Here is a 41,770-nt window from a genome sequence, read left to right as displayed (position 1 = left end):
GAACTGGACAGATGCGGCGACCAGTACGCCGAGCAGTTTCTTGAAATGAGGTTTGGTCATTTCTGCCTCCGTTGATGACGGATTTAACTCTACCAAATTTATAGAAAAAAGGTGCATTCATCCGAAAGGACAGACATGCCGCATCAGCTAATCCAAAAGGCGGGCCTTGGTACGAAGACCACGGCAAAAGGCCGTCGCGCCGGTGCGGGCTTTTGTCGGGAAGAACTTCGCCACCACAATCGTTTTGCAAGGGATGGGCAACGGGGCTAGAAAAAATGTCTCACAATGATGCGAACCTGTGTGCTCGGGCGCAAGCACGAGGCATCACGATCTATCAGCGCTCAAAGACGGTATGGATCGCGGCGGGAAGCCATCGGGGGCAAGATTTTGAAGTGAAGGGACGTTCTCCAGCAATTGCGCTCGCATTCTGGGTGGAAGCCGCCCGATACAGAGGCTCGGGCATATAGGCCGGTCCGTGTGTGGAAGCGCATTGCGTTGGAAAAGAGTGCCCGGTCGACACGCTTCAAGCCTTTTTGCGCAGGTCGCTATCCCAAACAGCCGCGCATTCTTGCCGGCATGCCTCGGTTGGACCGGGTTTTGCACCGGAGTTCAAGAACCGATCCGTACCCACTTCCCGTTGGCCGATTGCGACTGTCTGGCAAAATAACGGTACGAAGTGTTTGACCAATCGCGGATGACACTGCCACGGTTATCCAGGATCAAGTCGCCCTTGTCGGTTCGAACCGTGAGAACCGTGTGACCCTCGCCGCCAAGCGAAGCGACCGTCAGAAGCAAGGCGGAAGCCGGCCATCCACGCTTCAAAAGCTCGCTCTTTTTCAGGATCGCAATATCCTCGCAATCACCCTGTTTGGTCGGTAGACGCCAGTCGTCGGCACTGCCTGCCGTGGCGAGGTCACTGCGCTCCTCGATCCGGCGATTGACGGAGGTGTTCACCGCTTCGAGTTCGGCTCTGCGTGCCGGTGTCAGCGTCACCAGCTTGACCTGCCCGCTGGTGCTGCAGAGTCGTGGCTGGTTGGCGCAGAACACACGAGCGGCCGGCGGAGGGAACGCATACCCCTTTGTGATCATCATCGCATGGGAGCCGGCTGTCGCGCTGCAACCAGTTGCCACCATGGCTACGGCAACAAGCGTAGCGAAACGCATCACGTACCATCTCCTTTTGGCTGTCAAGCTGCCAACAAGCCTCGCAGAAAATGGTAAATCAATCCTTAAAAAGGTATTCTCGGCAAACATACATAACAATATGTTACCGGATTGTAGAAATTAATTGATAGCGTCTTGGTTTGGGACCATGCGCACCTTTGCGTTGGAGGAAGAAATGCTGCGATCCATGACTTTGATCAGAAAGGTTTATTCGACCTTGCTCGTCTCATCTGCTGTTCTGGCTGCAAGTATGACGAGTTCTACGGCAGCACAGGATAGTATACGGCCGCGGATGACGGCAGCCCAATGCCAACCTCTTACCGACGCGAACTATGCGATGTGTTGTATCGCGATCAATCGCGGAAGCATCCTTTCGTCAGATCAACTCGATCAATGCCCACCCATCACCACCTCGCTCATAGCAACCACGCTTTCACGCATTGGCGACAGCAACGGGCCTGGCAGCGGAGGCGGTTCCAGTGGCGGTGATACGGGCGGCAAGNAAGGGCGGAGACAACGGCGGCAAGGGCGGAGACAACGGTGGCAAGAGCGGCGACGACGGTGGCAAAAGCGGCGACGACGGTGGCAAAAGCGGCGACAATGGCGGCAAGAGTGGCGACGACGGTGGCAAAAGCGGCGACGACGGTGGCAAAAGCGGCGACAATGGCGGCAAGAGTGGCGATTCCGGGCGCGGCTCCGGCCATTAGCAGAGGCTCCGCAACTCGGTGTCGGATGTTGCTGGAGCGCATGTGATATCCGGCTTCGCGCCTGACTGATCCGCTCCAAATTCAGGAAGGCGCGTCGCGCTCCAGCGGGTCCAAGCGACGCGCCTTGACACCGAGTGTTGCCGCTTGGCCGGACAACGGGTCAAGGCTAATGCAATACAATCGCAAAGAATTTTCTGTCAGGCGACTGCAGCCTATCAACACCCTGGAGGCAAACTCTCCGAACCTGGACAGGTTGTCTGACCATGCAGCGCCAGCGGCCGAACTTCTGGCGGTTTTGGGCAATGAGAGAAGACTTGTGATTCTGGGCCATCTGACGGAAGGCGAGATTTCGGTTGGCGAATTGGCTGTGCTGGTCGGACTTAGCAAAAGCGCTCTTTCTCAGCATCTGAGTAAGCTGCGCAAACACCAACTGGTTTCCACCGGGCGTCACCGACAGACCGTCTACTATTCCTGTGGTTTTGGGATCAGTCAGAAAATCACCCAGATATTCGATGTAGCCGTGAACCTGGCTGCAGTTTCGCAGGCCGAGAAGCCTCGCAAGTCCCCCGCCGCGTAAATCCTCGCTTTTCGATCCAGACGTCCGGATCCATGAAATCCTGCAGATCCTGGCAGCTCGCGCAGGCAGCAGATAGGGGCAGGTCTGCTTCGCCTCCAATCATCAAACGCCGCGTGGCCTTCCCGGCATGGCGTCTGGAGCGTCATTACCGGCTGTCAAGCGTGGAAACGATGCTTAAGCCCACGATCTATTAGTTGATCGTGGTAGAGCTTTTGCAGCGGCACTGTTAGAGTTCCTGACAGGGACAGGGGCGATATCGGCGCGGGCGCACCTGCCAGGACGATTCTCACAGCAACGCGACGAAGGTTCAGGAGCGGGTGGTCGCCTGTGCTGCAGCAGGACCAGAAGGAATCGGGACTCAAACATGGCTGAACGGAATTACACCCGTCAGCTGGCGACGATCGTCTCCATCGATGCCGTTGGATTTTCACGGTTGATGGGTCTTGACGATGAATCGGCTGTCGCTGCCTTCGAGGAACGACGCGACATCATCGCCGAGAGCTGCAGCACCTTCGGCGGCCGCACCTTCGGCGATGCCGGCGACAGCGTCATGGCCGAATTCGGCAATCCGATCGAGGCGCTGCGCGCGGCGTTCGATTTTCAGGATCGAATTGTCACGCTCAATTCATCGCTGGACGAACCCATGCGCATGCCGTTTCGCGCCGGCATCAACACGGGTGATGTCATCGTCCGTGAAGGCCGGCTTTATGGCGACGACGTCAACATCGCAGCCAGGATCCAGGAATTCGCGCCCCACGATGGTCTCGCCGTGTCGGAAACCACCTGGCACCACGTGAAGGACAAGACAGCGGCTGAATTCACCGACCTCGGCGAACTCATGCTGAAGAATATCGCGCTGCCGGTGCGCGTTTTGATTGCGAGGCGCGGCGGCAACCTCTCACCGCCACCGGCGCTGATGGCGGCAATCCCTTCCGTCAATGGTCGGCAGAACGTGTCGCCCAAAGGTCCACCAGCGATCGCCGTGCTGCCGTTCCAGGCCGATGGAGGCGAGCGCGACGTCGGCTATATGGCCGACGGCATAGCCGAAGACATCATTTACGGGCTTTCCCACAGAAGATGGCTCTCGGTGATTGCCAAGAACTCAAGCTTCCAGTTTCGCGACGACACCCTGGGAACGCGCGTTATCGGCAATGCCCTTGGTGCACGCTACATCGTCAGCGGCACGCTGATGCGCAACGATGAGCGGATTCGTCTGACAACCTCGCTTGCCGACGTGTCAAACGGCCGATTGGTATGGTCGCAACGCTTCGATCGCGCGCTGGCCGACATCTTCAGTCTGCGCGACGAGATCGGCGCGGAGATCGTCTCGATCCTCGACAAGGAGGTCGACCGGGCCGAACAGGCGCGGACCTTCCAGGTGCCGTGGGAAAGTCTGGAAACGTGGCAATTGGTGCGGCGTGGACGCTGGCATATGAATCGGCGCACACGCGGCGACACTGAAATCGCGCTGGAGTTTTTCGAAAAGGCTTACCGGGAAGATCCGAATTCGAGTGCGGTGCTGAACGAACTGGCATGGTGGTATTTCTGGCGAGCCTGGCTGCGGTTCGGCGACAGTGACGATCTGGACAAGGTCAAGCAATATTCACGCAAAGCCTTGCTCATGGACAGCCTTGATGCCCGCCCGCACGCTCATCTCGGCGTCATGGACATCATGAGAGGGCGGCCCGCATCGGCGGTCGATCATCTCGAGGAAGCGCTTCACATCAATCCAAGCTTCGCCTTTGCGCACTCGGCGATGGGCAGCGCGCGCCTGCTGCTGGGCGATGCCGCCGGTGCAATACCGTTCTTCGTCGAGACGGAGCGGTTGAGCCCGTTTGACCTCTATCGGTTCCACAATCTGGGGGAATTGGCCGCAGCTTACAGTTTCCTAGAGGATTGGCCATCGGCGATCTCTACCGCGGACCGATCGCTCGATCTGTCGCCCGGCTATTTCTATTCCCGGTTTCTGAAGATCGGCGCCCTGGCGAGGAGCGGGCGCAAGCAAGAGGCCATGCGGGAGCTGGCTATACTTATGACACGACATCCGGATTTTTCGGAGCAGAGGGTGCGCTGGATACCGTTCGTGGACAAAGCGGCAAACGAATTTCTCATCGCGAATTTCAAATCCGCCGTGAGCGATGATTAATTGAGGTGCCGAATGCCGACAACTGTGAAAGTATTCACATACGCGAGAAGGCTGCAAACCTAGCCATGGGTTAGCCGGCATCGCAATGACGTGGACAGCCGGGGGGCTTGAACGCGCATGATCCGTTTAAAGTATTTCGACGCCGTCCGGGCCGGACAAGAAAACCAGCGCCCATTAACCGAAATGCCGCCATTCGATCTGGAGCGACTCCGCTCCAAGGGCATCATGTCGCGCATCATCGGCGTTCTCTTCAATGATCCGCGCTGGATGCTGGCGCTGCTGCGCAGGTTCTGGCCCAATCTCGCCATCGGCAACTTCCTGCTCGTAACCAGGAATGCGGACGTCCGTGAGATACTGGAGCGCGGCGACGAATTCGAGACGCCTTACGGGCCGGAAATGGCCGAACTGGCACGCGGATCGAACTTCATTCTCGGCATGCAGGACGGCGCCGAATACCGGCGCATGAAATCGTCGGTGCTGGGCGCCTTCCCACCGGGAGAAGTCGAGGCCCTGGTCAGGCCGATCGCCGCGAGGCATTCACAAGAAATAATGATGCGGGCAAGTCCCGGCTTCGATGCGATAGCGGATCTGATAAAGATCGTTCCGGTGCGCATCTGCCGCGATTACTTCGGCCTCGAGATCGACGATGAATCCGAGTTTGCCGATTGGGCCATTGCGTTGAGTGCGCTGTTTTTTTCGGACCCGACGGCAAGCCCCACCACGCGTCAGCTCGCGGTGGTGGCTGGCGATCGGCTGATCAGGGTGATCGACCGCTCCATTGATGCGATCCGCGAGAGGAAGAGGACCAAGGATCGGCTGCCGCTGGCAAGGCTTGTCGATCTCATGGATCAGGATCGCCTCTCGCTTCCCGACATTCATTCGATCATGCTTGGCATGATCGCCGGCTTTGTCCCGACCAATGTGCTCGCCGGCGGCAACTGCCTCGACGTGATCCTGTCCCGCGCCGATGCGCGGCAGGCCATCGATGCAGCCTTGGCCAAGAACGACACAGGCAGCCTGGACAGAGCCATTTTGGAAGCCATGCGCTTCAAGCCCATCTGGATTGGTCCCTGGCGTTACACCGCGCGCGACGCAACCATCGCCATGGGCACGCGCCGCGAGCGCTTGGTGAAGGCCGGAACGGTGGTCATGCCGGCAACGCTGTCGGCGATGTTCGATCCCGAGGCCGTGCAAAGCCCCAATCACTTTGACACGTCGCGCCCGCATCGCGATTACCTGGTCTTCGGTTACGGCATTCATCAATGCATCGGCGCCGAAATCGCCAGGATCCAGATTGGCGAAAGCCTTCGCGCCCTGTTCCAGAAGAACAATGTCCGCCGCGCGCGCGGCACGGCTGGCAGGATGACGCATATCGGCGCCTATCCGGACAGCCTGAAGGTCGATTTCGAGCGGCCCGCTCTTTGTCGCACGGTCATCCATTCGATGGCGACGGTGGTATGCCCGATCACCCGGCCTGCGTCGCTGGACGCCATCCGCGAAGAGGTCACCGGGTTCGGCAACCCTGCCAGCGACGAGATCCGTGCCGCGCTCAATGCCACCGGCATCATCCATTTCGCCAGCCTGGCTGTTGTTCCAACCGGCGAGGTGGGCAATGCCCCCGCCGATGGGAAAGGAGCGCTTGTCCTGGAGGTATCTGGCGACGGCAGCACCGAGGATGTCATCAATGCTGTTGCGCATGCCATCGGGGACAGGCTGCGGCCAATCCTGAAGGACGTCTGCGACCTGCCTGACGGCCTCGTCTTGGACGCATTCCTGCGCAAGCACAATGTCGAGATTTCACCATCTTTCGGCAGCAACGCCGGACTGGTTTTTTCCGGTACACCGGGCCATTCGGTGCAGCGCATCCTGGCGGAAGCCGAACTTGCCGATGCAGTTCGCCTGCTGGTCGAACAGCCGTGCGCCACCAAGGGCGGAGCGGCGGCCGCGCTTGAGGAAGCCCGTCGGCATGTTCGGTCCCTGGGAAAATTCGACTGGGCATTCGAGCCTGCCGAAAGCTTGCTCGAACGGCCCCCCGGGAAATGGTGGCAAGCCATAACAACCACGCTGCTGGCGCCGGCCGTGCTGGCCGCTGTCGCCGTGCTGGTGCTCGCCTTCTGGTGGATGACCTATGTGCTGGTTTTCGGCGATCCGCCCGGTCTCACAGTAGGCACCATTGCCATAGCCGGCACTGCGCTTCTATTGGCCGTGCTCGGAATCCTGGCGCTGGCGGCGGTGATCCTCGGTCTGTGCTTTCTCGCCTTGCGCCGCCTCGAAGACATTGATCTGCCGCACAGCACGCCGGTCGATCTCGGCGATCTCGACAAGATTCTGGCCCGCGAAGACCAGCCTGGGCAAGCCCAGAACCATCTCACGGCGATATCGAGCATGAAGGTCGGCATATTGCGGAGGCTGGCGCTCAGGCTGTCGTTCTACCTGATCTCGATCTCGGCGCAGAAGGTCTTCAGGCCGGGGTTCCTTGCCACCATCAACACCATCCATTTTGCCCGATGGGTGCTGTTGCCCGGCACCAACAGGCTGATGTTCTTCTCCAACTATGGCGGCAGCTGGGAAAGCTATCTCGAGGATTTCATCGCCAAGGCCGCCGCCGGCCTGACGGGCGTATGGAGCAACACCGAGGGTTATCCTCGCACACGCTGGCTTTTCCTCGATGGCGCCCGCGACGGCGACCGTTTCAAGCGCTGGGCGCGCCGCCAGCAGGTGCCTACGCTGTTCTGGTATTCGGCCTATCCTGCTCTCAACACGTTGCGCATTCGCGCCAATTCCAGGATCAGGCACGGCATCGCCACCGCGACCGGCAGTGGGGCGCGTGACTGGCTGAGCCTGTTCGGCTCCCTGCCGCGCCCGCAGGCCAGGAAGGCGGACGTCGGACCAGCAGCGCCCGACCCGTTGCCCGTCGAACAATTGGAGACCGGTGAGATCCAGTCGTTGTTCTTCGGTCCGTTCGGATCGTTGGGGCATGCCCATATGCTGGCGATGGCCATACCGGAAAACCTTTCCAGGGGCAGGCGCAAGGCCTGGCTGGAATTCGTTGTCGAGCAGACCAGCTTCGGCGACGGCGTGCCGGCGGGGCGGGCGATGACCGTTGCGTTCGGTCCCGATGGCCTTCGTCGTCTCGGACTGGACGGCAGCGTCGATGACAATCCGCTCGACACATTTCCCGTCGCCTTTCGCCACGGCATGGGCAATCCCGAGCGCAGCCGCATCCTCGACGATCTCGGGGAAAGCGTGCCTCAGAAGTGGCAATGGGGTTCGCCGCAAAAGCCGGTTGACGCGGTGGTCGTCTGCTATGCGGAAAGCCCGGAGCGATTGAAGGTCGAGGTCGGCACCGCAAAGGCAAAGCTGACGGCGGCGGGGATGGACCTCGTCTCGGAGCTGCCGCTCGCGACCAAGCGCGACGGGAAGCGCGCCGTCGAGCACTTTGGCTTCGTCGACGGCGTCTCACAGCCGATCGTCAGGGGAACCGCCCGCGCCAACGTTGGCGCGGCACCCATGCATCTTGTCGCGCCCGGCGAGTTTCTGTTCGGCTATCGCGACGAGCACGGTTTCTATCCGGCATCGCCCTCTGTCGAGGCGTCGCTCGACCGGACCGGTATCCTCTCGGCGGTGCGCCGCAACCGGCAGATACCAGGCCTGCCGCCGCCGCGCCGCGACTTCGGCCGCAACGGCACCTTCCTCGTCATGCGCCAGTTCGAGCAGCACGTCGATACTTTCAACGCGTACTGCAAGGCGGCGGCGGTACAGGCGGCCAGCGAGACCGACGACCCGGCCATTACCCCGCGTTGGGTTGCCGCCAAGATGCTTGGCCGCTGGCCCGATGGCAGCTCGCTGGTGCGCAATCCCGACGGCCGGCCGGGGCGCGGTGCCGATAATGACTTTGCTTTCGGCACCGAGGATCCCCAAGGGCATCGCTGCCCGCTGGGTGCTCACGTCCGGCGGTCGAATCCTCGCGATTCGCTGGGTGAGGACCGTGAAACGCAGATCAGGATCGGCAAGCGCCATCGGATCATCCGGGTCGGTCGCAGCTACGAAAAACAGGGCAAGAAGGGGGGCAAGGTCGAAAAAGGACTGCTCTTCATGTGCCTCAATGCGGATATCGAGCGGCAGTACGAATTCATCCAGCAGACCTGGGTATCATCGACCTCGTTCCAGGGGCTCGTGGCCGAAAAGGATGCGACGATCGGCTCGCGCGACGGCAACGGCAGGTTCACCATACCATCCTGGGAAAAGGTGACGGTGCTGAAAGGTATCCCGCAATTCGTGACCACCCGGGGGGGCGGCTATTTCTTCATGCCGAGCAGGTCGGCATTGCGGTTTCTGATTTCGCGGCTCTGATCTCCCGGCACTTCGATTGTGGGCGCCGTCAGTAGTCGTCTTGCGACTCGGCGATACGACGAAGCGCGCCAGCGTCGGATATGCGCAGGCCGCCGCGCCTGATGGCGATGACCCGCCGGTTGCGCCAATCGTTGAGTGTCTTGTTGATCGACTCTCTGGTGACGCCAAGGAATTCACCCAGTTCGGATTGCGAGATCGATATCCAGCCCGCGCCGTCGGCCATGACACCCTCCAGAAAGACCAGTCGTTTTGCCAGCCTCGCCTCGATACCGAAAAAAGCCTGGTCACCGAGCTCGCCGCTGACCCAGCGCAACCTTGCACACAACAGTTCGATCATGGCACGCGCCAGGGATGGGTTTTTCTCAATTCGATCAAACAGATGTGTCCGGCTGAGCGAAACCAGCTCGCATGCTGTGAGGCATATCGCCGTGGCCGTGCGCGGGCGCCCATCGAGCGCGCCGATCTCTCCGACCAAGCTGCGCGACAGCTCGATATTGGCGACCAGCTTCTGGCCATCCGGCGAATAGATCGAGATCTCCACTGTGCCGCTCATCACACCGAAGATACGGTCGGCAGCGTCTTCCTGGAGGAACAGATGCTGGCCGGCGGCATAGCGTTCGAGCTTGCAGCCGCTGAAAAGGAGGTCGAACTGGCTCGGATCGATGCGCGCCAGGTGCGGCAGATCCTGTCTGGCGTTCGCACTGGCGGCTGGCATGAAGGCTTCCCGGTGTTGTCGTGACCGGATTGATTGTATGACAACCGGGTGATCGATCAAAGCAAATGTCATTTCGAATCGTGCCCCTTCTGACAGCAGAAAGGGGACCGGAAAGCCCGATCCCCTCTCGCACCAGCGCCCTTCCTGAATCGCGGCCGAACAGCTCAACCAGTGGCTGTACGAGAAACGCAGCCCGCGAATGATCTCTTTCTCGACTCTTTGACTGACACGAAGGATGCGGCAGTCACGATCTCCAAACATCGGCACCTGCAACCGCATGTTTTGCCGCTCGACGGATTGATCTCCCGACCAGCACTATTTGTAGAGGGCCGTCTGCACGCACGGCTGGAGGTACACCGACAAACGTGCAGACGGCAGTGCGCCCGGCATATCCGTGCCGACCGCCTTGTTCAAACCGCCGAGATCGTCGCGTGCGATCCGCACGACGATCTCGGCACGGCCGAGGGCCAGTGCCTTGCATTGGGCAAGGCTCCAATTTGGTGTCGACGGCAGCGTCGAAGATGGTCGTGACAAGGACGTAGGTATCCGTCGTTGCCATCGGTGGAGGTAAAAGCCGCGGCGAGAAACGAGCCGCACGCAAACGAGATCCGCATCTGTTCGCCCCAGGTTGGAAACAAATTCTAAATTGGCGGAATGCCGATCGAAGGTGGCCAGTTCCGCTGGGTCACACTTCTGTCTGGAAATCTCCTGGCGGTCTGTGAAGGTGGTCACAGAAGCTCGAAAAGCACTTGATCGAAACCGTTGCGGTGTTTCGAGATCCATCGAGGATCGGCTGGATCGAAGTCGAAATCGCCGGGCGGCCAACGGCACTGCTGGGCGCGGTGTCAGCTTCGGACGGCACCGGTCTTCGAATTCACCCCCTCAAGCAAAGTGAGCAGGCCTTTCAAAATTTCGATTGGCGGTGGCGGACAACCTGGAATGTGCAGATCGACGGGCAAGGCCTCCGACACGCCGCGCATCACGGCATAGCTGCCCGCAAAACAGCCGCCATTGCCTGCGCAATCTCCAAGTGCGACCACCCATTTTGGGTTGGGTGTTGCGTCGTAGGTCCGCTTCAATGCCTCTCGCATGTTTTTTGTGACCGGTCCGGTAACGAGCAGTACGTCGGCATGGCGCGGCGAGGCGACGAACCGGATTCCAAAACGCTCGATGTCATAGAAGGCGTTGTTCAGCGCGTGCATCTCAAGTTCGCAGCCGTTGCAGGAACCGGCATCGACCGCCCGGATCGACAGGCTTCGCCCCAATCGTTTGTGAGCGGCCCCATCGAGCGCGCGTGCGAGTTCGTCGACCGCCGTGCCGCTTGCCGACGGCGGACGCTCGGTAAGAGGGCGGCGTATCAGGCTTTCAAAAAGAAGCTTGCGCATGACAGCGTGCCTTCAGAGATCATGGCCCGAATAAGAGCAGTTGAACGATTTGTTGCACAGCGGAAAGTCGGCAACGATGTTTCCTTCGATAGCGGCTTCAAGCAGCGGCCATTGAAACCAAGAGGGATCGCGCAGGTGACACCGCTCGATCAGGCCGCTTTTGCCGATGCGCAGCCAGGCCAGAATGTCGCCCCGGAAACCTTCGACCAGCGCCATGCCTTCATGCGGCCCGCCTGTCTGTGAGACGTCGACGCGGATCGGTCCATCCGGCAGTTGTCGCAAGATCTGCTCGACCAGGGACAAGCTCTGTTCGACCTCGCGGATGCGAATCCATACACGGGCGTTGACGTCGCCTTCCTGGAGGAGAGGCACATCGAAGTTGAGCGTGTCATAGGGAGGGTAGGCGAGACTTCGCCGCGCATCGAAATCCCGGCCGGAGGCCCGGCCGACATACCCTCCGGCCCGATATTGTCGAGCAAGTTCCACCTTCAGCCGGCCGGTTGCGACTGTCCGATCCTGCAGCGACGCGGTGTTGTCGTAGAGCTCGACCAGTGCGGGAAACCGCTGCCTGATCTCTGCGATCAGGGACCAAAGCGCTGTTGCCCCGTCATCGCTCAGGTTGGCTGCCACGCCTCCCGGCACGATGCGGTCGCGCATCAGACGATGGCCGAAGGCAGCATCGCTTGCCCGCAATACGCGCTCTCGCAGCACCCCACAGTGGGCATGCATGAGCGCGAAGGCGGCATCATTGCAGATAGCGCCGATGTCGCCCAGATGGTTGGCCAGGCGCTCCAGCTCGGCCATGAGCGCTCGCAGCCAGATCGCGCGTGGGGGAACCTCGACACCCAACGCCGCTTCGACCGCGCGCGCGAAAGCGAGGGAATATGCCACGGTACTGTCGCCGGAGGTTCTGCCCGCCAGTTTGGCTGCACGGTCGATATCGGAGCCCGCCATCAAGCCTTCTATGCCTTTGTGTGCGTATCCGAGGCGCTCCTCCAGCCGGACGACCGTTTCGCCACTCGCTGTAAATCGAAAATGCCCCGGCTCGATGATGCCGGCATGCACAGGCCCGACCGGTATCTGGTGCAGGCTCTCTCCCTCGGCCGACAGGAAAGGGTAGGGGGAGGCTGTCGCAGCCGGCGTCCGGGCGCGGGTACTCAACGGATGGCTGACACCCCAATAGCCATGATCAAGCCACGGTCTCGTATCAGGCGCGCCTTGCGGCAGAAGGCCGAACAGGTCAGCGGCCGCGCGTTCGAGCCGCAGGGCGGGCGGATGCAGCCGGCCGACGGATGGGTAGCGGCCATTCGGGCACTCCAGGCTGACAACGCCGATGTCCCCGGCATTTTCGTCATGAAGTGCCATGTGGACGGCGCCTGGCTCACCCCATAGGCCGAGCAGGCTCCAGTGGCCCTCGGCCAATTGCTCGATGGCAAAGTCCCATTTTTTCGAAGTCACCACAGCGCGCGACCATGGGAAATGATTTTCGACACGTTGGCCAGCAAGGATAAGGTCGATCAGCGCGGGCATGCTCTTTCTCTCCTCCGCTCACCCCAGAATAGCTGCGACATGCTGGAACCAGGTGACCAGCGGTGGCGGCAGGTAGATGCCGGCGGCAAACACCAACGCCAAATGGGAATACATCGGAATGTAGGACGCCTCGGCGGGTGCTGTGCTGCCGCGCGGTTCGCCGAAAGCGACGCCGGTTAGTCGAAGCAGCAGGGCTCCGAAAGCGAGCAGAATCCCGAACACCAACGGCATCGCCAGCAGCGGGTGTCTTGCAAATGTCGAACTCACGACCAGGAATTCGCTCATGAAGATGCCGAGCGGAGGCAGGCCGGCAATGGCAACGACACCGATGACGAGCGCCCAGCCAAGCGCCGGATGTGTCTCCGTCAGCCCCCGGATCTCGGCGATGTTCTGTGTCCCCTTGACTTGGGCAATGTGGCCGACCGTGAAAAAGATCGCCGACTTGGTCAGGCTATGCATGACCATATGCAGCAGTCCGGCAAAATTGGCGAGCGGGCCACCCATGCCGAAGGCGAACACGATGATGCCCATGTGCTCGATCGAGGAGTACGCGAACAGGCGTTTTATGTCGCGGCGGCGATAGAGCATGAAGGCCGCGAAAACAAGCGACGTCAGCCCCATCGTGATCATCAGCGGCCCAGGCGCGATCGCTTCAGGGCTTGCCGCGAGCAACAGCTTGAAGCGTAGCACGGCATAGAGGGCGACGTTTAACAGCAAGCCCGACAGCACCGCGGAAATCGGCGTGGGACCCTCGGCATGCGCGTCTGGCAGCCAGGCATGCAAGGGCGCAAGGCCGACCTTAGTCCCGTAACCGAGCAGCAGGAAGACGAAGGCGACATTGAGCAGAGCCGGATCGAAGCGCGCGGCGTGAGCGATGAGCACCGTCCAGACCATGGCATTCGTGCCCTCGCCAACAACCGGCTGTGCGGCCATGTAGACGAGGATGGTGCCAAACAGCGCGAGCGCGATGCCGACGCTGCCCAGAATGAAATATTTCCAGGCGGCCTCCAGCGCTTCGTGCGTGCGATAGATGCCGACCATGAGCACGGTGGTCAGCGTGGCAAGCTCCACCGCTACCCACATCAAGCCGATGTTGTTCGAGACGAACGCCAGGTTCATGCCGAACATCATGATCTGGTACATCGCGTGGTAGAATCGCAGATTGGCCGCGGTCAGTCGCCCGGTATCCAGCTCATGCGCGATATAGGAGGCGCTGAAGACGCTGGTCGTGAAACCGACGAATGTGTTGAGCACGATGAAAACGACATTGAGATCGTCGACGAGCAGGTATTGACCTGGCTGCAGCCGATCCGTGGCTAACAGCGACATTGCAGCGAGCAAGGTCAGCAAGCTCGCGGCGACATTGAGGCCTGCCGATATCCGGTAGTTCGGCAGCACCGCCAGAAGCGCGGCCGAGATGACCGGTATCAGCAAAATGGCGGCCACCGCATCGAGGGAAAACACGGTCAACGGTGCTCTCCCCGGTAATCGTCGAGGGCACCGACATCCACCGAGTCGAACCTCTCGCGGATGCGGAACAGGAAGACCCCGATGACGATGAAGGCGATAAGGATCGAGAAGGCAACGCTGATCTCGACGACCAGCGGCATGCCCTTTGCCCCCGTGGCAGCAAGGACCAGACCGTTCTCGAGCGACATGAACCCGACAACCTGGCTGACGGCATTCCGGCGGGTGACCATCACCAGCAGCCCCAGCAAAATGATGGACAGCGCGAAGGCCAGATCTTCACGGGCGAGGGGGTCGGCTTCGGGTGTTACCCGCAACATCAGGACCATGGACAGGGCCACCAGACCTATTCCGGCAAGCATGGTCGGACCGATCCCGACGGCTGTCTCGATATCGCGATGGATGCCGAGCCGCTGAATGATGCGATGAAGCCCGACGGGAATGACGATCGCCTTGAAGATAAGCGCGATTGCCGCCGTGACGTAGAGATGATGGGCGTCCTGGATGTAGGCCTGCCAAGCCACGGACATGGCGAGCACGATTGCATGAAGCGCAAAAACATTGATTAGCGCAAAGAGACGGTCCTGGTAGAGCATCATGAAGCTGACCAGGACGAGGCCGCCGGCGAGCAGATGAGCGATATCGAAGGTGAGACCGGTCATCACAGGCTCCGGGAGACAAACCGGAGGAGCGTGGCGAGCAAGGCAAGCATCAACGCCGCGCCCAGGAAATCCGGGACACGGAAGACGCGCATCTTGGCGATGGCTGTCTCGAACACGGCGAGCAGCACCCCGCAGACGGTAAGTTTGCCGATATAGGTGACGACACCCGCGGCAAGGGATTGCAGTCCTGCACCGGTGGTCGCCGCTCCCCAAGGCAGGAAGACGCAGGAAATCAGCGACACATAGAGCAGGAGCTTGAGGAACGCGGCAAACTCGATCATCGCCAGATGGCGACCGGAATATTCCAAGACCATCGCCTCATGGACCATGGTGAGTTCCAGGTGGGTCGCTGGATTGTCCACCGGAATGCGCGCGTTTTCGGCGACCGCCACCATCACGAGAGCAATGAGCGACATGCCGAGCGATACCCGCAGCCCAACCTGCGGCGAGCCCATGAAGGCGGCGACCGTGGACAACTGCGTCGCTCCGGCAACGAGCGCCAGGCTGAACACGATCAGCAGCATGGCGGGCTCGGCCAGCGAAGCGATCATGACCTCGCGGCTCGAACCTATGCCGCCAAAGCTCGTGCCGACGTCCATCCCCGCCAGCGCCAGGAAGAACCGAGCGCTTCCAAGCAGCGCGACGATGGCTATCAGATCGGTGGTCCAACTGAAGGTGAGGCCGGTAGCGAATGTCGGGATAAGCGCGGCGGCGACCCAGGTGGAGGCAAAGATCAAATAGGGTGTCACGCGAAACAGCCAGGACGCGTTGTCCGCCAGAACGACTTCCTTGCGCATCAGCCGCAGCAGATCGCGGTAGGGTTGGACCAGGGAAGGGCCCTGGCGGCGCAAGAGTCGTGCCTTCACCTTGCGCACGAAGCCAGTCAGGAGAGGCGCCAGCAACAGCACCAGCGCCATCTGTGCGCCTTGAACGGCCAACTCAAGGATCATGGCCATAGTGCGAGCACCAGCAGCAGGACAATGAGAAAGAGGAAAACGAGGGTCAGGTAGCGCCGGATCGTCAGGAACTGCAGATGGTTGAGGCGGTCGGTCGCAAAATCGACGGCCCTGGCGATCGGCTGATAGAGCGTCTCCCAGATCACATCATGCATTTCGACATGCAAACGCGCCGGCCCGGTTTCGCCAGGCGCCACCATTTCGACCGTTTCCCTTGCACGGAATACGAACGTGCCGAACACGCGACGGATGGGCTGCGCGAAGCTGACGGCCGTGTATTGCGAGGTGGGGACGACATCCGGGAAGCCACAACCCCAGGCTGGACCCCGACGCAGTGCATGCGACGCGAAACGGTGGATTACATATGCCGCCGCGGATGCGGAAAAGGCGATGAACAGGAACACCAGCAGGCCGTTGTAGGAACTGCGGCTCGCTGCAATCGGCACGATCGACAGCCAAGGTTGCGCCATCTGCACAGGCATCCGGCTGCCAATCAGCGGTAGTGTCACCGAGGATAGGCCGTCTATGACAAGACCCGGCAGAATGCCGGCAAGCAGACAAAGTGCGGCGAGAATGAACATTGCCGCCAGGGAGTAGCGGTCGACCTCGTGCGCCAGTTCCACCGCGGCCGAGCGTGGCCGGCCGAGGAATGTGATCCCGAACGCCTTTACGAAGCAGGCTGAGGCCAGTGCCGCTGACAGCGCCAGCAGACCGCCAACGGCGGGCACCATGACCTTCAAGCCCCATTGCGGCAGATCGGGGCTTTGTAATATCGCCTGAAAGGCCAGCCATTCCGAGACGAACCCGTTGAAGGGTGGAAGGGCCGAGATCGCCACGCAGCCGACCAGAAAGGCGAAACTTGTGAGGGGCATGCGAGAGATGAGGCCGCCCAGCTTCTCCATGTCCCGCTCGCCAGTTGCCGTCAGCACCGCGCCCGCACCGAAAAACAGCAGGCTCTTGAAAAAGGAATGGTTGAGGACGTGGAACAGCGCGGCGGTGAGCGCCAGCGCGGCAGCCGATGGCATGGCGTTCGCTTTGAAGGCCAGAGCGAGGCCAAGGCTCACGAAGATGACGCCGACGTTTTCGATGGTGCTGTAGGCAAGAAGCCGCTTCAGGTCCTTTTCCATCAGCGCGTAGAGGATGCCGAGAACCGCCGTCAGGCCGCCGAAGAAAAGGACGACGACGCCCGACCACCATGGCGGCTCACCGAGAAGATCGAAAATAACGCGAATGAAGCCATAGACGGCGACCTTGGTCATGACGCCGCTCATGAGAGCCGAGACGTGGCTTGGCGCGGCCGGGTGAGCGAGCGGCAGCCAAACGTGGAGCGGAACAAGTCCAGCCTTGGAGCCGGCGCCCAACAGCATGAGAGCCAGGACGAAAGCAGTGACCAGCGGGGTGGATGAGGCGGCACGCATCGCCTCGAACGTGTAGTTTCCGTCCGGGCCAGCCAACAGGCCGAACGCAAGCAGCAGCGCGAGCGTGCCGAAGCTCGCCATCACGAGATAGATGTAGCCCGCCCGCGCATTGTCCTGGTCGCGATGATGCGCCATGACGAGCGCCCAGGAAGCGAGCGACATGAATTCCCAGGAAAGCAGGAAAGTGAAGGCATCGTCCGCGAGCACGACAAGATTCATTCCGGCGAGGAAGGCCGGGAAGAACGGCAGCACCCGATGGGGCGCAGACTCATGCCTGCCGTAGCCGAGGCCGTAAAGACTGGCCATGGCACCGCCGAAGTTGACGATGACGAGGAAGAAAGTCGAGAGCGCATCCAGACGGAAATGCGCGCCGATCCATGGCAATCCAAGCGGCAAAACGGCGGTCGACGGGGTGACGGGATCATCGGCGATGCGGCTCGCGAGAACCAGGAGCACGGCCGCCGATATGCCTAGCGTCAAGCTGTAGATCAGGCGTGTTGCCGGTCCCGCCCTGCGGCTTTCCGAAACCGCAAGCACCGCGGTCCCCAGGAGCGCGGCAACGCTCCACAGAAGGACCGCGGCCCCCGGAATCACGCCACGCTCCTCACAGGGAATTTGGCATCCGCATCTGCCCGGCCAAGAACCTTGGCAGGATCAAAGTCTGCCTTCAGCCGCACGCCGCGCCCGCCGATCTGGCTTGAGGCGCCATCGGCGATCAATTCGACGCCGGCGAGGTCAAGTGCTCCGATCAACTTCATGAGGGAATCGACGTTGCCCCGGATAATCGACTCACTGGCCTCCATGCGTTGAATTGTCGGCACGGAAAGGCCAGACAATTCGGCAAGCCTGCGCTGGTCGATACCAAGGAGTGCCCTTGCGGCACGCAACTGTGGAGCAGTTATCACGGTCGCACCCCCTTTGTCAGCTTTGAGGTATTATCTCTGGGCGTTGGAGCATATATTAAAATGGGGAGCATTCAAATAATGATGCGTGACGCATCTGCGAGGCGAGCTGCAATGGTGGAGGTATCGCTCCCCTCACGAGGGGCGGCACAACGCTTAGCGGCGAGGCATCCCTTGGCCTAGTCTTGTCGGGGTCCTGAGGCAGGACTGCCGAGCTACTGCAGGAGCCGCCTCATGCGAACGGAGACATCCTCCAGGACTGGCATGGTGGCCAGAACGAGGAGGATGGCTGCGAGAAACAGCGTTGCGGCAAAGCCGACGTGCTTGAAACCCACTGCGCCGATGACGCCGCCGATAAAGAACAATGCCACAAGCGACGTGAGCAGTCTCAGCTTCCTTCGATCCGCCTTCACGAACAGTCCGTCGGAATCATTTCCCGAGATGTTCCAATAAAGCAGCTTGCCGATTTCGATGCCCATGTCGGTCACCAGGCCAGTGACATGCGTCGTCCGGATTCTGGCTTCCGACAGCTTGGTGATGATGGCGTTCTGCAACCCCATGATGAAGGTAAGCAGCATCACGGTCATCGGCACGAACAGCGCTTCGTGACGTGCAAGATGGCTGCCGAGCAGACCGAAACAGATCAGCAGGATCGCTTCCAGGACAAGCGGAAACGCGTATTCGCTCTGCAGACCCTGCCGCCTTCCCCAGTTGACCAAGACCGCCGAACAGGCGGCCCCGGCAACAAACGACAAGAAGGCTCCCAATCCGGAAAGCACCAGTTCGACATTGCCGAGTGCCAGATGATCAGCCATCGAGGACACGATGCCTGACATGTGGGACGTATATTGCTGAACTGCCAGAAAGCCACCGGCATTGGCGGCACCTGCAATGAAGGTCAGAAATCGAGCGAGGTGCCGGTCGGTTCTTTCGCTTCGCTCCTTTCCGGTCAACCGGCGCAGATACACGATCATGAGCGAACCTTGCCTCCCGCGCGGAATCGAGGCTTCAGTGTCTGAGTGTGAGAAATGATAATCCGGATCGTATCATTGATGTTCAAAACATCAATACAAACCGAAAAATATTGACCCACCCTTGGCATAGCAAACTGGCGCGATTATCGTGCATGCATGATTCAACGCTACAAACCTTGCCGGGAGCCGGGCGGCACCTGGACAGTCGACGATGTCCTTACCGGACGGCCCGCCGAGATGGGCAGCCGTACCATTGTTGGAATGAACCAGCACGATGCCGAGGAACTCGCCGATCTCCTCAACGGGCTGAATGCACAACGGCAGGAAGCGAAATCATGAAAGTCAAGGACAGCAACGGCACCCCTTTGAGTGACGGAGATTCCGTCACGCTCATCAAGGATCTCAAAGTCAAGGGCACGTCCGTCACTCTGAAACGCGGAACATTGATCAAGAACATCCACCTCACGGGCAACGAAGATGAGGTCGAGTGTCGGGCCGAAAAGGTCAAAAATCTGGTTCTGCGAACGGAATTTCTAAAGAAGGCGTAGGAGAGCGAACGCTCCGATGGGATGTTGCCTGGAGTACAATCCAGAGCACCGAAACCGCAATCAGACACCCTTCTCGGAAAAACATCACTGGTGTTGTGGCGCGGTCCTTGTTTGGTCGCCAACGGCAAACACGGCGCTCGCTTCGCTGACGATGGACACGTGATCCCTGGCAGCCTGGCCTGCCGCATTGCCATCGCCGCGCATGATCGCGGTGACGATGGCGTCGTGCTCCTGCCAGGACTTGGCGAGGCGCCCCGGCAGCATGAACTGGGCACGGCGGAACGGCGCCAGCCGGCTCCGCGTCATCACCGTCATTTCGCAGATATGGGCGTTGTGGGCGCCGCGATAGAGCCGGCTGTGGAACTCGGTGTTGAAATACTCGTAGTCCTCCTCGGCGCCTAGTCGTACCATCCGCGCCGAAGCCTGGTGCTCGACCTCGAGCGCCCGGCGCTCGCTGCTGGTCATGCGCTCGGCCGAGAAGCGCGCGCAGATCGCTTCCAGTTCGGCCATGCTCTCGAACATCGAGGCCAGATGCTCCTGCGTCACCACGGCGACGATGGCGCCGCGGTTGGGGCGCCTTTCGACCAGGCCCATGGCGCTGAGCTGCCCGAGCGCCTCCCGAACCGGAGTGCGTGACACGTCGAAGCGGGCGGCGAGCGAGGTTTCATCGAGCTTTTCGCCCGGGCGCAGGAAGCCGGTGACGATCCGGTCGCCGATCGCCCTCACCATCTGATCCACGGTCGTGCCCGACCTGATCAAGCTGCGCTTCCCCGACAAATCTCCTCCGTCCCGTCTTCTCGTGGCGTCGGTCGAAGCGGCGTCTTCGACTCAATATACCTCTCTATGCCTTTATTTTAATCTGCCTGTCAAATTGTCTGTTTTCAAGGCAAAAAGTGCATGCAATTGCCTGATGCATGAGCAGTAGCTTTTGGAGCTGCAGTTGATTTTGTTCAGTAAATTTTGCCAAACAAACTGGCACAGCGATTGCATGCACTTTCTTGATGGCATTGTTAACCGGCCCGGAAAGGGTCCTACAGGGGAGCATTCAATATGACCGCGAGATTCACATTTAACCGCCGCGAGCTGCTCAAGACCTCCGCCGCCGGAGCCGCGCTCGGCCTGGCTTCGGCATCCTTTCCGATCAGCAGGGCCTTCGCCGCCGCCGCCACCGTCGGCTTCATCTATGTGGGGCCGAAGGACGACTACGGCTACAACCAGGCGCATGCCGAGGGTGCGGCGGCGCTGAAGGGCATCGAGGGCATCACCGTCGTCGAGGAGGAGAACGTCCCCGAGACTGTCGACGTCCAGAAAACCATGGAGTCGATGATCAATCTCGACGGCGCCTCGCTGATTTTCCCGACCTCCTTCGGCTATTTCGACCCCCACATGCTGGCCATGTGCGCGAAATTCCCTGACGTGCAGTTCCGCCACTGCGGCGGCATGTGGAACAAGGACAAGCATCCGATGAATGCCGGGTCCTATTTCGGCTATATCGGCATGGGCCAGTATCTCAACGGCGTCGTCGCCGGCCATACCTCAAAGTCGAAGAAGCTTGGGTTCGTCGCGGCCAAGCCGATCCCGCAGGTGCTTCTCAACATCAACTCCTTCCTGCTCGGCGCACGCTCCGTCGACCCGACGATCACCTGCCAGGTGATCTTCACCGGCGAGTGGTCGCTGGCGGTCAAGGAGGCTGAGGCCACCAACGCACTGGTCGACCAGGGCATTGACGTCATCACCTGCCATGTCGACAGCCCCAAGGTCGTGGTCGAGACGGCCGCCGGCCGCGGCGCCTTCGTCTGCGGCTACCACGCGAACCAGAGCCCGCTGGCACCCGAGAAATACCTCACCGGCGCCGAATGGAACTGGGCCAAGGTCTACAAGATGTTCGTCGACGACCTCATCGCCGGCAAGCCGCTGCCCAATTTCACCCGCGGCGGCCTGGCCGACGGGTTCGTCAAGATGAGCCCGCTCGGTCCCGCCGTCTCCGAGCCGGCGCGCAAGCAGTTCGACGCCACGCTGGCCGAAATGATGAAGGGCGGCTTCTCCGTCATCAAGGGCCCGCTGAAGAGCAACAAGGGCGCCGTCGTGGCCACCGAAGGCCAGGCCTTCGCCGAGACCGCCATCGAGCTCGAAAGCATGGACTATCTCGTCGATGGCGTCGTCGGCTCGACCGCCTGAACCGCACGGAGGCGGCAACATGACAGACACGGTGGCAGGCGCGCCGGCGACGTTCGGGGCCAGGGGTTATCCGGCGGCGCTCGAATGGATCGCCAGGCGGGCAGAAGCCTTCGTCATTCCGCTCACAGCCCTGGTCGTCGGCATGGTGCTGTTCAGCCTGTTCATCCTGGCTGTCGGCAAGTCGCCGGTCCAGCTCTATGAAACGATGTGGCGCGGCGGCTTCGGCTCGTGGTTCTCTGTCCAGAACTCCCTGTCGCGCGCCGCACCGCTATTGCTGGCGGCGCTCTGCGTGGCGCTGCCGGCCCGGCTCGGGCTGGTCGTCATCGGCGGCGAGGGCGCCATCGTGCTCGGCGGCGTCGCCGCCGCGGCAGCCGGCACCGCGCTCAGCGGCGCTCCCTCCCTCATTGTCATCCTCGTCATGGGCGTGGCGGGCATGGCCGCCGGCGGCATCTGGATAGGTGCCGTCGGCGCGCTCCGCCATTACCGCGCCGTCAACGAGACCATTTCCAGCCTGCTGATGGCCTATATCGCGATTGCCCTGATGAACCAGCTGGTTGAAGGGCCGCTGCGCGATCCAGCCTCGCTCAACAAGCCCTCGACCCAGCCGCTGGCGGACATCTACCGCATCGGCAACATGCCCGGCATGGAGGTGCATTGGGGCCTTGCCGTCGGCGTCGTCGCCTGCGTGCTGTCCTGGGTGCTGATCGAAAAGACCCGCTGGGGCTTTGCCGCACGCATCGCCGGCGGCAATGTGCGGGCGGCCCAGGTGCAGGGGCTTGCGGTCGGCTCGCTGATCGTCGGCTTCACCGGGCTGGCCGGCGCGTTCGCAGGTCTCGCCGGCATGCTGGAGGTCGCGGCGGTACAGGGCAGCGCCAACGCCTCGCTCGCCGCCGGCTATGGCTATACCGGCATTCTCGTGGCCTTCCTTGCCCGCCATAATCCGCTGGCCATCATACCGGTCGCTTTCCTGCTCGGCGGCATCGATGCGTCCGGCGGACTGATCCAGCGCCGCATGGACCTTCCCGACGCCACCGTTCTGGTGCTGCAAGGCATGCTGTTCATCGTCATCCTGTTCAGCGAGACCCTCTACGGCCGCTTCAAGGCCTTCAACCCCGATCTCTGGCAAAGGAGCAGCTGATGGACGACGCCGGGATCGGCCTCTGGGGCGTTCCGCTCGCCATACTCGGCGGCGCCATCCGCGTTTCTACCCCCTTCATCTTCGTCTCGCTCGGCGAAGCCATCACCGAACGCTCCGGCCGCATCAACCTTGGCCTCGAAGGCACGCTGGTGTTCGGCGCCATGAGCGCCTACGCGGTAGCGGTGAAGACAGGCTCGCCCTGGCTCGGCCTCGTCGCCGCCGCCTTCGCCGGCCTCTGCTTCGGCCTGTTCCACGGCTGGATCTGCAAATTCCCGAAGGTCAACGACATCGCCATCGGCATCGCCCTGATGCTGTTCGGTTCGGGTCTGGCCTTCTTCTTCGGCAAGCCCTTCATCCAGCCTTCGGCGCCCGACTTGCCGGCCATTCCCTTGGGCGCCTGGTCGGACATTCCGCAGGTGCAGGCGGCGCTTGACGTCAACGTGCTGTTCCTGACCGGCGCCGCACTGGCTGTGTTCCTGTGGTGGGCCTTCCGCAACACCCGCGCCGGCCTGATCCTGCGCGTTGTCGGCGACAGTTCCGACGCCGCGCGTGCCATGGGCCTCAATCCGAATACGGTGCGGCTCGCCGCCACCGGCGTCGGCGGTGCGCTGGCAGGGATCGGCGGCGCCTATCTGTCGCTCTACTATCCCGGCAGCTGGACCGAAGGCATCTCCTCGGGGCAAGGGCTGATGGCGGTGGCGCTGGTCATCTTCGCGCGCTGGAATCCGCTCGGCTGCTTTGCCGCAGCACTTCTGTTCGGCGGCGCCGGCGCGCTCGGGCCGGCGCTGCAGTCGGTCGGCGTCACGCAAGGCTACTATCTCTTCTACGCCGCCCCGTACATCCTCACCCTCGTCATCATGATCGCCACCTCGTCGCCGAGCCGGTCGCTCGCCGGCGCGCCGGGCGAACTGTCGATCACCAAATGAGACCGGAGGTTTTGCCATGAACGCCAGAACCGGGCAGCGCTACATCGAGGCCGATCCCTATCCATGGCCGTACAATGGCGATCTCAGGCCCGACAACACGGCGCTGATCATCATCGACATGCAGACCGATTTCTGCGGGCCGGGCGGCTATGTCGACCACATGGGTTACGACCTGTCGCTGGTCCGCGCCCCGATCGAGCCGATCAAGTCGGTGCTGTCGGCGATGCGCGAGAAGGGCTACACCATCATCCACACTCGCGAGGGCCACCGGCCCGACCTCGCCGACCTGCCGGCCAACAAGCGCTGGCGCTCGCGCCGCATCAATGCCGGCATCGGCGATCCCGGTCCCTGCGGGCGCATCCTGGTGCGCGGCGAGCCGGGCTGGGACATCATCCCCGACCTCTATCCGGCCGAGGGCGAACCAATCATCGACAAGCCGGGCAAGGGCTCGTTCTGCGCCACCGACCTGGAGCTCATCCTCAACCAGCGCGGCATCGACAACATCGTACTCACCGGCATCACCACCGATGTCTGCGTCCACACCACCATGCGCGAGGCCAACGACCGCGGCTTCGAATGCGTCATGCTGGAGGATTGCTGCGGCGCCACCGACTACGGCAATCATCTGGCGGCCATCAAGATGATCAAGATGCAGGGCGGCGTCTTCGGCGCGGTGTCGAACGCAGCCTCGCTCGTCGCCCAGCTACCGTGAGGAAATTGCCATGAGCGGAACCAGGAAAGCGGTCGGCGTCGAGACCATCGGCATGACCATACGCTTCGGCGCCTTCACCGCACTCGACAATGTTTCGGTCAAGGTTCCCGCCGGCTCCTTCCACGCGCTGCTCGGCGAGAACGGCGCCGGCAAGTCGACGCTGGTCAAATGCATGATGGGTTTCTACCACCCGACATCAGGCGACATGCTGGTCGATGGCCGCGAGGCAGCGATCGCCGGTCCCAGGGATGCCTCCGCGCTCGGCCTCGGCATGGTCTATCAACATTTTACGCTGGTGCCGTCGCTGACCGGCGCCGAGAACCTGGTCATTTCGCGCGAAAAAGTGCCTGGGGTCATCGACTGGCGCAAGGAGCGCGCCGGCCTTGCCCGGTTCATGGAGCGGATGCCGTTCAAACTGCCGCTCGATGTGAAGGTGGCCGAGCTTGCCGCCGGCGAGAAGCAGAAGCTGGAGATCGTCAAGCAGCTCTATCTCGGCCGCTCCTTCCTGGTGCTGGACGAGCCGACTTCCGTACTCACGCCCGCCGAGGCGCAGGAAGTGCTGGGTCTGGTGCGCGCCATGACCAAGGCAGGCGACCTCACCGTGCTGATGATCTCGCACAAGTTCCATGAGGTGACGGCCTTCGCCGACGACGTCAGCGTGCTGCGCAAGGGCAGGCTGACTGGCACCGGCCGCGTCGCCGACCTCGACCATAGGCAGATGGCGGCGATGATGATCGGCGACCAGCCGATCGCCGCTCTCGACAGCCGTGCTGAGACGAAGCCGAACGCCGAGATCGTGCTGAAAGTCAGGGCATTGAAGGCGCCGGACCGCACCGGGCTGAAGTCGATCCGCATCGAGGATCTCGGCGTGCGCTCGGGCGAGATCGTCGGCATCGCCGGCATTTCCGGCAACGGCCAGAAGGAATTCCTCGAAGTGCTGGCCGGGCAGCGCCCGCGCGATACCGGCGAAGTCCTGGTGCGCGGCACCGCCTATGCGGCGACGCGCGCCGAGGCGCGCGCGCTCAATGTCCGCCTCATCCCGGAGGAGCCGCTGAAGAACGCCTGCGCGCCGAAGATGACCGTGGCCGAGAACATCTCCTTCCGCACCTTCGATATCGACGGCAATGGCAAGCCGGTGAGCTGGATCAGTGCCGGCGCCATCAGGACATTCAGCGCCCGCCTGGTCGAGCAGTTCAAGGTCAAGACCGCATCGCTGTCCTCGCCGATCGCCTCGCTGTCGGGCGGCAATGTGCAGCGCGCCGTGCTCGCTCGTGAGCTCACCGGCGAGGTCGATCTGCTAATCGTCTCCAACCCGTGCTTCGGTCTCGACTTCTCGGCCGTGGCCGAGATCCGCGCCCGCATCATGAAGGCGCGCAATGCCGGTGCCGCCGTGCTTTTGATGTCGGAGGATCTCGACGAACTGCTCGAACTCTCCGATCGCATCCTTGTCATGTCCGACGGCGCGCTGGTTTACGAGACATCGATCGCCAAGGCGAGCGTGCAGACGATCGGCGAGCACATGGCGGGACATCATTGATGGCTGAAATCGCAGCGCAGCCGTTCCCATTTGCCTTCAAGCCGCGCACCATGGCGCTGGTCGTCATCGACATGCAGCGCGATTTTGCCGAGCCCGGTGGCTTCGGCGCCAGCCTCGGCAACGACGTCAGCCGGGTCGTAGCGATCGTTCCGACGGTGAAGCGGCTGATCGAGGGCTTTCGCGCCGCCGGCCTGCCGGTGATCCACACCATGGAGTGCCACAGGCCCGATCTTTCAGACCTGCCGCCGGCCAAGCGAAACCGCGGCAATCCATCGATCCGCATCGGCGATGCCGGCCCGATGGGCCGCGTGCTGATCGCCGGCGAGCCGGGTACGGCGATCCTCGACGCGCTTGCGCCGCTGCCCGGCGAGATCGTGATCGAAAAGCCCGGCAAGGGCGCGTTCTATGCGACCAGCTTCGGTGACGACCTCAAGCGGCTCGGCGCCCAGCACCTCGTCTTTGCCGGGGTGACGACCGAAGTCTGCGTGCAGACGACGATGCGCGAAGCCAACGACCGCGGCTATGAGTGCCTGCTCGCCGAGGACGCGACGGAAAGCTACTTTCCCGAATTCAAGGCGGCGGCACTGGCCATGATCCGGGCGCAGGGCGCCATCGTCGGCTGGACGGCAACGACCGACCAGGTGCTCGAGGGAATTGCCAATGCCTAATCTTGCCTTTGCCGGCCTGCTCGACGGCGGCTGGCGCAATCTCGCGTTCGAACATTTCCGCGACGGCATCAGCGTGCACTGGCTGCTGAAGGGCGGGCCGGTCGAGCCGTCGGTCGCGATCCTGAAATACCGGTCCGGCGCCAGCGTGCCGCGACACCGGCATGTCGGGCTGGAAACCATCGTCGTGCTGGAAGGCACCCAGAGCGACGAGAACGGCGACTATCCCGCCGGCAGCGTCATCCTGAACCCGGTCGGCACCGAGCATTCGGTGTGGACGAAGGACGGTTGCGTCGTGCTGATCCAGTGGGACCTGCCGGTGATCATTCTGGGGGAGACGAAATGAGCGATATCCACTTCGACATAGCGAGCCTGCACGCAGCCTATCGGGGAGGCCTCGCCGTCGGCGATGTGATCGCGACGATCTACACCCGCATCGAAGCGGCCGACGACCCCGGCATTTTCATCCATCTCGCCGCCAAGGCGGATCTCCTTGTCGAGGCCACGGCACTCGGTCCGTTCGACCCGGCGACAAAGCCGCTCTGGGGCATTCCCTTCGCCGTCAAGGACAACATCGACGTCGCCGGCATGCCCACGACGGCCGCCTGCGCCGAATACACCTATTGGCCCGATAAAGAGGCCACGGTCGTGGCGCGGCTGAAAGCGGCCGGTGCGCTGGTCGTCGGCAAGACCAATCTCGACCAGTTCGCCACCGGCCTCGTCGGCGTGCGCACGCCATGGCCGATCCCGCGCAACGCCATCGACGAGACGCTTGTGCCAGGCGGCTCCTCCTCGGGGTCGGCGGTGGCGACGGCGCGCGGCATCGTCTCCTTCGCGCTTGGCACCGACACCGCCGGCTCCGGACGCATTCCGGCCGGCCTCAACAACATCGTCGGGCTGAAGCCGACGGTCGGCGCGCTGTCGGCCGCCGGAGTCGTGCCGGCCTGCCGCACGCTCGACTGCGTCTCGGTGTTCGCGCTGACCGTCGATGATGCGTATAGGGTGTTCTACGTTGCCGCCGCGCGCGACGCTGCCGATCCTTATTCGCGTGACATCGCCGTCCAGCCGCTCGCCACGCTCCAGCCGGTGCTGACCGTCGGCGTGCCTGCAAAAGCGGACCTCGAATTCTTCGGCGATACGGCCATGCAGGCTGGATTCGAAGCTTCGCTTGCCATGTTGTCGCGGCTTGGCTGCCGGCTGGTAGAAATCCCCTTCGGCGATTTCTACGCCACCGCCAACCTGCTCTATGAGGGCGCCTGGGTGGCCGAGCGCTATGCGGCGATCCGCGATTTCATGGAGGCCAACGAAGCCGCCTTGCATCCGGTGACGCGCAAGATCATCGGCGGCGCCAGGAACTTGTCGGCGGCAGACGCCTTCCGCGGCCTCTACGCGTTGCAGGGCTACAAGGCGAAGCTCGCCCCGGTCATCGCCTCGGTCGACCTGTTCTGCGTGCCGACCGCCCCAACGCACTATACCACTGCTACCGTGCTCGCCGATCCCGTCGAGACCAACAGCCGCCTCGGCACCTATACCAATTTCGTCAACCTGCTCGATATGTGCGGCATCGCCGTGCCGACGGGCAAGCGCGGCGACGGCCTGCCGATGAGCGTCACCTTGCTGGCGCCGGCCGGCTGCGATGCGCTGACGGCGATGCTCGCCCGCGACCTGCATGCGGCGAGCGGCCTTCCGCTCGGCGCCACAGGCTGGCANGGCCGGCTGCGATGCGCGGAGGGCGATGCTCGCCCGCGACCTGCATGCGGCGAGCGGCCTTCCGCTCGGCGCCACAGGCTGGCAGCAGCCCGGCCTGCAGCCAGCCGCCCAGCCGCCTGGCGACGGCCTGATCGACCTAGTGGTGGTCGGCGCGCATCTGTCGGGCATGCCGCTCAACGGCCAGCTCAACCAGCTTGGCGCGCAGTTCGGGCGCGCGACCAGGACCGCCGCCGCCTACAAGCTCTATGCTTTGGCCGGCCAGTCGGTGCCGAAGCCCGGGCTGATCCGCGTTGCCGATGGCGGCATGCGGATCGACGTCGAGGTCTGGCGACTTGATGCGGCTGCATTCGGCCGCTTCGTCGCCGCCATCCCGCCGCCGCTCGGCATCGGCACGATCGAGCTCGATGATGGAACGTTGGCGAAGGGATTCCTCGCCGAAACAGCAGGCCTGTCGGCGGCCACCGACATCTCGGTCTATGGCGGCTGGCGCCGCTTTGTCGCACACGGCATGGCCGATCAAAATGAAAAGCGACAGGACTGGCCCCCTGGCGTCCCGATCTGACTGTCGTGCAGACTTGCCTTGCCGGACTTGCCTGTTGGCACGCCGGTGGAGGTGTCCTCTCGACCAGCAGTCCGATAACGCTTTCCTATCTCATGAAGCCCTGTGGTCCAGATTGCGCGGGCGTTGAGGGGTTAAGAAGTTTTGGTAGCGGGAGACCGTTCTCTCCGCTTTCAACACTCTCACCTATCCCCTTCGAACTAATTGTCGCTGTATAGCCAATACAGGCTACAACGACGCCCGGCATAGCAGAAACAGCAGTTAACGCGAGTGGCGCAACGCAGTCGCTTGGGGTAGGGATGTGTCCTCGCTCTCGGGCAAACGCCAATGATTTCCGACGACAAGTTCATCGAACTCATTACCGCTGCGATCAATCGGCTGACGATGGAGACCGCCGAGGTCCAGTGGAACGTCAAAATCGAGCGCCGACAGTTTGACGTTCTCGCCACCATTCAGGCCGGATTTTATCACGTGCTGATCGGGTTCGAGGTAAAGCACAAGAGGCGATCAATCTCGGTTGAAATGATCGATGCCTTTGTAACCAAGGCCAAGGACGCGAAAGTCCATAAGGCTGTTTTCGTTAGCACCAGCGATTATCAAGAGGGTGCAATTCGAGTTGCCCAGCGCCATGATGTTGATCTCTTTAAGATCGCTTTCCCGACCAATGAATTTAGGCTGCCTCCCATCACCGTTTTGGCTGGAGATGGGTCGCCACCATTTGTGGTTCAACCCGAGGTAAGAGACCTAGGCGAGACAGATGCTCACCGGGTTGTTCGCGTTACCCTCGAATATCGCGATGGTTCGAAGGCAAACCTGCCCGACGAGCCGTCTCAGATGACCTACTATCTTCGAAAAACTTCAATGGAGGAAGGGAGCAGTTTGCTGGAAGCGGTGGACCCGCTCGCATCACAGCCATTTACCAACGGAACGTCACTCGTCCGCCGGGTGGTATTCGGTCGCTCGGTTACTCCACCGGACAACTACTTTTTCAGGTCCGGGGTGGTCGCGGCGATAGAGGTGGAAATCAAGCGCATCCGTGCCCGCGTACTAGATGCTGACGTCAGAGTAGAGCTGTCGGCTGTTTCGGCTCAGGTTTCATATGAGAACGTGCTGACCGGCAGAAATTCGAAACAGACCTTTCGACGTTGCCACTTGGCGGGGCGTCACTCGAGGTCGGAAAATTCTATTTTCTCTACCATTCCCTTCGCTATTATTACGTGGACGAGGTGGTCGGAGACCATATGACTTTGTATCTCGTTGAGAGCTTTCAGAACGGCGAGCTTATCGCTGCGATTATGACCACGAACGTTGCGAATTCAGTTTTCTACATACCGCTGACAGACAAGACGATCACTAGACGGTTGGAGGAGCGGCTCGCCAAAATGAAGGCCCGGTAGCTGAGGTTCAGTATCCAATCGATATCGAGTTGCACATGTTGCGGGGATATAGCGTGACATGTCGTCCCGGAATTGGGACAGCGTTCGCAAACCGTGGCTTGCCTGCCTCACCAGATAGCTTATGCAATTCAGCCTGTTGGCCACTCAACATCTTAGGATTTCGGTATGTCCTCAAGGTTGGTATTGCGAGGCATTGTCCGAGAAAGACATCCAAGCGGAGCCAAATGTCCGGGGATGTCTCTGTATGTCACTCAGCCCGGACTAGCTGCTAGTGCAGCAGTACACCGGTTCCCCCTCATCCATGCATTTTGGTTCTATGCTGCCGTGCTCGTGACGGTGGTCACGGCCAATGTAGGGCGTAGTGAGTTTTGCATTCGCGATTTGATCAGATGTGAGCATTGGCGTCCCCGTGATTTTGGTGGACCATCGATGTAGGATCGCGAGCTTTTTGCGGTCAAGAAAGCAGGTCGTCTATTTCATCGTTTTCAGTCGCCCCTCAAACTTCGCCCAAGCGGCATAGACCTCACTACAAAAATCAGTGAGCGCATGCTGCGCATGTTTATTGAAGGAGTAGCCTTCCTTCGTCTCACCGATCAGCCCGTCGAAAATGGGTAGCTTCGCCAATTTGGCAACTTCCAGTGCCAGAACTCCATTGTTGTCGTGTTCTGGATCGTCGCGCCGATAGAATAGAAGGAGGGATCGTTCGCGCGCCTTTGAAAAGGATAGTCGAATGCTGAACGGTCATCGGCCTCCTTCCAGACCTCCTTGAGCATATCTAGGACGACTGTCGGTATCGCATCTGTCATAGGTTTCTCCATAGGGCCGCCTGCCGTTCAATGGCAGCGTGCTGTGCTGGGGCGAAGCGCAATTCATTAAGTAATGCGTCCACCAACTCCTTTGGTTCCGGGAGCGGTTCGAAGGCTCGTTTGCTTCCCCACTTGAACATGCCATCCCGGCGCCATTCAACTTCAACGGTCTTGTCAGGCACTCCTTTCTGCGCAGCGCGCCGCAGCAGGGCGATGTCGCGATCAACCTCTCGCCGAAGTCGGAACGCAGCCATTCCAGCCACGACATCGCGCTGGACATTCGCCGCCGCATCGCCTCGATCGCCGTTCCCGCGGGCACCAGCCTGAAGGTCGTCGAGCCGCCGCCGGGACCACCCGTCATGGCGACATTGCTGGCCGAGATCTACGGGCCAGGCGGCGAGACGCGCCGTATGGTTGCGGCCAAGGTCGAGGCGGCCTTTCGTTCGGTGCCGTTCATCGTGGATGTCGACAATTCCTGGGGACAGCCGGCGCGCCGGCTGCGCACCACGGTTTCTACCGACAATGCCGAGTTCTTCCATGTCGAGGAGAGCGACGTGTTCGATACGATCGCCATCCTCAACGGCGGCAAGACCGTCGGCTATTCGCATCGCGGCGGCGGCCGCCAGCCGATCCCGATCCGCATCGAGCGGAAGAAGGGCGAGAGGACGCTCGACGAGCGCTTCCTGACCACGCCCATTCCGGCGAATGTACTGCCTGGCGACCGCGGCGTCGTCGAGTTGGGCGACGTCGTGCGCGTGGCGCCGGAACGCGCCTCTTTCCCGGTGTTCCGGCACAATGGCCGCGCCGTCGAAATGGTGACAGCCGAACTTGCCGGCAGCTTCGAAGCGCCGCTGTACGGCATGCTCGCGGTCAGCAAGGCCATCGACGCTCAGGACTGGACCGGCCTGCAGAAACCCGCAATCTCGCTGCACGGCCAGCCGGAGGATGAGAGCCGGGCGACGCTTCTGTGGGACGGCGAATGGGAAGTCACCTGGGTGACCTTCCGCGACATGGGCGCAGCCTTCGGCGTCGCGCTGCTTGGCATCTACATCCTGGTCGTCGCCCAGTTCGGCTCGTTCAAGGTACCACTGGTGATCCTGACGCCGATCCCCCTGACCTTCATCGGCATCCTCGGCGGACACTGGCTGTTCGGTGCGCCGTTTACCGCTACCTCGATGATAGGCTTCATCGCGCTGGCCGGCATCATCGTGCGCAATTCGATCCTGCTGGTCGACTTCATCCGGCACGCGGCATCACCGGGCAGGCCCTTGGGCGAGATCCTGATCGAGGCCGGCGCGATCAGGTTCAAGCCGATCCTGCTGACGGCACTTGCCGCCATGATCGGCGCGGCGGTGATCCTGACCGATCCGATCTTCCAGGGGCTCGCGATCTCGCTGCTGTTCGGCCTGGCCTCCTCGACGCTGCTGACGGTGCTGGTCATCCCCGCGATCTACCGGGTGCTGCGCACGTGAACCCGCGCGGGTATTTCTCCCGTACGATGTGCCCGAAAGGCGCCAAAGGCTATGGCACCAATTACGTCCTCGGTGTCGTGCCGGTAGCCCAAGATTTCTGGGGGAATAGAGCGCTGGCTTCGAACCAGGTGCCGCGTTGCCCTCTGACAATTTCAAGGGCGTTATCGAGCTTGCCGATTGCAGCAGACTTGCCTGTCGCTTCAATGAATTCGATTGCAGCGCTGACCTTTGGCCCCATGGAGCCGGCCGGAAAAGTCCTCCCCGATAGCTCCTTGGGGCTCACGCTCCGGAGTGCCCGAGCGGCTGCTGTTCCGTAGTCGGCATAGACGGCGTCGACATCCGTCAGCATCAGCAGCATGTCTGCCTTCAACTCGCGAGCGAGAAGCGAGCTTGCCAGATCCTTGTCGATAACCGCTTCCACACCGCAAAAACTGCCGTCGTCACGGGCTATTACTGGAACCCCGCCGCCGCCGGTGCAGATGACGATCACGCCGCGCTCGACCAGGAACGAGATCACCGATGCTTCCAGGATCACCAGCGGCTTGGGCGAAGGCACGACGCGGCGCCATTTGTCGCCATCGGGCGCTATCTGCCAGCCTCGCTCATTGGCAAGCCTATGTGCGGTTGCCTCATCGTAGACCGGACCGATCGGCTTCGTCGGATGAACGAAAGCCGGATCGTGCGGGTCCACTGTCACCTGTGTCAGCAGGGTCGCGAACAGCCTTCGCTTGAGGAGGTTGCCGAGTTCCTGCTCGATCACATATCCGATCATGCCGGCGCTCTCGGCCCCGAGCACGTCGAGTGGAAACGCCCCGTCGCCCGGGTTGGCAGCTGCCTGGAGCGCGAGCAGGCCCACTTGCGGGCCGTTGCCGTGCGTAACTACAACCGAGTGTCCTTCGCCGATGAGTTCCGCGAGCACGGATGCGGCGCGTTTGATGTTGGCGCGCTGATTCTCCGCCGTCATCGGTTCTCCACGACGCAGCAGGGCGTTTCCGCCGAGCGCAACGACGATCAGCATCTCAATTGCCGATCGTGGCGACGAGCAGCGCCTTGATCGTGTGCATCCGGTTTTCGGCTTGGTCGAAGACGATCGACGCAGCCGATTCGAACACCTCGTCGGTGACCTCCATGCAATCGATGCCATATTCCTTCGCGATGAATGCGCCGATCTCGGTATCGGTGTCGTGGAATGCCGGAAGGCAATGCATGAATTTGACATGGGGATTGCCGGCGGCAGCCATCACCTCGCTGGTGACGCGGTAGGGCGCCAAAAGCCGGATGCGCTCAGCCCAGGCCGATTTGTCCTCGCCCATCGACATCCACACGTCGGTGTAGATGAAATCTGCCTCCTGGACGCAGGCCGTCACATTCTCGTCGAGCCGGAAACGGCCACCGCTGCGTTGAGCCAGGTTCCGGACATGGGCGCAGAATTCCTCGTCCGGCCAAAGTTCCTTCGGCGAAGCGATGCGCATGTCGATACCGACCTTGGCTGCGCCTAATGCCAGCGACAACGCGACATTGTCCCGGCCTTCACCGACGAAGGTGACTGTCATGTCCGAAAGATGCTTGTGCGTGTATTCGCGCATGGTCATGAGATCGGCGAGGATCTGCGTCGGATGCGCTTCGTCGGTGAGGCCGTTGTAGACGGGCACGCCGGCATGCGCGGCAAGCAATTCAGCCTGGTGCTGGCCAAAGCCGCGATATTCGATCGCGTCATACATGCGGCCGAGCACACGCGCTGTATCCTTCATGGATTCCTTGTGGCCAATATGGCTGCCGCTGGGGCCAAAGTAAGTGACGTGCGCGCCCTGGTCGTAGGCCGCGACTTCGAAACCCGTGCGCGTGCGCGTCGAATCCTTCTCGAAGATCAGGGCGATGTTTTTCCTAACCAGACGCGGTATCTCGTGGCCGGCGAGCTTGGCTGCCTTGAGATCGGCGGCCAGCTTGAGAAGAAAACGGATTTCCTCGGCGCTGAGATCGTCCAGCGTCAGGACGGAGCGGCCGTGAAGATTGGTCGACATGGAGAATTCCTTTCAGGTATCAAATCGCGTCGCGAGCGATCGGACAGGTCATACAATGGCCGCCGCCGCGGCCGCGGCTGAGTTCAGCCCCCTCGACGGTGATCACTTCGACGCCTGCGTGGCGCAAAAGCGTGTTGGTGTAGACGTTGCGGTCGTAGCCGATGACCACGCCGGGCTCGACGGCAACGACATTGTTGCCATCGTCCCATTGTTCGCGCTCGGCCTCGTAGCGGTCGCCACCGGTGGCGATGATGCGCAGCGTTTTCAGCCCAAGGGCTTCGGCAACAACAGCCGTGAATGGTTTTGCCTCATCGGTGATGTCGACCGCCGCCTCGCCATCGCCAGGACGCAGCGAGAAGGTGCGCAACCGGTCGACCACCGGCGGATACAAGGTCACAAGATCGCGATCGCAGAAGGTGAAGACGGTGTCGAGATGCATGAAACTGCGGTCGCGCGGCATCAAGGCGGCAATCACGCGTGTCGCCTCGCCGGCTGCAAACAGCTTGCGGGCCAGATCGCCAACGGCTTGCGGCGTGGTGCGCTCCCCCATGCCGACGAGAACAGTCCCGCTACCAATAGGCATAACGTCGCCGCCTTCAAGGCTGGTGCCGGTCCCCAGGTCCGGCGACACGAAAGGAATACCGCTGTCGCGAAAGCGAGGATGGAAGCGGTAGACAGCCTCGACATTGGCCGCTTCGGGGCGCCGCGCCACCCAATACATGGAATTGACGGATACCGAGCCGTAGATCCAGCAGGAACTGTCGCGGGTGAACAGCTGGTTCGGCAATGGCGGCAGCACAAAATCCTGGGGGGCGAGCGTCATTCCCGTCAGGCCCTTGGGCTCGAAAGGAAGCTCCGCCCGGGCAATGCCCCCGACAAGGTAGGACGCAAGCAACTCTGACGGCATTTCATCGAGCCATCCGCGCAGTTCGTCGACCATGTCGAGCCCGACGACGCCGGGATGGACCCGACGATCGAGAAGCCATTCACGGGCCTCGACCAGGCCGACCGTCTCGGCCAGTAGTCTCCCGAACGAATGCACCAGCACGCCCCGCTCACGCAACGCATCGACGAAAACATCATGCTCCTGACGTGCCTTCTTGACCCAAAGCACATCGTCGAAGAGCAGCGCCTTACAGTTCTCCGGTGTCAGCCTTTGCAGGCTGAGGTCGGGGCGGTGGACGAGCACCTCGCGGAGTCGGCCGACTTCAGAAAAAGCGCCAAGCTTGGTCGTGGTGATAGGTGCGTTCATAGTGGGCTAATGCTCCCGTTCCAGATGAGGTAGGCTGCGGCGACACCGGCAGCGACAAGGGCGACGGCGAGCCCTGCTTCGACAGGATGGAACACGCGTTGATTGGTCTCGCGACGGGCCCAGACGTAGAAAAGAATGCCAGGGGCATAGGCCTCTTCGACGCCTTGTCGCGCGGAGACCGACTGCGCCTTCTGCTTCATTGCTGCAGCGTCTCGACATAACCGGCCAGATCATGGATCCGCTCCCTGGTGACGATTTCGCCGGCGTTAGGGCCATATTTCGTCACGTCGCCAGGCAGGAACTGGTTGCCCCACACCGGCATATCGCGATCGCCATGCGCGGGCACCATGCCGCGGCCATCGATCATGGCAAAGACGCGCCAGTAAGGGAATTCGCCGCCATTGCGCCTGGAGAGGCGCGTCAGGTCGCTCGGCCGCTTCAACAACTCGTCGCCCAACGGTCCATCGCCCTTGCCTTCAGGACCATGGCAGACGGCGCATGAGTTCATGTATTCCGCCTTGCCGTCGCCGAGTTCCCGGGCGGTGGCCGCGTCAAAAACCAATCCTGCCAGAGCCGCCGCGATCAGGAATCTCATGTGTGTTTCCTCGATTGATTGGCTGAAATCTACCGCCTCGCTTTGGCAGCGCGTTGATGCGGATCAATGCCGCCGCGGTCACGGTGTTTGATTCAACTCAATGAACGCGCTAGCCGCCCTCGCTAGTGACTGAAAACCACGACTGACCCTTCAATCGAAATCAGGAGTTGCCGCCGTGACTTTCAAGACACTGCTTACGGTTACCGGACCGAACCAGGGCGAGGGCGATCTGAAGCTCGCCGCCAACCTTTGCGAACAGGTCGGTGCCCATCTCTCCGTGCTCGTGCTCGAACTGGCAGCACCGCCCTCGGGCGGCGAGTATGCCGCTGTCGTCTCGCCTGCCTGGCTTGAGGAGCGGCAAGCCGAGTTGAAAAGGCTCGAGAAACGAATTGCGAACGTCGCCGGGTTTCTCGCCCAGAGCGCCGTGTCTGCTGATCTGAGTGACGACTATCCCGACATGGGATGGGCAGACGACGTCATCGGAAGGCGTGCCCGCTACGCCGACCTGACCATTCTGGGACCGGATCTGCTGGCAAGCCATGCGCTGAGGGACAAAGTCATCGAGGGAACACTGTTTTCATCGGGAAAGCCCATTCTGCTTGTTCCCGAGGGCTCGCGCCCGACGCTGAAGGCGAAACGCATCCTCGTTGCATGGGACGACCGTCTTGAGTCATCGCGCGCCGTCCGCGAGTCGCTCGACATGCTGAAAGGCGCCGAAGATGTGCGCCTTGTCATCGTCGATCCCATTGAAAATGAGTTCCATCATGGTGAGGAGCCAGGTGCAGACGCCGCGGCCTATCTTGCCCGGCACGGCGTGAAGGTTACGGTCGATCGGCTGCCGAGCGCGAATCATTCGGTTGCCGACGTGCTTAGCCAGCATGCTGTCGATGTTGCTGCAGAGTTGATGGTGATGGGCGCCTATGGTCACTCCCGGTTGCGCGAACGCATTTTTGGAGGTGTCACCAAGTCAATGCTTGCGGGTCAGTCGTTGCCGGTCTTGATGGCGCGATAGCAATTCTACGGCAGGAGAAAAGGGCCGGTGCAGATTGCGCCGGCCCTTTTCGTCACTCGCAAGCCTTGATGGGCCGACTACTCGCTCGCTTCCCGTCCGGATACCTGCTCGATCAGGATACGAAAGAAAACATGCGGTGCACTGTCGGCCGTGGGAGGAATGACGGGCTTGAGTGAGCCCGGCTCCCACCAGTCGGAGTGCTTGCTCAACACCGACCAGGCATGGTCCCGCTGGAGCTTTAGGCCGATCCGGTCAGGCAATTCTTCATATCGGCCGTCAACAACGACGCTTCTCCATCCTCGCCCTTGGCCATGTTCATCGACCTGGACGGACACCAGTGGATTGGCCCGCATCCATTCGATCTTCTTGCCCGGCATTGAGAACGCGTAAAGATGAGCATCCGCATGGGCGTAGTAAATGGGCACGACGTAGGGCTGCTTATCCCTTGCGCATGCCAGGCGGCCAACGCGATTGGCCGTCAGGATTTTCGTGCTTTCCAAGGCAGAAAGCGTGCGGATCAGCATGATGTGACCTCCTATTTCTCGCGGTTGTCCCGTGTCTTTGATTTTGTGGTGGCTTTTGAGCCATGGCCAGCCGCGTGTTGCGCACTTCGATGCTGTCAGGCTTTTTGCGACCGAATAGCCTCGTCCATCCCAGCGGCGACATCGCTGTCGGAGAGCGGAGGAAACAGCAAATACAGCAAATAGTGATAGCCCAGGGCACGGAAATCTCCTGGCTGACTAAGGCAGACCACACGATCGGCTTCCCGTGCCAGGTCAGCAACTGTCTCCTGCGGTGAAACAGGAACTGCCACGATGATTTGCCTCGGTGACCGTCGCTTGAGGGCATGAAGCGAGTTAGCCCAAAAAGGCGACGAACACCTTGATGCGTATCAAGCGCGGCATCGAATTCCGTTGCCGGCTCTGTATTTCGGGCAGGGGTGAAACGGTTGATCCTGATCAAGGACATGGCGAGCAATGGCGTCAGATTTGCCAGTTGGCGGCTTTCCTTTGCATGTCGTCGGAACGGAGCAATCGATAATGCACACTCGGACCGAACTGTTGTCTTTGGACATGCCGTTGTTGCCGATGGCGGAGAATGGTCAGAAATTCTTCCTCACTGCTGCATCCCTTCACTTGCACGCCTTCAAGGCGATGATGCGCTATAACGTCGAGGCGCTGGCGTTTCTGAAGCATCGTTGTGAACAGGACGCCAAACTGGCCGATGACTTGATCACGGGTACGCAGTTCAATGACGCCTTCGACACCTTCGCCGCTTTCCTGCAGAATGCGACATCGCAATACGTGACCGAAGCTGGCAACGTCGCCACACTGACCTCCCGGCTCGCCTCCGAAACAGCCAGACACATGCGCAAGGGCGCCAGGATCGCGATCGAGAATGCCGCGGCGAAGACAGTCGCGTAGACCGGCAATGCGGAGATCGTCAGACAACATGAACACCGTTTACAGGCATGGTCGTCTTAGGGCTTCCGTACTCGCACTGGTGTTACTCGGATATGTGCAGCCCGCCTCGGCCGACAGCGTGACGGAGCATGGCAAGGGGTTGGTGGAAGTCAATTGCGCCCGCTGCCACGCCATTGGAAAAACCGACGCGAGCAGTCATCCTGACGCCCCGGCGTTCCGTACCTTGTCAAAGCGCTATCCGATCACTGATCTCGAGGAGGCCCTCGCCGAGGGGATTTCGACTGGCCACCCGGACATGCCTGAGTGGATCGCAAGCCCCGACCAGATCGAGGCAATCATCGCCTACATCAGCACCCTGCAGGAGCCGTGACCCACGCTTCAAATGCTGCAGGCGATCGAGCCTTAGTGCATCAATCGTACCAAGGGGCGATCGATCTCGCGGCTGATTGCGAGCCGCAAACCCGGCGAAGCGACTAGGGCAACATCCGGTCGGCGGCATGGAAGAACGAGCGAGCATGCGCCACGATCTGGGCCTCCGTAGGATGATCGGCAGGTTCGACGCCGACGATACGATCGTTCAAGTGGCGGTCGCGTATATGTTTTGCCAGCTCGTCTTTTGCCGATCCCGGCCCTACGATTAGCCATTCCTTCGCCGGCTGCAGGGCTGTGACGATGTCGTGGTAGAAGGACTGGTCTTCCGGCGCACGCTTGCCGTCGATGGTGCCTGCCTTGTTGTGGATTTGATGATGCGCAAGCGTGGTGGCAAGCTTTAGGCTTTCGGTTGTCTCGCGATTGAAGAAGAACACTTTGGCTTCGCGATGGTCCAGCCAGGCGACGGCATGTTGGGTCTGCATTCCGGAACATCCTTGCGTATATCGTTGAGGGGTAAATGCAATCATTCTCCGATGTCACCGACGGCGTTAAGCCGGCTGCGACTCCAGGATTGCGAGGACAGACCCAGGTTCAATGACCGCACTCGCTGATGCGACAATGGTCGCGCGACCAGCTGCCGGCGCGACAATCTCGTGCAGTGCGTCTTCAACGCGAACTTCAGCTATGCGTTCTCCGGCCTTGATTGTGTCACCGCTGGCAATGAACCAGCGTTCCAGGATGCCCTCCGGCAACATGCTGGAAGCCCATAGCGCTTCATCAACCTTGATATAGTGCATCGCGATTCTCCCTGTAGCGTCGAACGATATGCCCCTGCGCGGCGCAGTCCTTGATCACGATCAATCGGCCTATGACGCAGATGCCGCGATTGTACGGTGTTTGACGCGGACCAAATTCTGGTTAGGCAGCCCGCTTAAGATGGCCGCGCATCGCCAAAGCGAGGTCATGAATCGGTTCAGGGAAAGGTGCCTATCGCCATGGACGTCGGATCCGGTATGGGCGCTGCGATCGCGATCAATTGCGTTGCCCGCGACCGGCATATGATCGCGTCTGCGGTAGGAACCGTTATCGACATCGGTTCGACGCCGGCAATAGCGCCTGCGTGGCAGACGATTTCAGAAAATGATGCAGATCAAAGCGTACCACACTATTTGCGAAGATTTTGATTCGATGTGGGAACCAATCCTAAGCGCTCCCTTTGGTCGCGATCTCAAACTGGCCGTCATCGACGAAGACGGCGAGCACGCGCTTGTGTTTGCCTGCAGAAGGGAGAAGGAGGGCTGGAAGAATGCTGCCAGTGGTGCCCGGGTCGATATCCGACCGACCCATTGGCGCGACTGGGAAGGGACCGAAGTCAGGATTCGCAAACCTCTCGAGGACTCTCCTTAAGATCTGGATTCCACGATCAGCGCCATACGCACCAGGTGCGACAGACTGCTTGCCGCCATTTTGCTCATCACATTGGCCCGGTGGATTTCGACCGTGCGCGGACTGATCCCCAGATCGTAGGCGATCGTCTTGTTGGGCAGACCGGAAACAAGCCCGTCCAGTACCTGGTGCTCGCGGTCTGACAAGGTCGACAGACGCTCGCGGATATCCGCAGACTGGGGATGCGCCGCGTTCGCCTCGTTCCGGTTGGCCAGTGCAGAGCGGATCGCCAGGATCAGCATCTCGTCATCGAACGGCTTTTCGATGAAATCGGAAGCGCCTTCCTTCATGGCCTGAACGGCGAGCGCCACGTCGGCATGGCCGGTCATGACGATGACCGGAATCTTATGTCCACCTGTTCTGAGTTGCCGTAGCAATTCGATGCCGTCTATTCCCGGCATGCGCACGTCAGTGACGATGCAGCCGTCGAGATGGCCACTCGCTGCTGCGAGAAAAGCGGTCGCCGATTCATGCAGGCGCACGGCAAAGTCAGCCGTTGCCAGAAGAAAGCCAAGCGACTTGCGAACATCCACATCGTCGTCGACGACGTGGACCAGATCACTGTCGGCCATTTGTGACCTCATCCTTCTCAATGATGCGTAAGGTGAACCGAAAAGCGGTGCCACCCGTTGCCATTGCCTCGGCCCAGATGTGACCGCCGTGCGATTCAACGATGGTGCGGCAGATGGAGAGGCCGACACCCATACCCTGCTTCTTGGTGGTCACAAATGGCTGGAAGAGTTGCGCCGAAACCTCGGGCGCGAGCCCCGGACCGGTATCGATCACGCTCACTTCAGCCATGCCATCATCCCGGGCAACGGTTGTGATTTTCAATTCACGGCGCGGCGTTTCCTGCATGGCCTCCACCGCGTTGCGCATCAGATTGAGGAGAACCTGCTGAATCTGAATGCGGTCGGTCAACACCAGTTCCGCGGCAGGATCGAGCTTGTAGCTGACCTGGACGTTGATCTCCCTTGCGCCGACCAAGGCGAGCGACGAGGCCTCCTCAATCAGCGCCGGCAGTCGTTCCACCTGACGCTCGCT

42 protein-coding genes and 2 pseudogenes (1 of these 44 running past the window's edge) are annotated in these 41,770 nt (G+C 61.3%); 20 read left to right on the top strand and 24 right to left on the bottom strand.

The features are described 5' to 3' along the window. Positions 1–609: 609 nt before the first annotated feature. Positions 610–1,164 carry a transglutaminase-like cysteine peptidase gene (locus tag X741_RS143980; protein WP_031250342.1) on the bottom strand — a complete coding sequence of 185 codons (555 nt, stop codon included), beginning with the start codon at positions 1,162–1,164 and terminating at the stop codon, positions 610–612. 876 nt (positions 1,165–2,040) lie between these two features. Between X741_RS143980 and X741_RS1000000168915 the strand changes: the two genes are divergently transcribed. The 3 genes from X741_RS1000000168915 to X741_RS143995 all read left to right on the top strand — a co-directional run bounded on the left by X741_RS1000000168915 (position 2,041) and on the right by X741_RS143995 (position 8,947). Next, complete coding sequence (locus tag X741_RS1000000168915; protein WP_084018825.1) at positions 2,041–2,448, top strand: metalloregulator ArsR/SmtB family transcription factor; 408 nt, start codon at positions 2,041–2,043, stop codon at positions 2,446–2,448. Positions 2,449–2,812: 364 nt separating this feature from the next. Further along, the gene (locus X741_RS143990; RefSeq protein ID WP_023779547.1) at positions 2,813–4,594 is read left to right on the top strand and encodes an adenylate/guanylate cyclase domain-containing protein; all 1,782 of its coding nucleotides are present in this window, start codon (positions 2,813–2,815) and stop codon (positions 4,592–4,594) included. A 117-nt stretch (positions 4,595–4,711) separates the two neighbouring features. After that, a complete protein-coding gene (locus tag X741_RS143995) occupies positions 4,712–8,947 on the top strand; it encodes a cytochrome P450 (RefSeq protein ID WP_023779546.1) in 4,236 nt (1,411 codons plus the stop codon). Positions 8,948–8,975: 28 nt separating this feature from the next. On the opposite strand, the gene X741_RS144000 is transcribed toward X741_RS143995, so the two are convergent. The 10 genes and pseudogenes from X741_RS144000 to X741_RS144045 all read right to left on the bottom strand — a co-directional run. After that, on the bottom strand, positions 8,976–9,941 hold the full coding sequence (locus X741_RS144000; protein ID WP_245272769.1) for a Crp/Fnr family transcriptional regulator: 966 nt from the start codon (positions 9,939–9,941) through the stop codon (positions 8,976–8,978). A gap of 36 nt (positions 9,942–9,977) precedes the next feature. Continuing rightward, the gene (locus tag X741_RS1000000169995; protein ID WP_156937937.1) at positions 9,978–10,445 is read right to left on the bottom strand and encodes a hypothetical protein; all 468 of its coding nucleotides are present in this window, start codon (positions 10,443–10,445) and stop codon (positions 9,978–9,980) included. Between the two features lie 62 nt (positions 10,446–10,507). Continuing rightward, entirely contained in the window at positions 10,508–11,047 is a 540-nt protein-coding gene (locus X741_RS144010) for an NADH-quinone oxidoreductase subunit B family protein (RefSeq protein WP_023779544.1), read from the bottom strand. Between the two features lie 12 nt (positions 11,048–11,059). Beyond that, positions 11,060–12,577 carry an NADH-quinone oxidoreductase subunit C gene (locus X741_RS144015; RefSeq protein WP_023779543.1) on the bottom strand — a complete coding sequence of 506 codons (1,518 nt, stop codon included), beginning with the start codon at positions 12,575–12,577 and terminating at the stop codon, positions 11,060–11,062. An 18-nt stretch (positions 12,578–12,595) separates the two neighbouring features. Further along, positions 12,596–14,047 (bottom strand): hydrogenase 4 subunit F, encoded by a 1,452-nt coding sequence (locus tag X741_RS144020; RefSeq protein ID WP_023779542.1) that lies wholly within the window; start codon positions 14,045–14,047, stop codon positions 12,596–12,598. After that, positions 14,044–14,706: a hydrogenase-4 component E gene (locus X741_RS144025; RefSeq protein ID WP_023765223.1), complete on the bottom strand. Its 663-nt coding sequence runs from the start codon at positions 14,704–14,706 to the stop codon at positions 14,044–14,046. Before X741_RS144025 ends, X741_RS144020 begins: the two co-directional genes overlap by 4 nt. Next, positions 14,706–15,662, bottom strand: coding sequence for an NADH-quinone oxidoreductase subunit H (locus X741_RS144030; protein ID WP_023779541.1), 957 nt, complete (start codon positions 15,660–15,662; stop codon positions 14,706–14,708). Before X741_RS144030 ends, X741_RS144025 begins: the two co-directional genes overlap by 1 nt. Next, on the bottom strand, positions 15,653–17,671 hold the full coding sequence (gene hyfB / locus X741_RS144035) for a hydrogenase 4 subunit B (protein WP_156937939.1): 2,019 nt from the start codon (positions 17,669–17,671) through the stop codon (positions 15,653–15,655). Before hyfB ends, X741_RS144030 begins: the two co-directional genes overlap by 10 nt. Further along, entirely contained in the window at positions 17,671–17,985 is a 315-nt protein-coding gene (locus X741_RS144040) for a helix-turn-helix transcriptional regulator (RefSeq protein WP_013893336.1), read from the bottom strand. The genes hyfB and X741_RS144040 overlap by 1 nt, the downstream gene beginning before the upstream one ends. 230 nt (positions 17,986–18,215) lie before the next feature. Continuing rightward, a pseudogene (locus X741_RS144045) lies at positions 18,216–18,956 on the bottom strand (YoaK family protein); the annotation flags it as partial. 156 nt (positions 18,957–19,112) lie between these two features. Here X741_RS144045 and X741_RS144050 point away from each other — a divergent pair. Both X741_RS144050 and X741_RS144055 read left to right on the top strand, forming a co-directional pair. Beyond that, positions 19,113–19,295 (top strand): hypothetical protein, encoded by a 183-nt coding sequence (locus tag X741_RS144050; RefSeq protein ID WP_023779538.1) that lies wholly within the window; start codon positions 19,113–19,115, stop codon positions 19,293–19,295. Further along, entirely contained in the window at positions 19,292–19,504 is a 213-nt protein-coding gene (locus tag X741_RS144055) for an alkylphosphonate utilization protein (protein WP_013893339.1), read from the top strand. Before X741_RS144050 ends, X741_RS144055 begins: the two co-directional genes overlap by 4 nt. 84 nt (positions 19,505–19,588) lie before the next feature. Here the strand turns inward: X741_RS144055 and X741_RS144060 are convergent, their stop codons facing one another. Next, positions 19,589–20,263, bottom strand: coding sequence for a GntR family transcriptional regulator (locus X741_RS144060; RefSeq protein WP_032928157.1), 675 nt, complete (start codon positions 20,261–20,263; stop codon positions 19,589–19,591). 291 nt (positions 20,264–20,554) lie between these two features. Here X741_RS144060 and X741_RS144065 point away from each other — a divergent pair, with 291 nt between their 5' ends. The 10 genes from X741_RS144065 (at position 20,555) to X741_RS144105 (ending at position 30,174) form a co-directional block, all read left to right on the top strand. Next, on the top strand, positions 20,555–21,682 hold the full coding sequence (locus X741_RS144065; RefSeq protein WP_023779536.1) for a BMP family ABC transporter substrate-binding protein: 1,128 nt from the start codon (positions 20,555–20,557) through the stop codon (positions 21,680–21,682). 19 nt (positions 21,683–21,701) lie between these two features. Continuing rightward, on the top strand, positions 21,702–22,820 hold the full coding sequence (locus X741_RS144070; protein ID WP_023779535.1) for an ABC transporter permease: 1,119 nt from the start codon (positions 21,702–21,704) through the stop codon (positions 22,818–22,820). Beyond that, positions 22,820–23,746 carry an ABC transporter permease gene (locus tag X741_RS144075; RefSeq protein ID WP_023779534.1) on the top strand — a complete coding sequence of 309 codons (927 nt, stop codon included), beginning with the start codon at positions 22,820–22,822 and terminating at the stop codon, positions 23,744–23,746. Before X741_RS144070 ends, X741_RS144075 begins: the two co-directional genes overlap by 1 nt. Positions 23,747–23,762: 16 nt before the next feature. Beyond that, positions 23,763–24,458: an isochorismatase family cysteine hydrolase gene (locus X741_RS144080; protein WP_023779533.1), complete on the top strand. Its 696-nt coding sequence runs from the start codon at positions 23,763–23,765 to the stop codon at positions 24,456–24,458. A 10-nt stretch (positions 24,459–24,468) separates the two neighbouring features. Beyond that, a complete protein-coding gene (locus X741_RS144085; RefSeq protein WP_023779532.1) occupies positions 24,469–25,995 on the top strand; it encodes an ABC transporter ATP-binding protein in 1,527 nt (508 codons plus the stop codon). After that, on the top strand, positions 25,995–26,663 hold the full coding sequence (locus tag X741_RS144090) for an isochorismatase family cysteine hydrolase (RefSeq protein ID WP_023765233.1): 669 nt from the start codon (positions 25,995–25,997) through the stop codon (positions 26,661–26,663). Before X741_RS144085 ends, X741_RS144090 begins: the two co-directional genes overlap by 1 nt. Then, positions 26,656–27,006 carry a cupin domain-containing protein gene (locus tag X741_RS144095; protein WP_023779531.1) on the top strand — a complete coding sequence of 117 codons (351 nt, stop codon included), beginning with the start codon at positions 26,656–26,658 and terminating at the stop codon, positions 27,004–27,006. Before X741_RS144090 ends, X741_RS144095 begins: the two co-directional genes overlap by 8 nt. After that, positions 27,003–28,706 carry an allophanate hydrolase gene (gene atzF, locus X741_RS1000000168910; RefSeq protein ID WP_023779530.1) on the top strand — a complete coding sequence of 568 codons (1,704 nt, stop codon included), beginning with the start codon at positions 27,003–27,005 and terminating at the stop codon, positions 28,704–28,706. The genes X741_RS144095 and atzF overlap by 4 nt, the downstream gene beginning before the upstream one ends. After that, complete coding sequence (locus tag X741_RS1000000171690) at positions 28,675–28,932, top strand: hypothetical protein (RefSeq protein ID WP_348625698.1); 258 nt, start codon at positions 28,675–28,677, stop codon at positions 28,930–28,932. Before atzF ends, X741_RS1000000171690 begins: the two co-directional genes overlap by 32 nt. A gap of 324 nt (positions 28,933–29,256) precedes the next feature. Then, positions 29,257–30,174, top strand: coding sequence for a restriction endonuclease (locus tag X741_RS144105; protein ID WP_023779528.1), 918 nt, complete (start codon positions 29,257–29,259; stop codon positions 30,172–30,174). 745 nt (positions 30,175–30,919) lie between these two features. Here the strand turns inward: X741_RS144105 and X741_RS144110 are convergent. Then, positions 30,920–31,132: a hypothetical protein gene (locus tag X741_RS144110; protein ID WP_031250338.1), complete on the bottom strand. Its 213-nt coding sequence runs from the start codon at positions 31,130–31,132 to the stop codon at positions 30,920–30,922. 149 nt (positions 31,133–31,281) lie between these two features. On the opposite strand from X741_RS144110, the pseudogene X741_RS144120 reads away from it, so the two are divergent. Next, positions 31,282–32,604: pseudogene (locus X741_RS144120) on the top strand (efflux RND transporter permease subunit); the annotation flags it as partial. Between the two features lie 61 nt (positions 32,605–32,665). Here the strand turns inward: X741_RS144120 and arcC are convergent. The 5 genes from arcC to X741_RS144145 are packed head-to-tail and all read right to left on the bottom strand — an operon-like array spanning position 32,666 to position 36,472. Further along, on the bottom strand, positions 32,666–33,622 hold the full coding sequence (arcC, locus tag X741_RS144125) for a carbamate kinase (protein WP_023779523.1): 957 nt from the start codon (positions 33,620–33,622) through the stop codon (positions 32,666–32,668). A gap of 1 nt (position 33,623) precedes the next feature. Then, the gene (gene argF, locus X741_RS144130; protein ID WP_023779522.1) at positions 33,624–34,625 is read right to left on the bottom strand and encodes an ornithine carbamoyltransferase; all 1,002 of its coding nucleotides are present in this window, start codon (positions 34,623–34,625) and stop codon (positions 33,624–33,626) included. A 19-nt stretch (positions 34,626–34,644) separates the two neighbouring features. Next, positions 34,645–35,877 (bottom strand): arginine deiminase, encoded by a 1,233-nt coding sequence (locus X741_RS144135; protein WP_023779521.1) that lies wholly within the window; start codon positions 35,875–35,877, stop codon positions 34,645–34,647. Then, entirely contained in the window at positions 35,874–36,077 is a 204-nt protein-coding gene (locus X741_RS144140) for a hypothetical protein (RefSeq protein WP_023779520.1), read from the bottom strand. Before X741_RS144140 ends, X741_RS144135 begins: the two co-directional genes overlap by 4 nt. Beyond that, positions 36,074–36,472, bottom strand: coding sequence for a c-type cytochrome (locus X741_RS144145; RefSeq protein WP_023779519.1), 399 nt, complete (start codon positions 36,470–36,472; stop codon positions 36,074–36,076). Before X741_RS144145 ends, X741_RS144140 begins: the two co-directional genes overlap by 4 nt. A 175-nt stretch (positions 36,473–36,647) precedes the next feature. Between X741_RS144145 and X741_RS144150 the strand changes: the two genes are divergently transcribed. Beyond that, positions 36,648–37,484, top strand: a complete 837-nt coding sequence (locus tag X741_RS144150; protein ID WP_023779518.1) for a universal stress protein — start codon at positions 36,648–36,650, stop codon at positions 37,482–37,484. A gap of 77 nt (positions 37,485–37,561) precedes the next feature. On the opposite strand, the gene X741_RS144155 is transcribed toward X741_RS144150, so the two are convergent. Beyond that, the gene (locus tag X741_RS144155) at positions 37,562–38,008 is read right to left on the bottom strand and encodes a pyridoxamine 5'-phosphate oxidase family protein (protein WP_023779517.1); all 447 of its coding nucleotides are present in this window, start codon (positions 38,006–38,008) and stop codon (positions 37,562–37,564) included. A 95-nt stretch (positions 38,009–38,103) separates the two neighbouring features. Then, positions 38,104–38,298 carry a hypothetical protein gene (locus X741_RS1000000168905; protein WP_198023998.1) on the bottom strand — a complete coding sequence of 65 codons (195 nt, stop codon included), beginning with the start codon at positions 38,296–38,298 and terminating at the stop codon, positions 38,104–38,106. A 163-nt stretch (positions 38,299–38,461) separates the two neighbouring features. On the opposite strand from X741_RS1000000168905, the gene X741_RS144165 reads away from it, so the two are divergent. After that, positions 38,462–38,908: a phasin family protein gene (locus X741_RS144165; RefSeq protein ID WP_084018823.1), complete on the top strand. Its 447-nt coding sequence runs from the start codon at positions 38,462–38,464 to the stop codon at positions 38,906–38,908. Positions 38,909–38,936: 28 nt separating this feature from the next. Then, positions 38,937–39,278 (top strand): cytochrome c, encoded by a 342-nt coding sequence (locus X741_RS144170; protein WP_023779514.1) that lies wholly within the window; start codon positions 38,937–38,939, stop codon positions 39,276–39,278. 103 nt (positions 39,279–39,381) lie between these two features. Here the strand turns inward: X741_RS144170 and X741_RS144175 are convergent, their stop codons facing one another. Together X741_RS144175 and X741_RS144180 are read right to left on the bottom strand one after the other, a co-directional pair. Then, positions 39,382–39,807, bottom strand: a complete 426-nt coding sequence (locus tag X741_RS144175; RefSeq protein WP_156937936.1) for a translational machinery protein — start codon at positions 39,805–39,807, stop codon at positions 39,382–39,384. A 21-nt stretch (positions 39,808–39,828) separates the two neighbouring features. Continuing rightward, complete coding sequence (locus X741_RS144180; protein WP_023765262.1) at positions 39,829–40,077, bottom strand: lipoyl domain-containing protein; 249 nt, start codon at positions 40,075–40,077, stop codon at positions 39,829–39,831. 343 nt (positions 40,078–40,420) lie between these two features. Here X741_RS144180 and X741_RS07870 point away from each other — a divergent pair, with 343 nt between their 5' ends. Beyond that, entirely contained in the window at positions 40,421–40,687 is a 267-nt protein-coding gene (locus tag X741_RS07870) for a hypothetical protein (protein WP_032928147.1), read from the top strand. On the opposite strand, the gene fixJ is transcribed toward X741_RS07870, so the two are convergent. Beyond that, positions 40,684–41,298 carry a response regulator FixJ gene (gene fixJ, locus X741_RS144185; RefSeq protein WP_023765264.1) on the bottom strand — a complete coding sequence of 205 codons (615 nt, stop codon included), beginning with the start codon at positions 41,296–41,298 and terminating at the stop codon, positions 40,684–40,686. The genes X741_RS07870 and fixJ overlap by 4 nt on opposite strands. Beyond that, positions 41,285–41,770: the 3' portion of a PAS domain-containing sensor histidine kinase gene (locus X741_RS144190; RefSeq protein WP_023779511.1), read on the bottom strand. It continues 1,071 nt past the right edge of the window; only the last 486 of its 1,557 coding nucleotides appear in the window; the start codon falls outside the window, past its right edge — the gene reads right to left on this strand; it ends in the stop codon at positions 41,285–41,287. Before X741_RS144190 ends, fixJ begins: the two co-directional genes overlap by 14 nt.

Source organism: Mesorhizobium sp. LNHC221B00 (genome assembly GCF_000502935.1).
Taxonomy (GTDB): Bacteria; Pseudomonadota; Alphaproteobacteria; order Rhizobiales; family Rhizobiaceae; genus Mesorhizobium; species Mesorhizobium opportunistum.
Note: the sequence above shows the minus strand (reverse complement) of the source record. Positions and strands in the feature narration are given on the sequence as shown.

Coding starts and splice junctions, on each gene's coding strand:
- arcC (WP_023779523.1), bottom strand. CDS start 33,622: ATGCTGATCGTCGTTGCGCTCGGCGGAAACGCCCTGCTGCGTCGTGGA.
- X741_RS07870 (WP_032928147.1), top strand. CDS start 40,421: ATGATGCAGATCAAAGCGTACCACACTATTTGCGAAGATTTTGATTCG.
- X741_RS144110 (WP_031250338.1), bottom strand. CDS start 31,132: ATGACAGATGCGATACCGACAGTCGTCCTAGATATGCTCAAGGAGGTC.
- X741_RS144000 (WP_245272769.1), bottom strand. CDS start 9,941: ATGCGGTTGCAGGTGCCGATGTTTGGAGATCGTGACTGCCGCATCCTT.
- X741_RS144085 (WP_023779532.1), top strand. CDS start 24,469: ATGAGCGGAACCAGGAAAGCGGTCGGCGTCGAGACCATCGGCATGACC.
- X741_RS144075 (WP_023779534.1), top strand. CDS start 22,820: ATGGACGACGCCGGGATCGGCCTCTGGGGCGTTCCGCTCGCCATACTC.
- fixJ (WP_023765264.1), bottom strand. CDS start 41,298: ATGGCCGACAGTGATCTGGTCCACGTCGTCGACGACGATGTGGATGTT.
- X741_RS144070 (WP_023779535.1), top strand. CDS start 21,702: ATGACAGACACGGTGGCAGGCGCGCCGGCGACGTTCGGGGCCAGGGGT.
- X741_RS143990 (WP_023779547.1), top strand. CDS start 2,813: ATGGCTGAACGGAATTACACCCGTCAGCTGGCGACGATCGTCTCCATC.
- X741_RS144105 (WP_023779528.1), top strand. CDS start 29,257: ATGATTTCCGACGACAAGTTCATCGAACTCATTACCGCTGCGATCAAT.
- X741_RS144145 (WP_023779519.1), bottom strand. CDS start 36,472: ATGAGATTCCTGATCGCGGCGGCTCTGGCAGGATTGGTTTTTGACGCG.
- X741_RS144175 (WP_156937936.1), bottom strand. CDS start 39,807: ATGATTGCATTTACCCCTCAACGATATACGCAAGGATGTTCCGGAATG.
- X741_RS1000000168915 (WP_084018825.1), top strand. CDS start 2,041: ATGCAATACAATCGCAAAGAATTTTCTGTCAGGCGACTGCAGCCTATC.
- X741_RS144090 (WP_023765233.1), top strand. CDS start 25,995: ATGGCTGAAATCGCAGCGCAGCCGTTCCCATTTGCCTTCAAGCCGCGC.
- X741_RS143980 (WP_031250342.1), bottom strand. CDS start 1,164: ATGCGTTTCGCTACGCTTGTTGCCGTAGCCATGGTGGCAACTGGTTGC.
- X741_RS144065 (WP_023779536.1), top strand. CDS start 20,555: ATGACCGCGAGATTCACATTTAACCGCCGCGAGCTGCTCAAGACCTCC.
- X741_RS144095 (WP_023779531.1), top strand. CDS start 26,656: ATGCCTAATCTTGCCTTTGCCGGCCTGCTCGACGGCGGCTGGCGCAAT.
- X741_RS144155 (WP_023779517.1), bottom strand. CDS start 38,008: ATGCTGATCCGCACGCTTTCTGCCTTGGAAAGCACGAAAATCCTGACG.
- X741_RS144140 (WP_023779520.1), bottom strand. CDS start 36,077: ATGAAGCAGAAGGCGCAGTCGGTCTCCGCGCGACAAGGCGTCGAAGAG.
- X741_RS144055 (WP_013893339.1), top strand. CDS start 19,292: ATGAAAGTCAAGGACAGCAACGGCACCCCTTTGAGTGACGGAGATTCC.
- X741_RS144080 (WP_023779533.1), top strand. CDS start 23,763: ATGAACGCCAGAACCGGGCAGCGCTACATCGAGGCCGATCCCTATCCA.
- X741_RS144015 (WP_023779543.1), bottom strand. CDS start 12,577: ATGCCCGCGCTGATCGACCTTATCCTTGCTGGCCAACGTGTCGAAAAT.
- argF (WP_023779522.1), bottom strand. CDS start 34,625: ATGTCGACCAATCTTCACGGCCGCTCCGTCCTGACGCTGGACGATCTC.
- X741_RS144025 (WP_023765223.1), bottom strand. CDS start 14,706: ATGACCGGTCTCACCTTCGATATCGCTCATCTGCTCGCCGGCGGCCTC.
- X741_RS144180 (WP_023765262.1), bottom strand. CDS start 40,077: ATGCACTATATCAAGGTTGATGAAGCGCTATGGGCTTCCAGCATGTTG.
- X741_RS144010 (WP_023779544.1), bottom strand. CDS start 11,047: ATGCGCAAGCTTCTTTTTGAAAGCCTGATACGCCGCCCTCTTACCGAG.
- X741_RS144135 (WP_023779521.1), bottom strand. CDS start 35,877: ATGAACGCACCTATCACCACGACCAAGCTTGGCGCTTTTTCTGAAGTC.
- X741_RS144030 (WP_023779541.1), bottom strand. CDS start 15,662: ATGGCCATGATCCTTGAGTTGGCCGTTCAAGGCGCACAGATGGCGCTG.
- X741_RS1000000171690 (WP_348625698.1), top strand. CDS start 28,675: ATGCGGATCGACGTCGAGGTCTGGCGACTTGATGCGGCTGCATTCGGC.
- X741_RS144165 (WP_084018823.1), top strand. CDS start 38,462: ATGGCGTCAGATTTGCCAGTTGGCGGCTTTCCTTTGCATGTCGTCGGA.
- X741_RS143995 (WP_023779546.1), top strand. CDS start 4,712: ATGATCCGTTTAAAGTATTTCGACGCCGTCCGGGCCGGACAAGAAAAC.
- X741_RS1000000169995 (WP_156937937.1), bottom strand. CDS start 10,445: ATGGATCTCGAAACACCGCAACGGTTTCGATCAAGTGCTTTTCGAGCT.
- X741_RS144050 (WP_023779538.1), top strand. CDS start 19,113: ATGATTCAACGCTACAAACCTTGCCGGGAGCCGGGCGGCACCTGGACA.
- X741_RS144170 (WP_023779514.1), top strand. CDS start 38,937: ATGAACACCGTTTACAGGCATGGTCGTCTTAGGGCTTCCGTACTCGCA.